Below are 57,671 nucleotides of genomic sequence, written 5' to 3' on the forward strand. Positions count from 1 at the left end.
TAACTCACCCCGGAGCCGTTCCACTTCCCCCAGCCTCATACCAAGACGATGCCCACTACCAGGCGAGATCACCCGACGTAACGAAGCACTACTAGTAACCCCGGCTGGGGCACCCCGGGCCGCCGTCGCAGTGGTACCCGTGTGGCCCCATCATGTGCGTGTGCCCACCTCGCGGCGCACTGAATTGCGGCGGGGGCAACGGTCGCTGCGGGGACGCCGGACGGAGGTCCTGCTTGAGGGCACCGCGGACCTCGTAGACAGTCATCCAGAGGAAGGACAGCACAAAGAACAGCACTGCCGAGGCGTACGCCAGGGCCATGATCCAGTCCAAAGGGAGAGTGCAGCATCTCTTACATGTCCTCCCCACCACTCAGCGTGGTCCTTCTCGACGCTGCGCCGGAACGGTGCCGGTCGATACGGCGCCACGACGTGCTGTCGGACACCACCGCCCCTTGGCGGGGCAACCGCACTCACACCGCAAACCGACTTTGAAACGACCCTTTGCCTTGGTAAGCCTTATCGGCTGCGAACGGATGCACAAGCACACGGAGCTCCTGGAACTCGCAGTCATCCTGGCCCAGCTCCGGCGAGTCAGAGCCGCGCGGTGAGCCAAGGTCGCCACCGGTCGAGGCGGAGGCGGTGAAGCTGCAACCGAGCCAGCCCAAACTGAGGTTGGAAAAGGCTCAGCGGCCAACCGGCCCGTCCACGAGCTCTTCGTCCATCTGCCGGCTCTGTCGCCGCAGGATGAGGGACATGTCCAGGCCCTGAAGCTCATGACCTACAGCTTCGGCACCAATCGAGGCCCGGGCACCTCTCTGCCCGTCAACTACTGGGCGTACCTGATCACAGTGGCCGGCTGGCCACATTTGGGGACTCCGATCTCACAACGGAAGCGTCCGGCGACGCGCCGCCGTGTCGTGTTTCCGACGCGGGCGGGTGTTCGGGGTCCACGTCGGTGGGCGGGCCTTTACAGCCGGGGGGTGGCGGTGGAGCATGAGTTGGCGAGCAGCCCGGCCCACCATCGCCCACCGGAGCGCGACCCTCATGGCGGACCCTGCGCAACTGGAAGCCGACCTGGCGGCCGACACCAGCCTGCACTCAGCCTGGCTGACCGGTCGCGCGCGCAAGTGGTTCGTGAAGCGGATCGTGGCGCACGCCCAAGCGGCGGCGGACCCGGCCGCCAAGAGCCGGCAGTACCTGCAGCAGGCCAAGGGCATCGTTGACGCGCCGTCCGATCGGGCGTACTCGTTCGTGGTACCGGACACGCGCGTGGGGGCCCGGGCGCTGATGGTGCAGATCGTATACGGCGCGCTCGGCGTGCATCCGGCGGTGTTCCTGGACCAGGACAACGCCGATCTGCTGCGGTTCGTCAGCGAGCGCCGGCTCCGCACCGTCCTGCAGATGCGCGACTACGTCAACGTGTGGGACCCGGACCGGCTGGGGAACGCGCCCAACGAGCGCTTCGACTTCCCGGATGACATTGAGCACTCGCAGCTGCGCAGCACCGCGACCCACTGGGAGGGCGTCAGCCAGGTCGGGCCGGACAAGCGCTGGCCGTTCGTGCTGACCCCGGGCGCCGACGCCGACCGCAAGGCGGCGGTGGAGGAGCTGTTCCGGCCCGGCCCACGCGCCGACGCCGACGACGTCAACGTCGTGGAGTGCCAGACCGCCGCCAGCATGGTGCTGCTGGATTCCCTGCTGCAGGCCGACGATCCCAAGCAGCTGTTCGACGCGCTGGACCAGACCGGCCCCGCCTACCTGACGATCGACAACCCCGACGGGGTGTTCCGCATCGACAACGGCGTGCCGGTGGGCGGCCTGCGGATCCTCCAGGCGCCGGTGGCCGCCGGCGCCGACGTGGCCCTGCACGTAATTCCGCCTGCCGTCCTGCAGCCGCGGTTCGATGTCGTGCTGCTCGACGCCACCGGGGCGACCGAGACCGTCTCCATCACCCACGTCAAGAATCCGAAGGCCGCGCAGCTCCTGCCCCCCGGCGCCCCAGCGACCGAGGAGGACGTGGAGAAGGCCCTGGTCCGGACGGCGGCCGTGCCGGTCATGGCGTCCGAGCTCACGGCCGAGCAGGTCACCCAGGCGTTCGACCGCGGCACGCGGGTGATCTTCGGGGGCGTCCCCGCGTATCATTTCCTGTCCGACCCGCGCCTGCAGCAGGGCCTGTTCGAGCAGGGCCCGGTCCCGGTCGACGACCTGCAGCCCGGTGACGTGGTCCACGTCCTCGGCCACCCGCTGACCCGGGGCAAGATACCCACGAGCGGCTTCGGCGGCGAACGCTGCGTCATCATCGACCCGCACGCACTGACGGGCTACCTGATGCGCGTCAGCGGGCACGACGTCCAGGCGGCGACCCTCAACGGGCTCGCGCTGAGCGCACTGTCCGAGCCCAACCAGCTGCTGACGGTGGCCCGGCAGATCCTCGACAACTGCCTCGACCCCACGATCGACGGCGTCCTGGCCGCCCAGGGCACGAGCGCCGACGCCAACGACGGCCTTCGGGAGGTGATCGGCAGGGCAGTGGGCGCCGCGCCGGCGGTCTGGGGCAACCCGGGTTTCTACACGAACGGCACCTGGCAGGCCCACGACTTCCCCGCGATCACGGGCAGCGATCTGGACTGGTGGGCCGACCTCGACGACCCGCTCGACGGGTTCGGGGGCTATCCGAAACACTGGGCGCTCGCGGTGCAGGGCAACCTCCTCATCGGCGACAAGGTCGTCCCGCTCGGCGCAGGTGGTCTCTTCGTGTTCGGGTACTGGCCGAGCGATCCCGTCGACGACGACCTGTCGTGGCCCACGGAACAGAGCCGCAACTTCGTCGGCCTCTTCCGCAGTGCCGTGCACAACGTGGCCAGCCTCGACCCCAAGCTCAAGTACGTGATCCCCTACTTCGACGACCAGTCCGCGCTGCTGCTGCAGATGCCCCTGTACGGCAAGGTCGACGACAGCGCGCCCGTGCCGACGGTGCTCACGTACGACGACCTGACCCCGCAGCTGTTCAACCTCGCCACCGACGACGGCGAGGCCTGGGTACTGCGGCCGCGCGTGTCCGCCGACCCCGCCTACCTGGCCCACCTGCGCGCCATCGGGGCGCTGCCGTGAACGAGCTGACCCTCGCGCGGTACGTCGAGTCGTTCCTGCGCCCCCTCACTGCCGCGGTCGACGACCCGGGCCGCGAGAGCGCGCTGCTTGCCATGCTCGGCTACACGCCCCCAGCGGGGGTGTCGTACCTCGGCGTGCTCAAGCCGCTCGTTGGGAAATTCGCCGACACGGCGAACACCCTCGCCGGCGGCGCGGACGCCACAAAGCTGGTGGGCGACCTCATCGACGCGATCACGGCCATCGCGGACCTCGCCGGCAACCTGGCCAGCCACCTCCCCGGCGGTGCCGCCGGATCGCCGCTCGTCACCGGTACCGACTTCCTGGAAACCCTCCCCCGCAAGTTGTTCGACCTGCTCCTCATCGACTTCCTGGCCCGGGAAGCGCCCACGGTCCTCGGCGTGCTGCGGGTGCTGAGCGTTGTGCGGACCCGGCCCGTGGCGGCCGGCGCCGATCCCCTCCGCACGAATCACGTGACCCGCGAGGTCGCCTGGGAGCAACTGCCGAAACTGCTCACCGACCCGCTGTCGGAACTGAAGCAGTACTACGGCTGGGGTACCGCCGACGGCCTGGACATCCCAGTCCTCTTCGAGAGCCTGCGGATCCTCGCCGCCGCCATCGGCACCCGGTCAGACTACCGGGCCATCCAGCCCGGCCCCCGACAGCTGCTGGACCAGGCGTTCGGCACGGCCGGGCGGGTATCACGACAGGACGACACGATCGCCTTGCGGCTGCCGCTACTGCCGCTGCCACACGTCGCCGCCGGCCTCGACGTCTACCCGGTCGAGGTGCTGCCGGCCGCGACGCCGCCCGTCGTCGGCGGGCTCGCCCTCGACGCGTTCGTCGACGCGCAGGCGACGCTCACCCTCCAGCTCTCCGACACCGTGCGGCTCGACATCCGGCTCGGCGGTCACACCGACGGCTTCGGCCTCCTGCTGCGGCCCGGCGCGCCCGTCATCGTGCTGACCCCCGACGGCGCCGGGAACGTGGCCATCGACGCAGGCCTTGGGATCACCTACGCGGCGACGAGCGGCGCGCCGCTGGTGCTGTTCGGCAGCGAGCGCGGCACCCGACTGCAGGTCGAGTCGATCGCCGCCCAGGTCGGCGTGGTCAAGGAGCCGTCGGTCGACGACGTCGACGTCCGCGTGGGCGCCTCGATCGCCAAGGCCGCCGTGGTGATCCGGAGCGCCGACGGCGACGGTTTCCTGGCCAAGGTGCTGCCCAAGGACGGCATCCGCCTCGAGTTCGACTTCGAGCTGGGCTACTCGCTGCGCTCCGGCGTCAGTTTGGGGGCCAGCGCCGGCGTCGAGCTGACCCTGGCGACCAACATCGACCTGCTGGGCGTGCTGAAGATCGACGCGGTGTATCTGGCGCTGCGCGCCGCCACCGCCGACGGCCAGACGCGGATCAGCCTCGCCGTGTCGGCGCTGACCAAGCTCACCATCGGGCCGCTGTCGGCGACCATCGAGAAGCTGGGTATACAGGCGGTCCTGCAGTCCGCCGAGGCTGGCAATCTGGGGCCGATGGACCTGGGGGTGGCCTTCAAGCCGCCCAACGGGATCGGGCTGGCGCTCAAGTCCGGCCCGGTCAAGGGCGGCGGCTACCTGTTCATCGACCCCGAGGCCGGCCAGTACGCCGGAATGCTGCAGCTGGAGTTCTCGGCCATCGCCATCAAGGCGATCGGCCTGCTGGCCACGAAGCTGCCCAACGGCCGCCAGGGCTTCTCGCTGCTGATCCTCATCACCGTCGAGTTCACCCCCATCCAGCTCGGCTTCGGGTTCACTCTCATTGGCGTCGGCGGGCTCATCGGCATCCACCGCGACATGCTGCTGGGGCCGCTACGCGACGGCATCAAGCACCACACGCTCGACTCGATCCTGTTCCCCAAGGACCCGGTGGCCAACGCCACGAAGATCATCGGCGACCTCGACGCGGTGTTCCCGCCGGCCGAGGGCCGCTTCACGTTCGGGCTGATGGCCAAGCTCGGCTGGGGCTCGCCCGTGGTCATCACCGCCGAGATCGGCATCGTCCTCGTGCTGCCCTCGCCGGTCCGGCTGGCGCTGATGGGCAAGATCCGGCTGAACCTGCCGGAGGATAACGAAGACGCCGTCGTCAAGCTCAACCTCGACATCCTCGGTACCCTCGACTTCGCGAAGTCCGAGCTTGGCATCGACGCGGTCATCTACGACTCCCGGATCGCCGTCTTCGGCGTCAGCGGCGGGATGGCGCTGCGCATCAACTGGGGCGCCAGGCCGGTCTTCGTGATGTCGATCGGCGGGTTCCACCCCCGGTTCCCGGTCCCGCCCGACTTCCCGGCCCTGGACCGGCTCGCGATCAGCCTGGCTACCAGCGAAAACCCCCGGATCCGGCTGGAGAGCTACCTGGCGGTCACCGCCAACAGCGTCCAGATCGGCGCCAAACTCGATCTGTACGCCGAGACGAAGTTCCTCGGCACCTGGAGCGTCAGCGCTTTCCTCGGCTTCGACGCCCTCATCTACCTCAACCCGTTCCACTTCACCGTCGACCTCTTCGGCGGCGCCGCCCTGAAACACAACGGCCACCCGTTCCTGTCCCTGGACGTGCTGCTGTCTATCGCCGGGCCGGGCCAGTGGTTGGTGCACGGCCAGGCGACGTTCGACTTCTTCGGCCGCCACTCGGTCGCAGTCGACCTCGTCATCGGTGAGCCCGAGCCGGCCGAGCCACTGCCGGTGGTCAACCCGCTCGACGACCTCAAGGCCGCGCTGGAGGACCCGCGCAGCTGGTCGGCGCAGCTGCCCGACACCGGCCAGATGCTCGTCACGCTGCGCGAGATCGACGCGCCCGGCCTGGTGCTGGTCCACCCGTTCGGCCGACTCACCGTCCGGGAGAAGGTCGTCCCGCTCGACACCACCATCACCCACTACGGCGCCTCGGATCCCGGCCCGCACCGGCGCTTCACGATCGGCGCAGTACGGCTCGGCACCAAGGTAGTCGACCGCGGATCCGTGGTCCGGGAGCGGTTCTCACGCGGACAGTTCTTCGACTTGACCGAGGACCAGAAGATCGCCGGGCCCGAGTTCGAGCCCCTCCCGGCCGGCCTCACCGGCATCGGCATCGAGGCCGTCACCTGGGGTACCGCCACCGTGGTCACGTTCGATTACGAGACGCTGGTCGTCGACGCGATCCAGCCGGCGCCGGTCCGCCCGCCCGGCCCGGCCCGCTACACCCCGGGCGACCAGGTGGTGCTGACCCTGGCCGGGACGGGCGCGGCGAGCCGGGCGCTGACCCGGCGGGACAACCCGGCCGAATACGCTGGCGCGCCGAAAGGCATCGCCGTGCACGACGTCGGCCATACGATCCGGTCGGTCGCCGACCTGTCGAAGGCGGTCGGCAGCACCACGTACGGCAGCCGGACCGAGGCCGAGGAGGCCCTGGGACGGCGCGCCGACCGGGCCGGGCTGCAGCTGGCCGGCGCGCACGAGGAGGGCGGCTGATGGCGGCGCTGCTGAACTTCCTGCCCTGGGTGCGGCAGGGCACCGCGAGCGTCATCACCGTCCCGGACTCGACGGACCCGGCGACCCCCGTCGACGCCCGCGTCGAGCTGCCGGTCGCCCTGAGCCTCGACTCGGTCACCACGGCGACGGCGCAGCTGCGGCTCTACGGACCGGGCGACGTGCGGGGCCTGGACACGCGCCAGATCATCCGAACCGACCCGGCCGCGGACGCCACCGACTTCGAGAGCAACTACCTCGCCGCGATTGAGTTCGACCGGCCGGACCTGCCGTGGGTGTTCACCCCCGCCGCCCACGATGGCGCCCACCGGCTGCGGCCCTGGCTCTGCCTCGTCGTCGTGCCGGCCGACAGGGCAGCCGTGCTGGCCGACCCGTCGCGGCCCCTGCCGTACCTGCGGATCCCGGCTGCCGCCGGCGCCGAGCTGCCCGACCTGGCCGAGTCCTGGGCATGGGCCCACGCCCAGGTGGTCGGCGGCGACATCGCCGGCGCGCTCGACGGCCGACCCGAGCGCACGCTGAGCCGCCTGGTCTGCCCCCGCCGGCTGGAGCCGACGACCGGCTACCTCGCCGCGGTCGTGCCCGCCTTCGACGCCGGGGTCGCCGCCGGGCTGGGCCAGCAGGCCGACGACGCCACGATCCCGAAGCTCAAACCGGCCTGGGACGCCACCACCGCCGCCATCGACCTGCCGGTCTACCACCACTGGGAGTTCGCCACCGGCGAGCGCGGCGACTTCGAGGAGCTCGTCACGAGGCTGCAGCGCCTGCCCGGCGACCAGATCGAAGGCCTCGGCACCCGGCCGGTAGAAGTCGACGGGCTGCCCCAGCCGGTCGGCTTCGGCGGCTCCCTCCGGCCGGCCGGGTCCGGGCCCGCCCCGGCCTACCCGCCGGCGTTCGTCGAGGCGTTGCGGGCCGCGCTCGGCGCACCCGGCGTGCCACCGCCGCTCTACGGGCGCTGGCACGCCGCCCAGTCGTCCATCCCCGACCCCGCCCGCGACGTGCGGTGGCTGCGGGAGCTCAACCTCGACGTCCGGCTGCGGACCGCGGCGGCGCTCGGCACCCGGGTCGTGCGGGAGCAGCAGGAGGTCCTGATGGCGTCGGCCTGGACCCAGGTCGGCGCGATCGAGCAGGCCAACCAACTGCTCCGCCAGGCCCAGCTGGCCCGCGACAACGCCCGCACCCGGTTCGCCGCCCTCAGCACGCTCCCGGCCGCGACGCTGGTCCAGCTGGCCGGACCCGCCCTGGCCCGGATCCTCGTCGATCCCACCCGTACGACGGCCGCCGCCCGGTTCGCCCCGACCCGGGTGCCGCTCGCGATGAGCCAGGGCCCGTTCCGCCGGGCGGCCCGGTCCGGCGGCCCGGTCGCCCGGCGCATCACCGCGGCCGGCGGCACCGGCGTGCCGCTCCCCGCCCGCCTGCTCGCCCGGGCCAACGGCACCGCCTCGCTCGTCCCGCCGAAGGCCGCCCAGAGCGGCATGGTCAGCGTGCGGCACGCCCTCGAGGCCGTGTTCGGCACCGGCCTGCTCCCGCGGCTGTGCGAGATCACGCCGGACGCGATCCGGAACCGGGTGCGCACCCACCCGCCGACCAGCCCGGCCCTGAAGGCGCTCTACGACGCGGCGGCCCGCCACCAGGCCCGGATGGCGCCGTGTCCGCCGCCGGAGCCGGTCGTGCGCCCGCCGCTCGACCTCGCCGCGATCGCCACCGCGGTCACCACGCGCCTGGACCCGGAGCGCGCCGTGCCGGCCCTGATGTCATCGCTGGTAACCGCGCCCGGCTGGGCCCCGGCCGACCCGCTCGCGCCGGTGCTGGCCGCGCCCGAGTTCCCCACCCCGATGTACCGCGCCCTCGCCGCCCTCTCCCAGGAGCACATCCTGCCCGGCCTGGAGCGCCTGCCAGCCAACTCGATCACCGCCGTGGAGACCAACCGCGCCTTCATCGCTGCGTACATGGTCGGCCTCAACCACGAGATGAGCCGCGAGCTGCTGTGGCGCGAGTTCCCCACCGACCAGCGGGGCACGTGCTTCCGCCAGTTCTGGGAGTCCCCGGCGAAGGACATCGACCGGATCGACCAGTGGCCGATGGACGAGCCCCTCGAAGACGCCGGCCCGGACGGAGGAGACCAGGTTGTCCTGCTGATCCGCGGCGACCTCATCCGCCGCTACGCCAACGCGACCGTCTACGTGACTCGTGCCGATTGGTACGACGCCTCCGACGGCGGGCCGAAACTCTGGCGGCGCCGCCCGATCGTGGACGAGCGGTACCCCCGCTTCCAGGGGTCGCTGCTGCCCGACGTCACGTTCATGGGGTTCGCCCTCGACCCGGCCGACGCTCTGGGCCGGCAGGTCAACGCGCAGGGCAACCCGATCGACGACGACGGCGACGAGCTTGCCGACCCGGTCGCCGACGACAAGGCCGGCTGGTTCGTCGTGTTCCAGCAGCACCCCACCGAGCCCCGCTTCGGCCTTGACGAGACCGGCACCACCCCGGCGACCGGCTGGAGCGACCTCAGCTGGACGAACGTCACCGTCGTCGGCCACCACCTGCGCATCGGTGCACCGCTGACCGGCTTCCCCGCGGGCGCGCCCTGGCCCCCGCCCACCAGCGCGGCCCTGGCCGGCATCCTGCTGCAGCGCCCGTTCCGGGCCGCCGTCCACCTCAGCGACCTGCTGGGCACGGGCACGTCATGACCGTCGACCGTCCCGAGTTGCACCGCCTCGCCGCCGCCGCCCGGCAGGCCGAGGCCGCCGCCGCCCAGGCACGCCGCGACGTCGCCACTGCGCAGACCCGGTCGGAGGCGATCGCCGCCCAGTTAGGGCTCCGCGCCGCGGAGGCGGCCGCCGCGGCCCCGCGCGCACAGCTCACCCAGGCCCTGGCCGGGCTGTTCGACCAGCTCGACCCCGCCGTGCCCCTCGCCCTGCTGCCGGTGCGGCTGGAGACCCGGTACCAGGGCCCGCCCGGCCGGCGCGACCTGCTCATCCGCATCTACCCCGACGACGTGCACAGCGACACCCACGAGCCCGGCCTCACCGACGCCGAGGCCGCCTTCGGCCGACACTTCTGGACCGAGGTGTGGCGGGCTGGCCGGGACGATCGGGCCCAGGCCGAGTCGGCCTGGCGGCAGTTGGTGCAGCGCTTCGGCACCGGCCGCGCCACGTGGGTGGCCGACCAGCTGCGCCCCACGAACCCGGACGACCGTCCGGTCCTGGCGATCCCGGCCACCGAAGACCTTCCCGTGCCACCGGATTTTCCATCGGTACCGTCACGTCCTGGTCCTTGGAGCCGGGCCGCCCTTGCCGGGTGTCTGCCCGACCGGTTCGTCGCCGCCGGCTTCCGCGGCGGCGAACGTGTCTTCGGCCGGTGGGGCGCCGTCATCGACATGGCACTGCCGATCGGCCCCGACCCCGACGAGTCGCAGGCGGCCGGCGAGGATCCGTTCGAGCAGGACTGGTACCGCTGGAAAACCGACTTCGGCGCCGCAGTGGACGCGGGCCTGGGCATCCGGATCCCCGCCGCGGACCTCGGCGCGTCCGAGGAGCTCGACCTGCTGCTGGTCTATGGCATCCGGGGCAGCACTGCCCCCGGTGACGCCGCCGCCGAACTGACCGCGCTGCTGCGGGGCCACCGGCACACCTGGGGCCTCGACCTCGTCCCGCAGGGCACCGCTACCAACAACACCCCGGACACCCGCTCCGGCTACCGGCGCGCGGACCCCGACCCGGCGCAGACGTTCGAGGCGCTCGACGCCGCACGGCCGGCGGCCGGCACCGACGCCGCCGACCTGGCCCGCGCCCTCGGCGTCGACCCGGCGCTTTTCGCGACGCTTCAGCACCGTGACGCGCTCGACCAGCGCGACGCCCGGGCCATGAACACCGTCGCGTGGTCGGCCTGGTGGGCCTACTGGTGCCGCCGGCTGCTCGGCGACGTGTTCGGCGGCTCCGACGAGCGGGAGCGGCTGCTGCCCGGCTGGCGACGGCACTTCCTCGACCACGTCCGCGCCCGCGGCCCGCTGCCGGCGATCCGGATCGGCGACCAGCCGTACGGGGTGCTCCCGGTCAGCTCGCTCGACCGCTGGGACCTCGACGGGCGGGGGCCGTCGCTCGTCGCGGTGGACCGGGCCGGGCTGAGCGTCGGCTGGGAGCCGGATCCGTCCGGTGTCCCGGCAGCCTGGGGCCTGCCGGTGCCGCTGCCCTCGCCGGCCGACGTCCGCGCCACCGCCGTGGGCCGCAGCCGCGAGACGGGCCGCCCCTGGCTGGTCGTCCTGCGTCCACTTGAGCTGCGGATCGGGCGCGCGCTGGATCCCCGCGGCGTCGCGCACGGCGGCTGGACGGATCCAGTGCCGCTGCCGGATCCCGCGACCCTGGACGGCAGTGTGGCCATCGCCGCTTCCGGAAGTCACGTCGCCGTCTTCCAGCTGCTGCCCGGCCTGCGCGTCACCGGCGCGCGGATGCGGGTGGCCCGCGACCTCGACGACGCCGGGGTGCCGGGCGGCTGGAGTGACCCGGTCGACATCGGGCTGCGGCTGCCCGCCGCCGCCCGGGCGCTCGGCATGGGTTGGCGGCGGCGGGACGTCGTCGTCGTGCTCGCCGTCGCCGATCGGGGCGGCAAGGAGCGGGTGGCCGTGCTGATCGGGCGCGGGTTCGACGTCCGCGGGGCGGCGACCGGCGGCTGGACCGGACTGATCGATGTGCCGGACCTGAGCCCGGGCGCGGTGACTGCCACCGTGGTGCCGGGCGAGGACCGCTTCGCCCTGTTCGTCGCCGACGCCGACGCCGTCTACGTCCGGGACGCCACCGTTTCCGAGCAGCGACGCCCGATCGAGCGGCCCCTGGTCCGGCCGCTCGCCCCGGCGCTGCTAACGGTTACCTGGGAGCCGCTTTCGGCCTTCGCCGCGCCCAGCGGGCCGCCGATCGCCCTCGCCGCCGGGGACGTGGGCCGCAGCGGCGCGACCGGCCTCACCTCCGAGGTCGGCCTCGTCAACCTCCTGGCCCGGCTGCGCGACGCCTGGAGCGTCCCGGCGGAGGACGGCACGGTGCCGACCCTGGGCCGCCCCGGCGTCACCGACCCGGACAAGGTCTTCCTCGACCTGCTCACGACCGGCGCGACCACCACGGGTGTCGCGGTGCGCTCACTGCTCGGCCCGGCGCTCGTGAGCAACCTCTGGCGCCTCATGGGCGTGCCGGTCGACGCCGGATCCCTGGGGCGGTACCTCACCGCCCTCGGCGACGACGCCGAGGACCTCCCGCTGCGGCTCGGGCTTCCGCCGACCGCCTGGCTGCAGCGGGCCGCCTACGCCGACGAGACCACCGACCTGGCCGTACCGCTGGTGCAGGAGCCGGCCCTGTCCGAGTCGGAACCCGTGACGCCGCCGTACGTCGAATGGCTCGCCGCGGCGGGCCGCGACCCCGAGGACATCCATCAGCGCCGGTACCTCGCCGACCTGCGCATCGACGAGCAGCGGGAGCCGCTGCTGGTCAAGGTGCTGCGGCACGCCCTGCAGAACGGCTACATCGACGCGGCACTCCGCCAGCCGGTCAGCGCCGCCGACGAGCGGCTGCGCGACGGGTACCTCGGCAGACTCGTCACCACCCAGCCGGACGGCGGTCCCGGTCCCGACATCGGCGCCATCGACCCGGAGCTCGTCGACCTCACCGACTTCGTCCGCGACGTCTCGCCCTCGCCGGCCGGGGCTCTGACCCGCTGGACCTACCTGCGGCGCCGGCATGCCACCACCGGCGAGGACCTCGGCGAGCGGCTCCGCGGCACCGGGATCGATGCCGAGCTCGACGAGCTGCGCGCCGCCGTCGAGCACCTCGCCGGCCGTCCCAGCGCCGCCCTCGACCGGCTGCTCACAGAGGCGCTCGACCTGGCCACCCACCGCCTCGACGCCTGGCTCACGTCGCTGCCGGCCCGGAGGCTGGCGGAGTGGCGGGCCGGCGGCGCGACCGGCGTGCACCTGGGCGCTTGGGGCTTCGTCGAGCACCTGCGGCCGTCGACGCGGCCGCAGAGCACCGGCTTCGTGCACGCGCCGTCGATCGGGCACGCCGCCACCGCGGCGGTGCTGCGCAGCGCCTGGCTGTCCCACGGTGGTCAAGACGCGTTCGCAGTCGATCTCACCTCCGCCCGGGTCCGGCGCGCCACCGAGGTGCTCGACGGCATCCGCCGCCGCCAGCCGCTTGGCGCGCTGCTGGGTTACCAGCTCGAACGCGGCCTGCACGAGGGCCACCCTGGCCAGGACCTGGACCGGTACATCGCCCCGCTGCGCGCCCGCTTCCCCCTCGTCGCCGGGCAGCTCACGCCCACCGCGCCCGGCGAACCGGCCGAGGGCGTCGCGGCCCGCAACGTGGTCGACGGCCTGGCCCTGGTCCGCGCGGGTTTCGCCGCCGCCGCGCTGCCGGGCGTCTCCGCCGCCGAGGCCGCGAGCATCGACGCCGAGATCGCGCGGCTGCGCGATGCGCTCGACGCCGTCGCCGACCTTGGCATCGCCGAGAGCGTCCACCAGGCCGTCCACGGCCGGCACGGCGGCACCGGCGCCGTGCTCGACGCGCTGAGTAAGGGCACCCAGGCACCGCCCGAGATCGAGGTCGTCCAGACACCCCGGACCGGCGTCGCCGTGCAGCACCGGATCCTGGTGCTGCTGCCCGCCGTCAAGGCACCGGGCGACGACCGGGGGGCCCGGGCCGCGGCCGAGCCGGCGCTGGACGGCTGGGTCGCGGCACTGCTGGGCGACCCGGCCCGCGTGCGCTGGCGGGTTCGCGAACAGGGCGAGCAGGGAACCGTCTCCGAGCGCACCCGGACGCTGGCCGACCTGCGGCTCTCGGCGCTCGACGTGGTGAGCCTCGATGAACGCTCCGACCTGGAGCTGCTGCTGGAGCTCGACGCCGCCCGGTCCCGACCGGCGGGGGCGACCGTGACCGGGATCGTGCTGGAGCGCGACACCGCGTGGCCGCCGGGCATGCTGTCCCTGGAGGAGTTCGGTGTCGCCGCCCGCGCCGTGCGGGAGCTGCTCGACGCGGCGACCCCGGCGGACGGCCACCACCTCGCCGGATCGGGCTCGGCCGGCCTGGTGGACGCCGAGGAGTTGCGGGGGCGGGCCGACGCCGCGACGGCCGCCCTGGCCGCCGCGCACGCGGCGCTGCGGGACTGCTTCGCGCTCGACGACGACGCGCTCGCCGTAGTGCGGCTCGCCGTTGCCGCCCCGGACACGGTACTGACCGACAATCTCCTCGATCTGGCCCCGCATCTGGACCTGCCCAAACTGTCGGCCGTCGCCGGCGGGCCGGTCGGCGGGCTCGACGCGGTGCGCGACGCGCTGCTGGCGCTGTGGCACTTCGGCGTCGCCGGGGCGATGCCCCGCTCAGCGGACGGCGACGACGACACGGCGCGTGCGGTGCTGGTCCGGCAGGCTCAGGCGGTACACCTCGAAACGGCTCGTCGGCGCACGGCCGCAAGTGGCGCCGCGGACCCCCTCACCGAGGTGTTCGGCCGCGGCTTCCGGTTCCTGCCCCGGTTCACCGTCGCCGACCCCGGCACCCTCGCACAGGCCTTCGCCGGCCGGCGAGTCGCCGCCGATGCCGGGCCGGCCGAGACCCTCGCCTGGCTCGGGCGGGTCGCCCGGGTCCGGCCCGCGACCGCCCGCCTCGAACACGCCTTCATGCTCACCGAGGCCCCTCACCGGCGACGCGCCCGGCGGCCGGACATCGATCGCGGTCCATCACCCCGCGCATTACGGCCCGCTGGACGTGTCGGGCCCGCTGGCCGGGCTCGTCGTCGACGAGTGGACCGAGGTGATCCCCGGCCCGACCGAGACCACCGGCATCACGCTGCACTACGACGCCCCGGCCACGGCCCCGGCCAACGCGATCCTGCTCGCCGTCCACCCGGTGCCGGGCGAGCCGTGGAACCCCGACACCCTGGAGGCTGTCCTGCGCGAGACGATCCAGGCCGTCCGGCTCCGCGCCGTCGACCCCGACGCCGTGCCCGGCTGCGTGGGGCACTTCCTGCCCGCCGCGATCCTCGCCACCAACGACGGCGACCAGGGCCGGGGCGACACCGTGGCTACCCGGTTCCGCTGACCTTTCGGAGACACCATGCCTTCCATCACCAGCTGGAGCCGGCTCGAGCCGCGCACCCGCAGCGCCGCACTGCCGGGCGTGCAGGCGCGGCTACACGACCCGCTGTGGCTGCTGGCCCGGCAGTGGCAGTTCGGTGAGTTCCTCAGCGAGGACGCCGGCTCACCGGTCGCCGTCCGTGTCCAGGGCGCCACGAGCGGCATGGCCGGCGGCCCCGTCCCCCTCGAACCGCTGACCCAGCGCGAGGCGGTCGTGCCGGACCTGCACGACCGCCTCAACGCGGGCCGCTACTTCGTGCGCCTCCTGGGCCCGGACCTCGCCCGCCGGGTCGGCGCCTGGTACGCCGAGCACTGCCCGGTCGACGACGTCGACAGCCCCGTCGGCCGCTTGGCCGCCGGCCGGACCCCCGACGGCGCCAAGCTCCATGCCTTCGGTTCCAAAGCCGTGCCGCCCGGCATGAACTCCGACGACACGACTCGGATCGAGGCCGCGCTGCGGACTTTCGGCGACTGGTACCAGGCCGAGTACGGCGCCAAGCCGGCCTCGGCCTGGGACCCGGCGTCGCTGCACTACACGTTCGGCGTCGCCGCTCCGCTCGGCTTCACCCTGACCGCCACCGACAACGGCCAGGACCGCCTCGACTGGCCCGCGTTCGACGCCACCCCGCTGCCGAAGCCCCCGCCCGGTCCGGTCACCACCATCGATGTCACGACCCTGCCCGCCCCGGTGAGCTTCCCCGGCATGCCCCGCGCCCGCTGGTGGGAGTTCGAGGACGGCACGATCGACTTCGGCGCGATCGACACCGGCCCCGAGGACCTGGGCCGCCTCCTGCTGGCCGAGTTCGCATTGGTCTACGGCAACGATTTTTTCGTGGTACCGCTGGAGCTTCCCGTCGGCGCCCTGTGCAGCATCACCGCCCTCGAAGTACGCAACACCTTCGGCGAACAGGTAACGATCCACCCCGACGCACCCGGCCAGGACGGCACGTGGCGGATGTTCCGCCTCACCGGCACCGACCTGCTCTTCCTGCCTCCGGCGATCGGGTGGCAGATCGAGGGCGAACCGATCGAGGAGGTGTCGCTGCTACGCGACGAGACCGCCAACCTGGCCTGGGCCGTCGAACGCCTCGTGGCCACCGACACCGGCCCGGTCGACCGCACCCTCCAGACCCGCGAACCGACCCCGCCCGCCCCGTCCCCGACGGCGACCGGCGTGCCGCCCATCCTCGCGTACCGCCTGGCGACGGACGTGCCGGCCAACTGGTACGCGCTGGTCCCCGAGCAGCAGCCCCCCGCGCCTGGGACGACGCCCCGCGCGATCGCCTTCCGCCTGTCCGGCGCCACTGCCCCGGAGGGCCGGATGCTGGCCGAGCTGGCGCAGACCCGCCTCCACGAGGAGGAGCTCCCGCGCACCGGCACAATCCTGACCCGCCGCTGGCGGTACGCCCGCTGGACCGACGGGAGCACCCACACGTGGATCGGCCGCACGAGGACGCTGGGCCGCGGCGAGGGCAGCAGCGGCCTGCGCTACGACGACGTCGAACCCGCGTAGCCGGCGACCGCGTCAGAGGTACGGGGAGACGGTGCCCGCCACGGATCGGGTGGTGCCGCGGGTGAACGTCGTCGCAGCGGCCATGCGGGAGCCACTCCCGCACCCGCTCGGCTCACTGCGCCTCGCGACCGGCGCAACCGGCCTTCGGCGCGATGGGCAGCCGGACACCGGTGGTGGTGCGCTGGGCGCCAGAGGTGGTCTGCCGGGCGTCGACGGCGACGTGGATCGGTGGCGCCCTAATCGTTCGCTGGACTCGATGCCTCTGCGGGTGATGCGCACGCCGATTCGTTTCCAGCGAAGCCATCTGCGCAGGTCGGAGTCCATCCGGCAGGCCGGGCACGCCGATATCCTGCGCGAGGGCCTCTGTCAGCGATCACGTAATTCGGCTCTGTCGGGGATCTTGTGATGGCCGTTGCCTTCCCGTCAGCATCTGCCCTGGTGGCCGCTTAGCTCGCCTGCGGCCCCGGCGCCCACGCGCTGGTCTCACAGTGTCCTATGCCCCGAACCGTCTGGTCAGGTGCCATCTCGTTCGGGCTCGTGACTTCTCCGAACCAGGGTCTGTCCGGCGGTTCATGCCGCAGACGCGGGGCTGCGCGGACCCGCGTCTGCCGCGTTGCCGGGCCGGGCCGCGTGTGGCGCGGACCAGGCCCGGTCGGTTGGGTTACCGCAGCTGTGCTGTGCTCAGCTGTCGATCTCGTACTGCCCGACGGTGCGGAAGTAGCGGAGGGCTTCCGGGCTGCCGTCGTCGAGGACCGCCTGGATCGCGTCGTACATGGCGTCGCTGATGTTCGGGTCCGTGAGCATGTGGATGATGTACACGCGGTCGTCTTCGGCCTGCGCGAGCCGGTATCCGGTCCACCGGAAGTAGCTCAGGGCTTCGGCGGTACCGGCATCGAGGGCGGCGTTGGCCTCCGCTATCACCCTCTTGTCACTGTTCTGCGTGGCCACATACAGGATGTGTGCCACGGCCACGGAATCGTCCTCGACCTGGGCCTTGGCGTACCCCGTCTCCAGGAAGGCACGCAGCGCTTCCGGGGTGTTGGCGTCGAGGGCGGCGTTGGCCGCCTTGATCACCCGCTTGTCACCGTTCTGGGTGGCCACGGCGAGGACATGGGCGACCGCGACGGAGTCGTCCTCGGCCTGGGCGAGGCGGCATCCCGTCTCCAGGAAGGCACGCATGTCCTCCGCCGTACCGCTCAGCGCCTCGTTGGCCTCGCGCAGCACGCCCGCCCCGGCGTTGTCGTCCGTGAGGATGTCCTGGATCTCGGCCCTGACCTGATCGTCCGTCAGCTCGTCGACCGGGGTCCCGGTGCCGGACGAGACGTCCGGGCAGGCCGTGGCAGGCGTGGTGGTGACGGGCGTGGTCGGCGTGGACGCGTCGGCAGCGAAGGCCGGTGCCGTGAAGAGAAGGGCGGGCGTCAGAACGGTCGCGGCTACCAGCATCGCGGCGCGGGTCGGTCTCATGGACGTGCCTCCGTATTCGGTGGGTTGATCGGTATGAAGCATCCACATGCCACGTGCATGGATCAACACGTTTCTCGACGGAGGCGGCATCGGACGGTCCTCAACTGCGCGGATGTGATGGCGAGTTCGGACTTCGCCGACGCCGGCGTGCGCTGTCCGTCCCGAGTCCTCGGTCGGGTTCGGGGCGGGCAGAGAGCCGCTGGAGGCGGCGGCGGGTGGCTGGCGTTCGCGCGGCCCGGGCGGCGTCCGCGGGCGAGCGGGAACGGGTTGAGGACCGGCCGGCGCCGGGCGTCAAGGAGGCCGGTACGCCTACCGCGTGGCGAGTTCGCGTACCGTCGCCATGTCGCTGAACGGCAGCAGTTCCTCGTTGACGATCTGGTAGGGCTCGCTGCCTTTGCCCGCGATCAGGATGACGTCGCCGTGCCCTGCGGCGGACAGGGCGAAGGAGATGGCGCGGCGGCGGTCGGTGAACCGCTCGAACGTGGTGCCGCTCGCGAGCAGGCCCGGGACGATCTGATCCATGATCGTCCGGGGGTCTTCGTTCCGGGGATTGTCCGAAGTGAGAACGCACAGATCGGAGTAGGTGCCGGCGATCTCCCCCATCCGGGCGCGCTTGGTGACGTCCCGGTCCCCGCCGCAGCCGAAGACCGTGACGACCCGGCCGGAGGCGAAGCCGCGGATGGTGGTCAGCACCTTTTCCAGTGAGTCCGGGGAGTGCGCGTAGTCCACGATGACGGACGTGCCGTCCGGGGTCTCGTAGCGTTCGAACCGTCCCGGGATCGGGGGCATCTGCTCGAGTGCGGCGACCAGTCCGGCCAGATTGTGCCCGATGAGGTGGCAGGCCGCGACAGTGGCCAGTGCGTTGGAGGCGGAGAAGCGTCCAGGCACGGGGATCGCCGCCGGATACTTGTGGCCGGCGTGGTGCAGGGTGAAGCGGGTGCCGATGGCGTCCATGGTGAGGTCGGTCGCCCGGTAGTCCGCCTCCGCGTCGATGCCGTACGTGACGACCGCGCCGGGCATCATTGCCCCGATGCGGGCTCCGACCGGGTCGTCGGCGTTGACCACCGCATGCTCGCACAGCCCCTGGAACAGACGCAGTTTGGCGTCGCGGTAGTTCTCCATGGTTCCGTGGTCGTCCAGGTGATCCTGCGTCAGGTTGGTGAACACCCCTATGTCGATGAACGAGTGGTCGAGGCGGTGGGTCAGCAGGCCCATCGACGTGGCCTCGAGCGCCACGGTGCCGACACCGCGGTCGCGCATGTACCCGAGCAGATACTGGAAGTCCGGCGACTCCGGTGTGGTCAGTACCGACCTCGGCATCGGGATCAGTTCGTCGCCGATCCGGCTGCCGCCCGTCCCGATGACCCCCACCCTGGCGTGCTCGGCGACCCTCAGCACCGACTCCACCATGGAGGAAACCGACGTCTTCCCGTTGGTGCCCGTGACGGCCACCATCTTCATCTGCCGGCCTGGCTCCCCGTGGTAGCGGGAGGCGACGACCGCGGCCGCTCTGCGCGTGTCCGCGACGGCTACGACGCATACACCAGCTGCCGACGCCCAGGTCGCGCCTGGAAGTCGCGCCGCCGCGGAGTCGATGAGGAGCGCCACCGCGCCGCGTGCGAGAGCCGGTCCGACGGACTCGGGGCCGCCCTCGCGATGACCGGGTACCGCGATGAACAGGGATCCCGGAGCGGTGCGGTGGGCGTCGATGCAGATGCCTCCGGTGATCCTCGTCTCCGGATCGCCCTCGATGACTTCATGATCGTGCCCGGCGAGCAGCTCGCTCAACTTCACAGGGGTCCTCTCGAAGATGCGCCGGCTGCCGGTCGTCCGGCGGTCGGCGCGCAGTCGGCGCCAGGGCACCAATGGATGACAAAGCAGGAAAATGTGGCGAGGACCGTCGCCGTGCGGTTACAGAGGTGGGGAGGGGTGGCCGCGCGGAAAATGGCCTACAGGGGCGGAATGATCTGGGAAATCCCGAGAATTGCCCGGAATCGCTAGCCGTGGCCGTGCAACGCGCGACAGCAGATCGCCGGCGCGTTCACCGGGTCGACGGCCGTCGCGCACGCGGCGGACGGGCACAGGGCAAGAGCGGCCTGGAACAGGCACTCCCTCGCTGCGCACGTGCGACCCATGTGTGGAGTGTACGTCCAGCCGCCGGGGCGATCGCCCACCGTCGCTCGTTCGGACATCTGCGTTCCTGCTGCCGCGCTGTCTCCGGCACCCGCGCCGCGAGGAACGCCGTGCGGTGGCGCAGCCGAAACAGGAAGGGCCGGTAGTCGTCGATCACGCTCGGACGGTGGGTCACCGCGGCAAGGAGCTGCTCGACATCGGCGGCCCGGGCGAAGCGCAGGACGGTGCCACGGCTGAGGCGGAGCTCATGGGCGAAGACCCGCGGCTGTCACTGCGTTCGATGCGTTCGTGGATCCGCTGAGGGCGCTCACGACTGCGAGCCACCAGCGACCGCGGCCGTCCGTGCGCGTCCAGCTCGCCCAGACGCGGTGTCGTCTGACCGCCTTCGATCGCCTCTGCAACCCGACCCAACAGGTCACAGCCGGTTCGGCTTCAGGAAGCCCACGTCAGATAGGTGCGTGAGTGGTACCGGCAGTCCCAGGAAGAAGGGTCTGCTGGCTGACCCGGCGGCCGGGGCGCAGGCTGGACGCATGACGACAACACTGATCACCGGAGCCAACAAGGGCATCGGCTACGAAACCGCCCGCCAGCTCATCGCCGCAGGTCACACCGTGTACGTCGGAGCCCGGGACGCCGAGCGCGGACGCCGGGCCGCCGAGGAACTGGGCGCCCGGTTCGTCCTCCTCGACGTCACCGACGACGCCTCCGTCGACGCCGCGGCCAAGACGGTCGAGGCCGAGGGCGGACTCGATGTCCTGATCAACAACGCCGGGATCGAGACCCGGACCGCGGACAACAGCGTGCCCACCGCCGAGACCGTGACCGCCGACCAGATGCGGAACACCTTCGAGACCAACGTCTTCGGTGTGGTTCGCGTCCTGCACGCCTTCCTGCCGCTGCTGCGGCGCTCGGCGGCACCGGTCGTGGTCAACGTGAGCAGCGGTCTGGCCTCGCTGACGGCCCTCTCCGACCCCGACCACCCCGCCCACTTCTACCCGGGCATCGCGTACCCGACCTCCAAGACCGCCGTGAACATGCTCACCGTGCAGTTCGCGAAGGCGTTCCCGGCCATGCGGATCAACTCCGTCGAGCCCGGCTTCACCAAGACCGACCTGAACGGCAACACGGGCACCCAGACCGTGGCGGAGGGCGCCGAGATCATCGTCCGGATGGCACAGCTCGGCCCGGACGGACCGACCGGCGGCTACTTCGACGTCAGCGGCCCGCTGCCCTGGTGAGTCACAGCTGAACCAGCCGGGGCGCGGTGCCGCTCGTGCGCACCAGCGCCCCGGCCTCGCGGGTCAGCTCGCGCGCGCTGCCCCGCAGCCCGTCCAGGGCGACCGCCCGGCGGACGTGCCGGTGCAGCGGGTGCTCGGCGGTGAAACCGATCCCGCCCAGCACCTGTTGGCAGTGCCGGGCCGTGGTCAGCGCGGCCTGCCCGGCCGCCGCCTTCGCCAGCAGTGCGCCGAGATCGTCCTCGGCCGCCGTGAGGGCGGCCTCGGCGCCCTCCAGCGCCACCAGGGTCTCCGCGAGCCGGTGCCGTACCGCCTGGAAGGCGGCCAGCGGCCGGCCGAACTGGACGCGGTCCAGGACATGCCCCCGGGCGAGCGCCAGCATGGCGTGGCCGGTGCCGAGCAGCCACCAGCCGACCGCCCGCCGGCCGGCGGCGAGGGGCACGGGAGCACCGGTGGCCACCGGCCGCAGGGGCAGCTCCTCGTCCAGTCCGGCATCCGTCCCCGAACCGCCGTACTCCCACACCACCCACCGGCCACCCGCGTACGGCAGGGTCGCCGCGCCCACCACATCGGTCAGCACCGAGGCATGCGCGCCCGTCTCGCCCAGCAGCCGGAACACCGTCGCGACGGCCACCCCGGGGAACTCGGCCAGCAGTTCGGGCCAGCCCAGCTCGGCCAGCGCCGCGTCCAGGGCCGGGCCCGGGGCGGTGACCGTCATCGCCCTGCGGAACGTCTGCGAGAGCAGTTGCAGCTCGGCGGGACCCACGCTCACTCCCTCCCCAGGTCGAGCAGCCGGCGGGCGATGATGTCGCGCTGGATCTCGGCGGTGCCGCCGTAGAGGGTGGCCGCCTTCGCGTAGAGGTACTCCGACCGCCAGGGCGTCTCGGTCAGCTCCAGGACGCCGGGAAGCAAGACGCGCACCGTCTCGAAGAGTTGGTCGACGGCCACTCCTCGGCCGTGGCCGAAGAGGTCCCCGCCGACCAACGGCATTTCGCTGTCGTACCGGGCGGGCCGGGTACCGCGGCCACGGGCCGTCGTCCTCGCCCTGCACGGCGGCGGCACCGACTCGGCGTACTTCGACTGCCCGGGCCGGGCGGGGCTCTCGCTGCTGCGCACCGGAGCCGCCCTCGGCTTCACCGTCGTCGCCCTCGACCGGCCCGGCTACGGCGCCTCCCTGCCCGACGCCCACCTGCTCACCGACCCGGCCCGGCGGGTCGAGCTCGCCTACGCGGCCCTCGACCGCCTGCTCGCCTCCTGTCCCACCGGCGCTGGCGTGTTCCTCATGGCCCACTCCGCCGGCAGCGAACTCGCGGTGCGGATGGCCGCCGACGAACGGGGACGAGAGCTCCTCGGCCTGGAGATCGCCGGCACCGGACGGCACCACCATCCGCGCTCGGTGAGCTTCCTGGAACACGGCGACGAGGACCTGCGCCGGGCCCGCTCCCGGCTGCGGGAAGCGCTGTGGGGCGCGGGCCACCTCTACCCGCCGGAGCTCCTCGGCGGCGCGGGCATCGCGGCCCCCTCACCCGCGTACGAGTCCGCCGCACGCGGGTGGCGCCACGAGTTCCCGGAGCTGGCCGCACGCGTGCCCGTCCCCGTGCAGTTCAGCCTCGGTGACCACGAGGAGGTGTGGAGCGCGGGCCCCGCCGCCCTCGCCGACATCGCCGGCCTCTTCACGGCGTCGCCCCGCGTCCGCGCCAACGAACAGCCCGACGCAGGCCACAACCTGAGCCTCGGTCACTCGGCCCGGGCCTACCACCTGAGAGTGCTGTCGTTCGCCGAGGAGTGCGCGGTGACCCGAGAGGCGGGTCTCGCCGCGCCGCCAGGACAAGGGAGAGCGGGATGAACCAAGCCGACGCCGTCGCACTGCTGCTGCGCCTGGTCCTGGGCGTCGTCATGATCGCGCACGGTCTCAACCACTGGCGCGGCGGCGGCCGGATCGCCGGCACCGCCCGCTGGTTCACCGGCCTCGGCCTCACCCACGGCACCCTCCAGGCCTGGCTGAGCGTGGTCACCGAGATCGGCGCCGGGGTGCTGCTGCTGGCCGGCCTGCTCACCCCGCTGGCCTGCGCGGCCGTCATCTCGGTGATGCTGGTGGCGGGCCTGCTCGCCCATCGGCCGCACGGCTTCTTCGTCTTCAAAGAGGGCTACGAGTACGTCCTCACCCTCGCCGTCGTGGCAGTGGCGCCGGCCGCACTGGGACCGGGCAGCGCCTCCCTGGACGACGCGGCCGGCCTCGACCGGGACGGCTGGGCGGGCGCCGGCATCGCACTCGGGGTGGCCGTGGTGGCCACCGCCGGACTCTTCGCCACGTTCTGGCGCCCCAGCCCCAGCCCTAGCGCCACGCCCAGCCCCACGCCCAGCCCCAGGCCCGCGCCGGAACCGGCGCCGAGCCCCGAACCCCGTGAGCAGGAGGCCGGTTGATGCGCGTCGGATTCATCGGACTGGGCAGCCAGGGCGCCCCGATGGCCCGCCGGATCGTCGACGCGGGCTACGAGACGACCCTGTGGGCCCGCCGCCCCGCCACCCTCGTCCCGTTCGCCGACACCCCGGCCGGGCGCGCCGCGTCCCCCGCCGACCTGGCCGCCGCCAGCGACCTGGTGTGCGTCTGTGTCATCGACGACGCGGACGTCGAGGAGGTCCTCACCGGCACGCACGGTGTCCTCGCCGGGCTGCGCCGGGGCGGAGTGGTCGCCGTGCACAGCACCGTCCATCCCGACACCTGCCGGCGCCTCGCCGACCACGCCCGCACGCACGGAGTCGCCCTGGTCGACGCCCCGGTGAGCGGCGGGGGCCCGGCGGCGGCCGAGGGCCGGTTGGTGGTGATGGCAGGCGGCGAGCCCGGCACGGTCGCGTACTGCCGTCCGGTGTTCGCGACCTACGCGGACCCGGTCGTGCACATGGGCCCGCTCGGCACCGGCCAGCTGGCGAAACTCCTCAACAACGTCCTGTTCACGGCCAACCTGGCCACCGCCGCCGACACCCTGGCCCTGGGCCGGGACCTGGCGATCGACCCGGCCGCCCTCACCCGGGTCCTCGCCCACGGCAGCGCGGCCGGCTTCGCGCTGGACCGGGTCGCGGCGGCCGGTGGCACCCTGGACCGGTTCGCCGCCAACGCCGGGCCCCTGCTGCGCAAGGACGTCCGTCTGCTCACCGACGTCACCGGGGCAGTGGGTGCCTCACCGGACATCGTTCTGACGGCCGCCGGTGCCGCCCTCGCCCTGATGAACGGCCGACGGCCGTCAGCGGAGGATCCTCCCCCCGATGAGAGTCAGCCTCACAAGATCGGCCGACGGATGTGACAGGGCGTCCGCCAGCGGGACGGCGAGGAGGACCAGGTCGGCGGGTGCGCCGGGGCGCAGGCGCGGGGGAGGGGAGCCGGGGGCGTCGGGCGGTGCGAGGTACGCCGCCAGCGCCTGGGCCGCGGTGAGGCGTTCGGCGGGGTTCGCGGTCCGTCCGCCGGGGACGTGGCGCGTGGTGGCCGCCCGGATCACGGACCAGGGGTCGAGCGGCCCGTACGGGGCGTCGCTCGACAGCGCCAGCGGGACGCCGGCGTGGCGGAACGAGGCGCAGCGGTACAGGTCGTCGTGCTCGTGGGCCGGGGTGCCGTCGAGGAAGTCGTCGCCGCGGTCGGCGAGGAAGCCGGGCTGGGTGACCACGCGCAGCCCCAGGCGGCGTACGACGGGCACGGCCTCCGTCGGGACCACGGCGGCGTGTTCGACCCGGTCCCCGGGCAGCCCGCGGGTCTGTTCGAGCGCCGCGAGGAGCAGGGCGAGCGAGGCGGCCGTGACCGTGTGCACGGCGACCGGACGGCCCTGCCGGTGCGCGGCGTCGATCTCCTCGGTCAGCCCACCGAAGTCCGGCAGTCCGGAGTCCGCGAGGACGATCTTCCAGGGCCCGGGCGCCGGCCGGGCGGACGGCGGGGTGCCGAGCGGCGCCCCGAGCAGCAGCAGCCGTTGCGGCAGCCGGCCGCTGCCCGCCTCCTCGACCAGTGTGCCGACGGCGTCGGGAGCCAGGCCCGGGGTGGCGTCGGTGACCGCGGTGATGCCGTACCCGGCGAGCCGGCGGCCCACCGCCGCGAGGGACGGCGGGGCGGCCCCGGGCAGCCGGCCGCGCAGCCAGTCGTCGGCCCGCCACAGCCGCCCCGTCGGTGCTCCGGCGGCATCGCGTTCGATGCCGGGATGGCGTCCGGTCCCGAGGCCGGTCCGTTCGGCCGCACGGGAGTTGAGCACCCACAGGGCGCCGCTCCGGTGCTGTACCCGCACCGGGACGTCAGCGCGCAGCGCGTCCAGCCCGGTGGCGTCCAGTGCTCCGGCGACCCGTTCGTCGTAGCCGATGCCCCGGACCCAGCCGTGCCGGTCCGGAGCCGCCCGGTGCAGTGCCGCCCGCAGCGCCGGGCGGTCGTGGACGTGCGGGGGGCCGCAGCGTACGGAGGCGAACGCGGCCGCGAGCGCGAACAGGTGGAGATGATGGTCGGTCAGGCCGGGCAGCAGGGCACCGCCCGCCGCGTCGATCTCCTGCTCACCGGGTGCCCGCGCCAATGCCGAGCCCAACTCCCCGACCAGGCCGTCCCGGACGCGGACGGAGCACCGTCGGCCGTCGACCTCCGCGTTCCGGATCAGCAGCCCGCTCACGGCAGCGGGATCCCCAGCTCGCGCAGGACCGCGGCGGTGTCGGCACCGCTCGCCGGAGCGGCGCCGGCCGGACGGCGCGGGCGCGGGGCGGCCAGCGGGCGGGAGGTGCCGCCGGTGTCCAGCAGCCAGCCGTCGCCGTGTCCCACGACCCGGGCGTCCTGGCCGGCGGACCCGGAGAGACAGGCGGAGACGACGTCCGCCATCGACACGTCCAGGACCGCACCGCCGCCCCCGGGCCGTTCGGACAGGGCGAGCGCGGCCGCGAGCAGTCCGGTGAGCGGGTCGGCCACCGCGTCACCGGCGAACACGGGCAGCCCGTCCGCGTCCGCACCGAGGAGTCCGCGGGCGGCGGCCACGTCGTCACCGAAGCCGACCCGGCCCGCGGCCCGCCCATGCGCCGTGATGGAGATCCAGACACAGCCGCGGGCCGCCTCCGCCCCGGCGTCCAGCCCGAACCCGGCCAGCGCGCGGGGCCGGGAGGCCTCCACGACCACGTCGGCCCGGCCGACCAGCTCGTGCAGGGCGGCACGGCCCCGCGCGTCCATGGGGTCGAGCACGACCGAGGCATGCCCCGCGTGCAGCAGGTCGTAGAAGACCGGATCGCCGAAGCGGGCCCCGTCCGGGCGGGACGGGGTCTCCACCTTGACCACCCTGGCCCCCGCCGCGCCCAGCAGATGCGCGCACAGGGGGCCTGCCCACAGGGCGCTGAAGTCGACCACCAGCAGCCCCGCACCGTCGCGAGGTGTCCCGGGCAGCGGGCAGGTCCGCTCCGGCCGCGGCCGGACCGAACCGCCCGCGAGACCGAGGAGCCCGACCCGCTCGTCCAGGTCGGCGCCCTCGTGCGCGGCAAGCCACTCGGCCAGCCGCGCGGGCAGGGCCCCGGCATCGAGATCCCGGCCGATCAGCGCGCTCCACAGCAGCGGGTCGTCCGGACGCGCGTCGGACACGGCGGCCCAGCCGTCCCGGGTGGGCAGCAGCCGGCAACTGCCGCCCACCGACCGCCGGCCCTGCCGCCCGCGCCCACTGAGCGCGGCCCGCTCGGCGAGCAGCCGGGCCCCGTCGAACCCCGGCCCACCGGCGGCGGCGATGTGATCGGCCAGCCAGGCCGCGAAGGTGGCCGCCGCGCCGGGAGGCAGCAGCGGGGGCCCGTCGGAGTGACCGGTCAGGACGGGGACACCGCTGCGGGCCCAGTCCTCGGCGACACGGGCGGGGCCGGCGTCCGGCCAGCGACGTGCCGACCGGGTCGCGTCGGCACCCGGCCCGCCCTCGGGCGGTACCGGCGGACCGCCGGGTGCCCGGCGGATTCGGTCCGATGCCGGGCGCCGGGAGGACCCTGTCGTACCGTCAGATGCCCCGTCGGCCATGCGGGGATGGTAGATCAGAGAGGTGTCCGCGACCACAGCGCTCTCTCTCACCGAACTCGCGGCCGGGGCGGCGGACGCCGACCTGCTGGACGCGCGGGCGAAGCCGTCCCGGCCGTTGCTGGTCGTCGACCTGGACCCGGGGACCGCGGCACCCACCGCCCTCGACCTGGAGCAGGCCGTCCGCCGGGCCCGGGCCAGCGACCGACTGCTGGTGGGCCGCACCCTCCGACAGGTTCCCCCCTGTCCGGAAACGCCCTGGATCTGACGCTGGTACGGGCTCCGGGCGACCGTCTCTGCGCGACGGACGCCGCCGGGCACCCGGCCACCGTGGCGGTCACCGACCCGGCCGCCGAGGCGGAGTTCCTGCGCGCACGGGCGGCGGAACAGCCGCAGGCGGCCCTGGTGCTGCGCCAAGTCCTGGTCACGGCCGGGCGGTTGCCGGTGCCCCAGGCCCTCGATCTGGAGTCGCTGGCGTACTCGACGCTGCTCGGCGGTGCCGGTTTCGCCGGCTGGCTGGCGGCCCGCGGGCCACGGCCCGCGCCGCCGCGCGCGACCGGCGACCCCGTGCTGGCGTACCGCGAGGGCGGCCTGCTGCGGATCACCCTCAACCGGCCCGAGCGGCGCAACGCGCACGGCGCGGAACTGCGTGACGCACTGGCCGCGGCCCTCGACATCGCCGTCTGGGACGAGACCGTGCGTGAGGTGGTCCTCGACGGCAACGGCCCCTGTTTCAGCTCCGGCGGCGACCTGGACGAGTTCGGTGCGGCCGGTGACCTCGCCACCGCGCATCTGATCCGCACCCGGGCGGGTGCGGCGGCCCGTCTGCACGCCCTCGGCGTACGGCTCACCGCGAGGATCCACGGGACCTGCGTCGGCGCGGGCATCGAACTCCCGGCCTTCGCCACCCGGGTCCTGGCGGCACCCGGCACCACCGTCCGGCTGCCCGAACTGTCCATGGGCCTGATCCCCGGTGCCGGAGGCACGGTGGGCATCCCGCACCGGATCGGCCGCCGACGCAGCCTGTACCTGGCCCTCGACGGCCGGCCCGTCCCCGCCGAACGTGCCCTGGCCTGGGGACTGGTGGACCGGATCGAGGAGTGAGACGCCCGCCGAGGCAGTGGCAGTGGCAGTGGCAGTGGCAGTGGCAGCGGCGGAGCCTGCCTCAGCCGAGGCAGATGACCAGCAGACAGAGTTTCGAGGGCGAGGTCGCGGTCGGTGCGGGACTCGCCGCCGGTGCCGGTGTGCTGTCGCCGGCGGTGGGGGTGGGCGTGGCCGCCGGCTCCGACTGGGGGGAGGTGGTGCTGCCGGATGCCGTGGCTGCGGCCGCTGCCTGGGGCTGGGCGGCGGACGACGTCGTGGACGGCTTCGACGTGAGGGTGAGCCGACGGGGCGTCGGGGTGGCCCGGGGCGTGCCGACGGTCTGCTCCTGCGGCGCGTTGGCGGTGGCCGTCGACCGGGCGGAGGGGGTGGGGTCCGGGGCCCGGTGGCGGCCGGTCGGTGTCGACGCCGACGCCGTGGGCTCCGTGGCCTCCTCGTCCGCGACTCCCATGGTCGTGGTGTCCGGGGCGCTGGCCGCCTGTGCCCGGTCCGTGGACTGACGGTCCAGCGAGGCCACGGTCAGACCGCCGCCGACCAGGGCGACCGCGGTGGCCACCAGGGCCCGCCGCTGGGTTTTCTTCCAGCGGGCCCGCTGACGGCGCCGGGCCGCCCGGCCGAGCGGCCCGGCGGACAGGGCGGGGGAGTCGTCGTACGGGACGTCGGCGGCCTCTTCCGCCTCGTCCGCGTACGCGTCCGTGTCGTCGTGCCAGGCGCTGTCGGCCGGGGCCTGCCAGGGCGTCGCGACGGCGCGGGGCGCGATGTCCGGGGCGTAGGCGCCGCAACCGGGGCACGCCAAGGCGCCGTTGAGGTGCCGACGGCACGAGGAGCAGTAGTCCATCCGCGGTCTTCCTGACTCGACTGCGCCAGCGGCGTCCTCGGCCGTGGCCTGATCTCGATCGCACGTGGGATCGAACGGCCAGAACGGTAGCGAGCCTTTGGCCGGGCAGTGTGCAGCCTGTGTGCTGGTTCTGCGCAGATGCGACACGCGGATACGGCCGGGTACGCGGAGTCGCCGCCGTACGCCGACCGCGGTAGGCCCTGCTGCAACCGCAGTACGCCGGTGCGCAGGCGTGTACTGCGCACCGAGTCCGCAGGTTGCCCAGAGGGGGACGACGACAGGACACACCGTGTCCGGAGAGCCTGGGAACCCCAGCAGGAGGCAGGACACTCGGATGAGGACTCGTACCGGGCTCGGACTGGCGGCGGTCGCCTCGTGCGTCGCGCTCGTCGCCGCCGTGGCCGTCGGCCGGGACGGCGGTGTGGCCGCCGCGTCCCGGCCCGCCCCGCCGAAGGGGCCGTATGTGGCGCTCGGCGACTCCTACACGGCCGGGCCGCGGATCCCCGACCAGAACGGCCGGCCCACGGGCTGTGAGCGCTCCGACCGGAACTATCCGGCACTGGTCGCCGCCGGACTCGGCGTGCGGACGGCCGAGTTCGAGGACGTCAGCTGCAGCGGGGCCGTCACGGGCGACCTGCTCGCACCGCAGTCGACGGACCACGGCGTCAACCCCGCCCAACTGTCGGCCCTGACCACCGCGACACGGCCGGTCACCCTGGGCATCGGCGGCAACGACATCGGCTTCGGCTCGCTGATCACGACCTGCGTCAGGAGCGGCGTGGCATACCGGTTGGAGAAACGGCTGGGGGCCGGCACCGCAGACCGGGCGCCGTGCCGCGGCCGGTACGTGTCCGGCGGCACCGACGAGATCGAGGGGAGGATCAGGACGGCGGCCGGCCGGTTGTCCGACACCCTGGACGAGATCGGCCGCCGAGCACCCAGGGCCCGGATCTACGTCGTCGGGTATCCGGCGATCCTGCCCGCCGAGGGAACCGACTGCACCGCGATGGGGCTGGCGCCGGGCGATGTGAGCTTCCTGCGCGAGAAGGAGCGGCAGCTCAACGCCATGCTCCGGGAGCGGGCGCGGGCCGTCGGCGCCGGGTACGTCGACACCTACACCCCCTCCGCGGGCCACGACGCCTGCGCGGACCCCGATACGCGCTGGATCGAGCCGCTGATCCCGGCGGCAGCGGCGGCCCCGGCGCACCCCAACGCGCGCGGCGAGCGCGGGATGGCCGCGGCCGTGCTCCGCGCGGCCGGCGCGACGGACTGAGGCGGGCGTGCCGGAGCGAGGCGGGCGTGGCGTCCTGCTCGACTGAGCGTGCTCACCTGGAAGCGGGAGCCCGCTCCCGCTGTTCGCGGCGCGTCAGCGCGCGTTCTCCGCCTCGGGTTTGTGTCCCCAGGCGGTCAGCATGCCGGCGGACAGCGCGGCGCACTCGTCGGAGTCCAGGTAGCGGACCGCCGCGTCGACGGCCGCGTCGTCGACCAGGCCGGTGGCGAGCATCGCCGCCCGGCTCCGCTCCCAGGTGTCCGCCCAGAAGCGGCTGATGGGACTGCCCGGCAGCAGCGGCGGCACATGGATCTCGGCGGCGACGGACACCAGCCCCGCCCCCCGCAGCAGCTGCGGGTACGACGGCACCCAGGAGACATCGGTGCCGATGGTCGTCCGCAGCCCCTGCCACATCGCCCGCATCACCGTGGAGTACGGCGTGCCGGGCGTCCGGTCGCTCGTCAGGTCGACCGCGTCGCTGAGCACCAGCACCCCGCCCGGCTCCACGAGTCCGGCCAACGCGGTGATCAGGCGGTCGTGCTCGGACAGGTGCATCAGCACGAAGCGTGCGTGGACGAGCCGGAACCGGCCGCGGATCGAGTCCGGGGCGGCGGTGATGTCGGCCTCCAGCACCTCGAGTCCGGGCCGCTCGGTGAGGAACCGTACGTCCCGGTCCACGGCGAGCACGCTCGCCACCCCGGCCTCGTCCAGGAGCCTGCGGGAGACCGTGCCCGTGCCGGCGCCCACGTCGAGGCAACGCCAGCCGGGGCCGGCCCCGAGTGCCCGCAGCCGCGCCATGGTGAGGTCGTCGTAGACGAGGGCGCCGACGTCGATGCGCTCACCCTCGCCCACCTGTCCGGGACGGAAGACGGCCTCGCCGTAACGGCCACCGCCCGGAGCGGTGGTCATGCCGCCGCCGGAGTGCCGCCGAGGGAGCCGCCGGACCCGAGCGGCCGGAACAGCGGGTGGTCGCGGAGTTTCATGGCCGGGCCTCCTCACGGGGTGGTGCGGCCCGTCCCGGGGCGGCCGCATCACCGATCCTGCACCGACGACCGCCCGCACACCCGAGGCGCGCCGCGCCTGACCCGATCGGCCTCACCGGCCCTGGAGCCGACCGCCGACGGCACGGCGTACAGGTTCGGCACGGTGACCGCGGCGGGTGCGGTACGACGTGTGGTGCCGGTCGATGCCGGTGAGCTGGCGGGCGCGGCCCGCCATGAGCCCGCCGCCCGCTACGGCGGGGCCGCCTCTCGACGACCGGGACTCGCGGGTCCGGCGTCAGCGCGGTGCGTCGGGCAACGTGGCGAGCAACTGCTTGTCCGTCACCACGGCCAGTGACAGCGTGCGATAGCCGACCGACTCGAACAGGATGGTGATCTTGCCGTCGCCCTCGCTCATGACCTCGCCGTGGCCCCACTGGTCATGGCGCACGCGGACGCCCGGCAGGTAGGCGTGGTCGTCCGCCGCGGGGCGTGCGACCGTCTCCGCCGCCCGGACGGCACCCGCGGAGGCGCCCGCGCGCGCACCGGCCCGGGTCCACCGGCGCCGCCGCGTGGCCGCCTTGTACGGCCTTCCGGCGTTCCCGGACCGCTCGCGCCTCAGCCCGCTCGCAGGCTTGGCCAGCGGGCCTGTGCAGTTGCCGCAGGCCCCGCACGGGACGGGGACGGACTCGCCGAAGTATCCAAGGAGGAACCGCCGCCGGCAGTCGGTCGTCTCGCAGTACCCGCGCATCATGTCGACCCGGGACTGTTCGAGCTTGCGGTGCGTGGCGTGGACGGCGAGGGCGCTCTGTACCGCGGCGTCGACCTCGTCATCCGCCAAGGCGCCGTCGGCGCCGACCGCGCCGGTGAAGCGGCTGCCGTCCCGTCCGGTACGGACGACCCCGGCCTCCTCCAACAGGTTGAGCACGGCGGACAGTGCCGTCGCGTCGAGTCCGCAGTCGGCCCGCAACCGGGTCGCGCCCACGGCGCCCGCCTCGCCGCGCAGCCGCTCGGCGACGCGGCGCAGCGCGTCGGCGTCGGGAGCGCCGGCGGCGAAGAAGCGTTGCAGGCCCAGATCCTGCGGGCGGTAGGCGAGGATCGCCCTGGCCGGCGCCCCGTCGCGGCCGGCCCGGCCGATCTCCTGGTAATAGGCGTCGAGCGAGCCGGGGACGGAGGCGTGCAGGACGAACCGCACGTTCGCCTTGTCGATGCCCATCCCGAACGCCGAGGTCGCCACGACCACGTCGAGTTCACCGGAGCTGAACCGGTCCTGGGTTCGGCCGCGGTCGGCGGCGGAGAGGCCCGCGTGGTAGCTCGCGGCGGACAGTCCGAGGTCCCTCAACCGCTCGGCGTAGCTGTCCGCCGCGCGCCGCGTGCCCGCGTACACGATTCCCGGCTTCTCCTCGACGGCCGCCCGCTCCACGACGAACCGCTCCTTGGCGGCTCCGTCCTGAAAGGCCGACACGTCCAGGTGGATGTTGGGACGGTCGAAGCCGGCCACTGTCTCCACCGGGTCGTTCATGCCGAGACGTTCGGCGATGTCCCGGCGTACCGGGGCCGCCGCGTTCGCGGTCAGGGCGAGCACCGGCGGGTTGCCGAGCCGCTCGCGCGCGTGGCGCAGCCGCAGGTAGTCCGGCCGGAAGTCGTGTCCCCAGGACGACACGCAGTGTGCCTCGTCCACGACCAGCAGCCGGGGCCGGACGGCAGCGAGCCGGTCCGTGACGTCCGGCTTCGCGAGCTGTTCGGGAGCGAGGAAGACCACGTCGACCGAGGAGGCGCTGATGCGGGCCCATGCCGTCTCGTTGTCGCTTCGGCGCTGCGCGGAGTTGATGGCGGCGGCGCGCAGCGCGCCGGATCCGAGCAGGCTCTGCATCTGGTCCCGCTGAAGCGCGATCAGCGGCGAGACGACCACGACCGGACCGCCGAGCAGGACCGCGGGCACCTGGTACACGGCGGACTTGCCCGCGCCGGTCGGCATGACGGCGAGTACGTCACGCCCCTTCATCACGGCCTTCATCGCACTCAGTTGGGCCGGACGCAACCGCTGCCAGCCGAAGACCCGACGGGCGACGCCGCGCAGACGACGGGACGTGAGTACGAACATGGTTCTCCTTGAAGGTGGGCATCCAACCGCCGTGCCTCTGGCGGCTACCCCGGTTCGCCGGGATATCGCCTCACACGACGCGGCCACCACGACCGTTCGCCGAACGATTCCTTCCGGCCCCGCCCACCCCGTCGTTCTGCCGCGCCTGTCGGGAGAGTCCGCCTACGATCCGTCGCCGTGCGGATACGCGACCGGATCGCAGGGAGGGACGGGGATGTCCGGACTGAGATCACCGAGGCGCTGGGGCGCGCTCGGTCGACCGCGGTGACGACCGGGCGGTCCTTGGGGTGCAGGTCGCCGCCTCATCCTGGGAACCTTGATGTCAGACGCGGACGGTTCCCTGCCGACGCCGAGGGAGCCGTCCAGGGGGTACACCAGACCGCGACGACTTCGCCTCGTTTCCTGGACCGATGGCCGGCGCCGAGGCGCGCGCTTCTCGAACGGCCCGCGAACGGTCAAGGCCCTGGAGTCTGGGCGGCGAGCGAACGGCGTCCGGCCTGTGCCCCGCGCGACCGTGGACTCCCGAAGGTCAGGCGGGGCGGCGGGGGCCGGCCGGGTGGCTATGCCGGGAGTCGGGGTTCATCGCCTAACCCCTGCCGAAACATCTCCTCCCGGGGTCCGCTGTGCCGTCTCCTCACGGCCGGGTCCCCCGTGACCCGGCCGTCACGCGGCGTTCAGTACTGCTCGGTCTCCGCGAAGCCCGTGTCCGTGTCATTGCCCGCGCCGAAGGCGTCGGCGGCGGCGGTCGGGTCGAATCCGGGCGGGCTGTCCTTGAGGGCCAGGCCCATGCCGGCCAGCTTCGCCTTGACCTCGTCGATGGACTTCGCACCGAAGTTGCGGATGTCCAGGAGGTCGGCCTCGGAGCGGGCGACGAGCTCACCCACGGAGTGGACGCCCTCGCGTTTGAGGCAGTTGTACGACCGGACGGTGAGGTCGAGCTCCTCGATCGGCAGTACCAGGTCGGCGGCGAGGGCGGCGTCCGTCGGGGACGGGCCCATGTCGATGCCCTCGGCGTCGATGTTCAGCTCGCGGGCGAGACCGAACAGCTCGACCAGGGTCTTGCCGGCCGACGCCATGGCGTCACGCGGCCGCATCGCCTGCTTGCTCTCGACGTCGACGATCAGCTTGTCGAAGTCGGTGCGCTGCTCGACACGGGTCGCCTCGACCTTGTACGTGACCTTGAGCACCGGCGAGTAGATGGAGTCGACCGGGATACGGCCGATCTCCTGGCCCACCTGCTTGTTCTGCACGGCGGAGACGTAACCGCGGCCACGCTCGACCGTCAGCTCCATCTCCAGCTTGCCCTTGCCGTTGAGCGTGGCGAGGACCAGATCGGGGTTGTGCACCTCGACACCGGCCGGGGGCGCGACGTCGGCGGCGGTGACCAGACCCGGGCCCTGCTTGCGCAGGTACATCACGACCGGCTCATCGTGCTCGCTGCTCACGACCAGCTGCTTGATGTTGAGGATCAGGTCGGTGAGGTCCTCCTTGAGGCCCGGCACGGTGGTGAACTCGTGCAGGACACCGTCGATACGGATGCTGGTGACAGCAGCGCCGGGGATCGACGAGAGGAGGGTGCGACGGAGGGAGTTGCCGAGGGTGTAGCCGAAGCCCGGCTCCAGCGGCTCGATCACGAACCGGGACCGGAACTCGTCGACGACCTCTTCGGTCAGGGACGGACGCTGAGCAATCAGCACGAGGTGTTGCCTCCAGTGGTTTGGCGCCCGCTATGTGACGCCGTAGACACTACGAAGGGTACGGCGGCACGGGCGATGAGGCCTGCGAAGAGGCCGGACCCGCCCGACTCCATCCCCGCGGGGAGGCATCTGGCTTCCTTTCCGCCCGCCCCTGCCGCGGGCCCGGACCCCCGCCCGGCGTCGTCCCGCGCCGGGAAGCAGGCGAGTCGAGAGCTCCACGACGTGTCCGTGTTCGGTCGGCCGATGGCTTCATGAAGGCGCTCTGCCTGCGGTAACGGCGTACGCGTCATGCTTTGGACGCACGCCCGGGTGAACCGGTTCACGTCCACAGGGGGATGGCCGCCTGTCGGTGATGACCTGCCCCGCGCGCCACCTCACGCGCTCTGTTGCCCTACGTGTTGAATCAGTCACTCTTGGTGTGCGGGCGTCGGGGCGGTCTCGTATCGAGGCCGCTCAGTCACGTCTATCTCGCTTCGTCGGGTGTGGACGGCTCGAACGCCCGGCCCGGTACCGATCACTCCGAAGGAGCATCATGCAGATCAAACGAGGTCTCACGGCCTCCGTCGCCGTCCTCGTGCTGGCCGGTGCGGCCGCTGTCGCGGCCGCGGCTCCCGCTCCTGCGAGGACGTCGGCCGCCGCCGCTGCCCCGCTCGCAGCCGCAGGCCCCTCCGCGGCCAAGGATCCGGCCTACTGCGGCTTCGACAACCGGCTCACGCCGCCCACGATCCGTGAGGGCGCCGCCGGAAACGTGGTGAGCGAGGCCCAGTGCCTGCTCCAGCTCTGGGGCTTCTACGTGGGCCCGAGGGGAGTCGACGGCGTCTTTGGCTCCCTCACCACCAGTGCCGCCAAGTCGTTCCAGACCAGCCGCGGCCTGACCGCCGACGGCATCATCGGCCCGAACACGTGGGCGCGGCTGCGCAACGGGTGAGCTCACACGCCCTGTGGTCGGTGCTCCGCGATGAGGTGGGCAGTGCTGTCGACGCGGAGAGTTTGGCCCTCCGGGCGGGGGAGAAGAGAGAGAACCATGATGATCTCCGTCTCCTCCGACATGGACGAACCTGTCGCGCGCCTCCTCGTCGAGGAGCTGCGGCGCCGGGGCCACGAGGTGCGTACGTACGGCGCGCTGGAGCCAGGGGCCGACCCGCAGTGGGCGGTCTGCTCGGAGGCGGCCGCCCGTGAGGTCGCCGCCGGCGGCGCCGACCAGGCGATCGTCTGCTGCTGGACCGGCACCGGCGCCTCGATCGCCGCGAACAAGGTGCCCGGCGTCCGCGCCGCCCTGTGCACGGACGCGTACACCGCGGACGGCGCCCGCCGCTGGAACGACGCCAACGTCCTCGCCCTGAGCCTGCGCCTGACCTCGCAGCCGGTGCTCAAGGAGATCCTCGACGCCTGGTTCGCGGCAACGCCGAGCCAGGACGCCGAGGATCTCGGGAACGTGGCCCACGTCGGACGTCTCGACGCGGGCCGGGGGGCTGTCTAGGGTCAGTGGGCGCCGAGCCCGCCACCGCCGAACGAGCCGCTGCTGCCCTTGCTCCAGCGCGGCCGGTCCGTCGACGTACTCGGCCTGGTCTGCTGATTGCTCAGCTCGTAGGGGGTGAGCGGACGTCCGCCCTTGGGCATCCGGGGAATCTCCTCCGACTCGCGGTTCTCCCGGATCTCATGGACCGCGCCCTCTGGTGGAAGCTTCGGCTGCTCATCGGGACGCGGCCGGAGCGACTCGCGGTACTTGACACGGTTGCCCAGCCAGAAGCCCCCGGCGAGCATCGCCAGTACGGCCACCGCCACCACGAACAGCCCGAGACTCAACAGGCCGCTGGGAGCGGCCAGCTCCATCGATACCGTACTCATAGCAAGGGGATACCCCGCCCAGAACGGGACGAACCGGACGCGCTCGGTGGCCGACCGGGCACGGCGGGCGACGGCGGCCACCGGAACCGCCCGCGGCGACGGGTTTGCCGGGTCCGTACCTCGGCAACCCGGGGTGCATGACGTCGACGACTTCTCAACAGGAGCTCTACGGATACCTCGAGGATCGCTTCGCCTGCGCACAGGCCTGTACGGAGTGTGCTCGAATGTGTGCGCTGCGCGCCGGCGTGTTCGATCCCGACGGGACGGTCGAGCTGGAGCGGGTACGCCGTACGGGCATCATGTGCGCCGAGGTGTGCGACGCGACCTGCCGGGCGCTGACCGAGGAGAACGCCCGGGACGAGGGCGGTCTGCGCGTCCAGCTGGAGTGGTGCCGGACGATCTGCCTCCAGTGCGCGCAGGCCTTCGACACCCGCCCCGGCGCCGAGGAGAGCGCGGCCGCCTGCCGGGCGTGCGCCGTGGCCTGCACGGAGTTCATGGCGGTCCTGGCCTGAACGGTGGCCTCCGGGAACGGATCGGTCACCAGTTCGGCAGAACCCTGTCCGGTGCCGTTGCGTCGGCTTAGTCTGCGCGCAGGGTGTCACCGCCAGGGGGAGCCGAGATGCCATCGCCGGAGACATCCGTACGCCGACGGCCGACCGTCACCGCCGTCCTGGGCGCAGCTGTCTTCATCGTCTTACTGGCGTTCCTGAACTTCGTCACAGGCGTCTACACCTGGGTGGCCTGCGACTCGTCCGAGGCGTTGCCGTTCAGCATCCTGGCCGGCTACCTCGTCTGCCTCCTGGCACCCCTGACCGTTCTGGTCACGTTGATCCCGGTCGCCAAGCGCTGGCTGAGCATCTGGTTTCTCGCCCCGCCCGCGGCGTTCTTCGTTGTGGCACTGGGGCGGCTCGCATATTTCGTATACCTCATCAAGACGTAGCTCCGAGAGGCGTGACCGAAGGGCGCCGAGCTGTGCCGGTCGCGGTTCCGGGCTGGGGGTCAGTCGAGGGCGGGGCGGTCGGTGTAGCCGTGTGGTCGCCGCCGAAGCTGGTGGCCCGGTCGGGGGTGTTGTAGGGGCCGCCCCGGGCGAGGCGCACGGGCTGTTCCGCCCTACTGGCCCCGTCGCGGTCGGCCTCAGTCGCTCTCCGCGTCCGTGTGCAGATGGGCGGCGACTTCCCGGTGGGTCGGGGAGGGCGGCAGCGGGCGGGGGTCGTTCGGGCGCAGGCCGTCCACGAAGATGCGCACATGGCGGGTGGCCAGGGCCTTGGCCTGCTCCGCGGGCAGGTACGGCATGGGGCGGCAGACCACGCCCCTCGTCCACCCGGGCCGGTGGACCGCCCCTCGTCCACCTGCGACAAGCCACGAACGCCCCGCGCTCAGTCCCACCCCGGAAAACCACGAGGGCCCAGTGCCCGCCCGACCCGGAAAGCCCTCGCCCCATGCACCACGGCATACAGCCCTCCGTCAGCGCGCCGCCCCAGCCGACCCCGTACCCCCTGGATGCCGACCCCGCCGCCGATCACGCACGGCACGCCAGGCACGCGCTGGTCGACTCCGAACCCGGACTGCCCGCCCCGGTGCTCGCGGCGGCCGCCGGCACCCGGAAGGCGATGCTCGTCCCGGTGATCACCGCGCTGGCGATAGGCACCGTGTTCGTCGCCGTGTACCTCGCGGCCTTCCACGCCCCGTCGGCCCGCCACCAGCCCGTGGGCATCGCCGCCTCCGACAAGGTGGCCGCGCGCACCGAACTCGCCCTCAACAATGCGGCCCCGGACGGCTACACCTTCTACCGGTACGCGGACACCGCGGCCGCCCGCCGGGCCGTCGTCCACGACCGGGTTCCGGCCGCCCTGGTCGCCGACGGCCGGGGCACGCGACTGCTGGTCGCCGGCGCACAGGGGCCGTCCACGGTGTCCAGTCTCGCCACGGCGATGACCGCCGCGGTCGGCAAGCCGCTTCCGGTGAAGGACGTACTGCCCCTGGCGGCGGCCGACTCCCGCGGACTGTCGGTGTTCTACGCCGCCTTCGGCGTGGTGCTCGCCGGCTTCCTCTTCGCCGTCTCCTCCTACCAGATAGCGCCACGCCTGCGGCTGGCCGTCCGGGTCGCCTCGATGCTGGTCTTCGCCGCCGCCTCCGGCGTGATGGTGGCCCTGATCGGGCACACCGCCCTGAGCGCGTTGCCCGCCCCGTTCGCGGTGGTCACCCTCGTGGTGGGTCTGCTGGCGTGGGCGGCCGCCGCGGCCGCCGGAGTGCTGCTGCGCGTGTTCGGGCCGCTCGGCATGCCGGTCGCCTCCGTGGTCCTGCTGATCCTCGGCAACGCCACCTCCGGCGGCATCCTGCCGGCCACCTTCCTGCCCGCCTGGCTCTCCCCGCTGGCCTCGGTCCTGCCGCCGGCCGCGGCGGTACGAGGGCTCCGGGGCGCCGCCTACTTCCACGACGCGCATCTCACCGGTGCCGTCACCACCCTGGCCGCCTGGGGCCTGGGCTGTCTCACCCTCCAGTACGTCCTGGACCGCGTCGCCGCCCGCCGCAAGCCGGCCGGCTCGGCGGACCTCGTGGTCGCACGCTGACGGCCTGACACCCTGCCGTCGGCGGCCGCCGGCCTCGCCGCTGATGTTCGCCCCGATCCTGGTCAGCTCTGCTGTGACGTGGCGCGGGCGAGGCTCTCCTCGATACGGCTCAGGACTTCGACGGCCTCGGCCTGCTGGGCCGGGGTCATGCCCTCGGCGACGCTGGTCTCCAGGTCCATCCAGACCTGCTCCACCTCACCGCGCAGAGCGTTGCTGGCCGCCGTGGGCTCGATGATGGTGACCCGCCTGTCGGTGGCACAGGGATGCCTGCGGACGAAGCCCGCGTTCTCCAGCCGCCGGACGGTGCGCGTCATGGTGGCGGCGTCGGAGCCGAGCAGCCGGACGAGGTCGGTCTGCCGCTGCGGGCCCCGGTCCCACAGCTGCATCATGACCAGTTCCTGGCCGGGGTGGAGCCCCACCCGGCGCAGCAGTTGGCCGGCCAGCATGCGGTGCAGACGGGCCACCCGGAGGATCGCGTGATTGAGCGCGCCGGCCGCGACGGAATCCGGCATGGGTACGTCCGCCGGTGCCGTCGGGTCGCCCGTGGTCTCCGGCTGGCTCCTCGGTTCCTCGCGTGACCTGTGCAGTTGATCGAACAGGGAGAGGCTACCGCGAAGCGGTTCCCCAAGAGGGGCGCCGGCCATACCCCGGAACAGGGGACTGCCCAGTGATCCACGGCCGGAACTACCGTCGGAGCGCGCGTGAGTGGCCGCTTCCGGGTCTTCCACGACCGCCAGTGGCGCGCTCCGTGGTCAGTCCGCATCGGCTTTCGCTAGGAGCCCATCGCCGTGAACAGCGGTCTTCTCACCCCGCCCGCGGCCCGTGCCGGCGGCGCGGCAGCCCGACCCCCCGAAGCGTCACTCACCTGGACCGACCCCGTCACCGGGCGCCAGGGCTTCCTCGTCATCGACCGGCTCGTCCGGGGCCTGGCCAGCGGCGGCCTGCGGATGCGCGAAGGCTGCCGCCACGAGGAGGTCAGGGAACTGGCGGCGGCGATGAGCGTCAAGGAGGCGCTGCACTACGACCCCACGGGCCGCTACCTCCCCATGGGCGGCGCGAAGGGCGGCATCGACTGCGACCCGCTCAGCAGCGAGGCGCGCGGCGTGCTCTCCCGCTTCCTCGCCTTCATCCGGCCGTACCTGGAGAACAACTGGGCGACCGGCGACGACCTCGGCACCACCACGGAACTCATCGACGAGGTGCTCGGTGAGCTGGGCGTGGACGGCTGCATCGCCCCCGTCGTGCGCACCCTCGACGACCCGCAGGCGGCGCGGAAACGATTCGCCGACGCGTTCGCCGTCGAGGTCGACGGCATCGGACTCGCCGAACTGGTCGGCGGCTGCGGGGTCGCGGAGGCGGTCCTCACCGTCCTGGACCGGGACGGCGTCTCCCGGACGTCCGCCACCGCCGTCGTCCAGGGCTTCGGCGCCATGGGCGGCTCGACTGCCCGTTTCCTGAACGAGGCGGGAATCCGGGTGGTCGGCATCTCCGACGTCCACGGCACCGTCGCCAACCCGCGCGGCCTGGCCGTGGAGGACATGCTGCGCCACCGCCGGGCGTACGGAGCCGTCGACCGCGGCCGGCTCGGTCCGGACGACGTCCTCCTGGACCGGGACGACTGCCTGTCGCTCGCGGCCGACCTGCTGGTCCCGGCCGCGACCTCCTACACCGTCCACGAGAACAACCAGGACCGGGTCGCGGCCCGCTACATCGTGGAGGCGGCGAACCTGCCCGTGACAGCGGGCGCGGAGGAGCGGCTCCGCGCCCGCGGCTGTGTCGTCGTACCCGACGTCGTCGCCAACTCCGGGACCAACGCCTGGTGGTGGTGGGTGCTCTACGGCGATGTCGCCCCGAACGCCGCCGCCTCCCTGTCCAAGGTGCGGGGAGCCCTGCGTGACCTGGTGACGGAGACCCTGAAACTCGCGGAGGACGCCGTGTGCACGCCCCGCCAGGCGGCCCGCTACCTGGCCGACGCCAGACGCGACGTGCTGCTGAGCCGGATGCGTGCCTGATGGTCACCACACTGCTGGCCGCCGTGGCGGCGCTCGGCTGGGGCGCGGCGGACTACTGCGGCGCCAGGGCCTCGCGGACCGTGCCGGCCGCGCGGGTCGTCTTCCTCTCCCAGGTGCTGTCCCTCCCGGTGATCGCCGTCTGGCTGGCGGCGACCGCCGAGCACGGGCCCGGACTGTCCGCCCTCGCCTGGGGGTTCGGGGCCGGCGCCCTCGGCCTGCTGGGGCTGGTGCTGCTCTACCGGACGCTGGCGGCCGAGGGAATCGTGCTGGTGGCACCCGTCACGGCGGTGACGGCGGCCGTCGTACCCCTGGTCGTCGGACTGGCCGTCCAGACGGCGCCCGGCCCGCTCGCGCTGTGCGGGGTCTGCTGCGCGGTGCTCTCGATCGCCCTGGTGAGCCAGGCCGGGCGGATCCGGCAGGCCACCGTCGCGACCCGCACGCTGCTGCTGGCCCTGGCGACCGGCGGAGCGCTCGGACTCCAGCTGGTGTTCATCACCCATCCGGGACCGGACGCCGGCCTGTGGCCACTGGTGGGCGCCCGCGCCGTCTCCATCCTGTGCGTCGCCCCGGGCGCGCTGCGCGGGTGGCCGAAGGCGGGCGGCGTGCCCGTGCCGTGGCTGCCCGTGGTACTGGCCGGGGCACTCGACTCGGCCGCCTTCGCCTTCTGCCTGTTCGCGACGGACCAGGGTCTGCTGAGCGTGGTCGGACCGATCGTGTCCCTCTACCCGGCAGCCACCGTGGTGCTCGCACTCGTGCTCGACGGCGAACGCGTGACGGTACCTCAGGCACTCGGGCTGTGCCTGGGCGCCGGGGCGCTGCTCCTCGTGGCGGTCTAGCGCCGCCGCCCCCACCCCTCCCCTTCCTCCTCACGAGAGACACCGACATGAGCGACGACCGGAAACAGGTGCTCCAGGCCGCCGACGACCTCGTGGCCGCCTACGCCGAGGGACGCCTGAACGACTACTTCACGACCTTCGCCCCGGACGCGACCTTCGTCTTCCACACCGCCGAGCAGCGCATCGAGTCCGTCGCCGAGTACCGGCGGGTCATGGCGCGCTGGGTGCTGGAGGACGGATTCCGGGTGCTGAACTGCCTCTCCTACGACCGGATGGTCCAACTCTGGGGCGACACCGCGGTGTTCACCCACTCCGTCGAGACCCGGATCTCCACCGACGCCGGCGAGGAGACCCTCCACGAACGGGAGACCATCGTCTTCCGCCGGGAGGCCGACGGCCGCTGGCTCGGCGTGCACGAGCACCTGTCACCGGCCGCCGTCCCACCGCTCGGCCCGGACCGGCCGCTACCCGGCGATCCGGAGTAACCGCGAGCGGCGAACCGATCTTGCCGGTCATCCGTAGCTGTATGCGGAGGCGGCCGGGAACCCGCGCAGCCGGCCCGTCGCAGCGAGGACCGCCACCACGGCGGTCCCCGCAGGCGGGCGGCGGTGCACCGGAGGGACGGCAGGCCGCCCATGGACCTACGCCCGCGCTGGGCGGCATGCCGTCACGGAAGGAGCAGTTCATGTCCCGCTGGGGCACTCTCTTCACGCGCTTGGCACCGGCCCGGGGCCAGCAGCCCGGCGGCACGGCGGGAGAGCTCGACACGCCCGTCCTCGTCGACCGGTACGACGGGCTGACGCTGCTGCGCCCCACCGAACAAGCCGTCCCCGGCCCGGACGACGTGGCGGAACTCGCCCGGTCGCTGGGCGCCGAAGGGGGCCAGACCGTCGCCACCGTCGTGGTCGGCGTGGACGGTCCGGTGCCGCCCGCGCTGTGGACCCGGCTCGGCGACGTCCTCGACACGCTCCGGGAGGACGGTACGACCACCCTGCGCCTGGTCGTCTCGGGCGCGGGCAGCGGGGGCGCCGACCGGCCCGCGCTGGCCCAGCGGATCGCCGACGCCTGGGGGTTCGGCGTGATCGCCCCCGAGGGCAGCGCGCTGCTCGTCCCCGGCGGCACCCTCTTCGTCCCCGACCCCGCCGAGCCGTCCGGCGGCTGGCAGCTCTTCCAGCCCGGCACGGAGCCGACACCGCTCGGCGTCCGCCATCCGGCTCCCGGCTGGCAGACCGCCTTCGCGGCGCTGCCCGAACGCACCGCCGGCGGATACACGGTCCGCCCCGTCCCCGCCGGTGTCCTGCTCCAGCCCCCGGGGACCCCGCCGCCCGCCCCCGGCGCGCTGTGCCACGCGGTGCCCGTCGACACCGGCCACCCGACCGTGCTGGTCGGCGTGCCGGGCCCCGGCGGCGGCGCCCGGATCCCCGCCGACGACCTGGCCGCGCTGCTCGCCGCGCTGCCGGCCGCGGTGCGCGCGCGGATCCGCGTCGCACCCGGCGCCGAAGGCGACCTGCTGCCCGCCGCCCAGCAGGTCGCCGACGCGCTGGACGTCGAGGTGGAGGTGCTGACCGGCCCGCCCCTGGCGGCCCGGGCCGTGACACCGGACGCCGGCGCCGACGCCGTTCCCGGGTCGGTCCTCGTCGACGGCACGGGCCGGCCCACCTGGCGGCCTTACGTCGAGGCCGTGGTCTGCCGCCCCGCCGCGTCCGGCGGCGACGAGGCCCCCGGTCCCCGGCTGCTGCGCTGGCGCTCCCCGGTGCCCGACGCCCGGGAACAGGACGCCGGAGTGGTCCGGCTTTCGGAGCGGTGGCAGGTCGCCATGACCCGGTCCGGGCTCGCCCTCGGACCCGTCGGACAGCCCCTGCCGCTCGCCGACCGCCCCGTGCTCGCGGACCAACTCGCCGTCGAGATCGGCCCGTCGGACCAGCCGCTCGACGAGACCTGCTGGTCCGCCCTGTCGCACGTGCTCGACTACCTCGATCCCGAGGCACGCGAGTACGCCGTCCTGCACGCACCCGGCCGCTCGGCCGAGGAGAGCCGGATGCTGCGCAGGCTCGCCGTGCAGCACGGCGTCCGGATGCTGTGGCCGCCGACCGCCGGCGCCGACCCGGACGCCCTGCCCGAACCGGCCGCCGACGCGCAGGCGGCGAACGCGCAGGCCGCTGTCGCGTCCGCCGGGGAGGCACCCGCGCCGGACGGGTTCTCCCGCTACCGCGAGCGGATCGGCGGCATCGTGCAGGCCGCCAACGGAGGCCGGTACGACGACGCCACGACTCTCGCCACCGCGCTCGAACGCGAGGCGTTCACCGACCACGGCTCGGAGCACCCCACGTCCCTGCAGATCCGCCAGATCAGGGCGCACGTGATGCGGCTCGCCGGACACAACGCCCTCGCGGCGGACCTCTACCGGCGGGTGGCGTTCAGCCTGTTGGTGACCGCCGGCATGGACAGCGTGGACGCCGAGCAGGCCGCCGCCAACGCGGACGCCTGCTGGCGGGACACCGCCGACATCGCCCTCGCCCTGCGCATCGCGCCGTCGATCATCTCCCTGCGGCAGAAGGTGCCGGGCCCGAACGACCGATGGCTGCGCGCCGCGGAACGCTACCGGGAGCAGCTGGAGGCCGCGCACGCCACTCCGCCCGCCCCACACCTGCCGTCCGCCGTACCGGTCCCGGTGACGACCCCACCGGCGACCTACGACCACCACCTGACGCCTCCGGCGATCAGCGCGCATCGGCCGCCCGCGGCAGCCAGCGAGCAGGGGACCACCACGGCCGTCAGCGAGCCGCGAGCGACCGCGACTCCCGCCGAGCGGCGAACGTCGCAGGCTGCCGGCGGGGCGCGGTCGTCTTCGTCCGTCAGTGAGCCTCAGGCGGTCGCGGCCCCAGCGGAGTCGCGGACGCCTCCGGCCGGCGCTGAGTCGCGGTCGTCTTCGGCTGCCAGCGAGCCGCGGGCGCTTGCGGCTGCCGCTGAGTCGCGGTCGTCGCAGGCCGTCATCGAGGCGCGGAGGCCTCCGGTGGCTGCTGAGTCGCGGACGCACTCGGCCCTCGCGGAGTCGCGGATGCCCCCGGCCGTCGGCGAGGCTCGGATGCCTCCGGCGGCCGGCGATGTCACTGCCGCGGCCACCGGTGCTGCCCCGCGGGTGCGGCGGGTGGTTGCGCCGCGGGAGGTTGTTCCGGTGGTGGCGGCCAGGCAGGGGAGGAACACCGGTGTCCTGTCGCCGCAGTCGTCGGTCGTCGGCCGGGACGACGAGGCCGCGGTCGCCACCTCGTGCTCGGCCGTGGCGGGACGCTCCTGATGCGGAACGGACCAGGAACGGGTGCGTGGCGCCCCGGCGGGCGAGGTGGAAGCCCCCGACCGCGCGCCGGACGCCCGTACCGCGCCCCGATATCGACCCGAAAGTGAGCGGGGATGGCACAGGCAACCACCGGCGGGGCCACCGTGGGTGACCCGGCGGTACGCGTCGAGGAGCACGACCGCCTGCTGGTGCTGCGTTCCGGCACCCCCGCGCCGGCGGGCGATGCCTATGTCGACGATCTCGTGCGTGTGCTGCGCTGGGCCGGCGACCCCACGGTCACGCTGCTCTCCGACCCGGGGACCATGGCGCAGGCGGACTTCTGGCCCCGCCTGAGCGGACTGCTCGACTCGCTGCGCGCGTCCGGCCGTACCGCCGTACGCCTGGCGATGGCGGGCACGGGCGGGGAACGCCCGGGCCACCCGGCGTTGGCCCGGCAGATCGCCGACGGCTGGGGCGTCACCGTGGAGGCTCCCGCCGCCGCGGTGCACACCGTGCCCGGTGGCTCGCTGTACGCCCCCGGCGGCTGGCTGGGGTTCGCCCCCGGTGCCGCTTCCCCGGTGCCGATCGGCGCGCGCTGCCCGCGACCGGCGTGGGAGGTCGCGCTCGACGCGGTGCCCGGACGCACCGCGGGCGGGCACGTGACCGAGCGGATCCCCGCGGGCCTGTTGCTGCGGCCGGCACGGGCGCCCGGCACGGTTGTGGGCGATCTCTACCACACCGTTCCGCTCGACCCCCGCCGGCTCACCGTGGTGGTGGGCGGCCTGCCGGGAGACGAGGTGGCGGCGGACGACGTCGCCGGTCTGCTGTCCGTCCTGCCCGAACCGGTGCGCGACAGCGTGCGGTTGGCGCCCGGCGGCCCCGGTGATCTGCTGCCGCTCGCCCAGCACGTGGCCGACCGGCTCGGCGCTGCGGTGGTGGCCGCCACCGGGCTGCCGCTGCTCACCGACGGCCCGTCCGGAGGCACCCGCGGTGTCCGCTCCGTCGTGCTCGGGGCGGACGGCGCCCCAGGCTGGCTGCCGTTCGTCAACGCCGCCGAGTGCCACCCTGATCGCGAACCCCGGCTGCTGGGCTGTGCGGCACCCCTCCCCGGCGCGGACGGCACGCCGGACGGCGCGGTCCGGCTCACCGACCGCTGGTGGGTCACGGTGACCCGGGCGGGGCTGTGGGTCGGTGCGCACGGTGCCGTCCGCCCGGGGGCGGGGCTCGCGGTCGGCCCGGAGGGACCGGTCGTCGAGGCCGGTGTCCCGGGGGAGCGGCCGGACCACTCGCTGTGGCCCGCGCTGGACCGCCTGCTCGGCTCGCTGCCGACGCAGGTGTGCGCGAGCACCACGCTCCAGGTGTACGGCACCACCGCGGAGGATGCTCCCGCACTGCGCGAGCTGGCCACCCGCCACGGCGTGCGCACCGAGGCCCCGCCGGCCCCGGCACCGGCCGCGTCCGGCGGGGCCGAGGTGGTGCCGTACTCGCGCACCCCGGTCGCCGAAGTCACACCGGCGGCCGTGCCCCGCACCGCCGCCGATCCGGTCGCCGCGCCGGATCTCGCCGGAGCCTGGGAGCATCTGATCCGGGGACGGGAGGAGATCGCGGCCCCCCGGCGACCGCTGGTCCCCGACCCGCCCGCCGGGCCCGACCTCGACGAGGCGTGGGAGTACCTGAGCCGGCGGCCCACCCCGGCCGCCGCCTCCGCGGAGGGGCGGACACCCCGGCCGGGCCCGCCCCGCCCCGACGCCACCGAGCCGGTACGGCCGGCGCCCGCCCGGTCGTCCTTCCGCGCCGGTCACCGCAGCAGCCCCGCGGAGCACACGGCCCTGCGGCTGCTCGCCGGCCCGGCCTGGGAGCGGCACGCGCCCGCCGTCGCCCGCGCGCTCGGCAGGCTGCCGGCCATGGCCGACGCCGAACGGGAAGCCGCCGAAGCGGACCTGACGGCGCTTCGGCTCTACCTCGACGAGGCGGGCGGCCTGCTCGACCACCACGCGCTGGCCGCGGCCTGCCACGGCCGCGACGACCGGCTCCTGCCGTTCGCCGCCTGCCTGGTGTCGGCGCTGCGCCGGCTGCCGACGCACCGGGGCGCGGTCCTGCGCGGCGCGGGCTCCGCGCTGCCGCACGCGGAGGACCCGGAGAACGACCCGCTGCGTCCCGGCACCGTACTCCGGGACCGCGCCCCGCTCAGCGGCGTGCGCGCGGCCGGGGGAGCGGGCCGGCCGCCCGGCCCGCGGTACGCGATCTGGTCGGTGACCGGCCGGCTCGCCCGGCCGCTGTTCCACGCCCCCGACGGGCCCGAGGAGGTCCAGGAGGTGGTGTTCGCCCCCGGCACCCCGTTCATGATCCTCGACGTACGGCGCGCCGGGCCGTCCCCGGTCGTCCTGCTGCGCGAACTGCCCGCTTCGGGCGGTGCACCGGCGTCCGCACCGGGCCAGGACACGAACGCCGAACTGGGCGAGGCCGACCGCGCCGCGCTCGCCGGCCTGGACGAGGCGCTGCGTGGCCGGGGCGGCCAGACCGGCGGCGGAGGCTGGCCGGAGCGGTGCGCCGGCCCCGTGGGCGAGGGTCCCTGAACGCCCGCGCCTGGGCCGATATCTGACGTCATCTCAAGTTCCTTGCCAAGCAAGGGATTTCCGGCATGTCCGCCGTCGCACCGCCCCGGAACGGGACACCGTCCGCGGGGCGTCGGGGACACCGGAATGGGGATCTGTCGACCTCCCGCCGCCGCTGCGACGCTGAACTGGACCGGTATCAGGCCACCCGGAGAGGAGCAGTACGGTGACCGACTTCAAGGTGACACCGGAGCAGATTTCGCTGGCGGCGACGTCGTGCGACAGCACGGCCGCGGAGATCCAGGGGCAACTCTCGGACCTCAAGACCTACGTGGTCAACATGGAGGGCTGGTGGCAGGGCATCGCCCAGGACACCTTCCAGGCTCTCATGCAGGAGTACGACATCTACTCCCGCATGCTCCACGACGCGCTCACCGACATCGCCAGCGGGCTGCGCGGCAACTACGTCAACTACACCGACACCGAGCAGCAGAACATCACCTCGATCAACAACATCGAGGCCGGTCTGTCGAGCGCCAACCTCAGCTGACGCATCGTCAAACCAGCCTTTCCCGACCGTCCCACACGGCATCCGGAACCACCAGGGAGTGAATCATGGCAGGAAACGTCGACGGCGCGAACCTCATGGTCAAGGAGGAACTCGCAGGCTCGGGCGCGCACATCAACGGCGTCGCCCAGACCATCGCGGACGAGCTCCACGACCTCATCAACAAGCTCCAGCCGGTCCTCGCCGGCGGGGACTGGAACGGCGCCGCACAGCAGTACTTCGAGGGCCTGGAAGCGGAGTGGAACTACGCCGCCAACGGTCTCTTCGGCCCGGGCGGCGTGCTCGGCGAGATCGCCAACGCGATGCACGTCAACTGGAACAACTACTCCGAGGCCGAATGGGCCAACTCCCGTACCTGGCAGCACCGCTGACCGTCGCCCCGGCGGCGGAACACCCCTGCATCCCCTGAGGAATCGTCATCGTGGATGAGCACTGCCGTATCACCGTCGTCGGCGAGCGCCGGAAGGTGGACCTCGCGGTCCCGGCCGGCGCCCCGATCGTGAGCTATGCCGACACCCTCGCGCGCCTGTGCGAGCAGCGGGAGTCCGACATCATGCCGGCGGCCTGGACCCTGGGCGCGGCGACCGGGAGTGCCTTCGCCCCGGAGTGGTCGCTCTCGGAACTGGGCGTCACCGACGGGCAGGTCCTCTACCTGCGTGATGCCACCGCCGACGAGCTGGACGACCCGATCGTGCACGACGTCGCCGAGCGGGTCGCCGAGGTCTCCGAGGGCGCCCTGGACCGCCGGTGGGACGCCCGCTCCCGCACGTACACCCTGACCGCGCTCGCCCTGGGCTGGCTCGTCGCCACCCTGTTCGTGCTCGCCGCCCGGCACCGCCCGGGCACGGGCGTCCTGCTCGACCTCGCGCTCGCCGCGGGGCTCGCCCTGCCCGTGCTGGCGTGGGTTGCGATGGAGCGCGGCTGGTCCGTCCCGGCGGCCCTGCGGATGACGATGGCCCTGTGCGCGGTGCCCGCGCTGGCCCTGTGCGCCTGGTCCGCCGCCCTGGGCTACGGCACCGAACAGCTCGGTGTGGAAGGCGTCATGACCAGGACTGGGCTGGCCGTGGCGGCCCTGGCCTTCGGCGCGCTGCTCGGTGCCTTCCTCGCCGCCGTGGCGGCGCCGGCGGTGACCACCTCGGCCACCCTGTTCACGGCCGCCGTCGCGGCGGTGCTCGGCATCGGCCTCGCGGCGCTGCGGGCCAGCGGGATGCAGACGGCCTGCGTGGTCGCCGTGGTCGCGTTCGCCCTGCTCACCGTCGTGCCCTCGGCCGTCAGCGGCACGGTGGCCTTCACCTGGCGGCGGGTCAGGATGCGGGTGCAGGAGGAACCCCGCGACGACGAGGTCGCCCACGCCGTACGCGCCGCGACCGTCCTGCTGGCGACCTGGAGCGGCGTCCTGAGCCTGGTCCTCGGCGGCGGCCTTGTGGTCATGGCGGCTTCCGGCTCCCCGTACGCCAACCTCGCGGCCGGTCTGCTGGGGCTCGCGGCCCTGCTGCGCGCCGGGTCGGCCCGGCTGGTCGCCGAGGTGGTGCCGCTGCTGGTGGCCGGTACGGCCGGGCTGTTCACCCTGCTGATCACCGGCCCCGAGCGCTTCGGCTCGGGGAGCTGGCTGGGGCCCGTGTGCAGCGCCCTGACCGCGGCCGTGCTCCTGGTCTACGGATTCCGGCGCATGATGCGCCGCCCGGACCTGCCGGCGATGGCACGGCCCCGGTGGCTGGCCGGCTTCGGCTCGGTACTGGCCGGCGGCAGTGTCGCCCTGGCGGTGGCGACGTTCGGCGCGTTCGGTGCCATCGTCAGCCTGGGACACCACATCTGACGGCTCGTCGACATATGCACGGCCGTACGACCGTACGACTGTGACCGCCGACCCGCACAAGGCTGTGCGGGTCGGCGGTCACGACGGGGCTTCACAACGCGGGGCTTTGCGACGGGGGTTCACGACGGGAAGGACGCGGTGCGATGTCAGGCGGCGGAGGAGTACCCGGCGGGGGAGAAGCCGCCGGCGAGCGCGGGGCTGCGGAACTCGTCCTCCTGGAGCAGGCCGAGTTCGATCGCCTTCCGGGTCAGGTCCGCCTTGTTGCGGACGTTCAGCTTGTTCCTGATCCGCTTCACGTAGGTGCTGACCGTGGCCTCCGTCAGCCCCATCCGCCGGGCGATCTGACCATGCGTCAACCCTGTGGCCAGCAGCCGCAACGCCTCCCGCTCCCGGTGGGCGAGGGCCGGGGCGGGGATGCCGGCGGGCTGCCGCAGCTCGTGGTGGAGCCGGGTGGCGAGGCCGGGCGCGATGTGCAGACCGCCCAGCGCGACCGTCTCCACCGCGCGCAGCAACTCCTGCTCTCCCGCCTGCTTGCCGACACAGCCGTAGGCTCCGGCGCGCAGCGCGTCGGTCACCGGCTGCCAGCCTGCGAAGTCGGCGACCACCAGCACCCGTCCGCACTGCGTGAGGGCGGCGACGGTCTTGGCGAGCGACGGTCCGGGCTGTGGCGGAGCGCCGTAGACGACGACGTCCAGGCACTGTGCGTCGGTTTCCGGCAGCTCCGCGGGGTCCGCGGCCAGCGCCACCACCCGCAGCAGCGCGCTGCCGGAGAGCAGGGTCTCCAGACCCAGGCGCACCAGGCTGTGCTGCTCGACAACGGCGATCTGAGAAATCTGGGGGGACATTGCGCTCCTGCCATTGTCAGGTTCGGTGAGTTCCTGAGTAGGAACGTAGCCGCCGCGTCAGCACCCATCCCCGCTCCGGGCGCCGTGAGAGAAAACACGTGAACCTGCCCGTGACCTCGTACGTAACTCAAGTTGGGTGCCCTGCGGCCGAGTAGCCCACCGGTGCGCCCGTACCGCGGCCATTGATCCGGCCGTCCCTTTCCCTTTGGCTTTCCCAGGATTATTCAGACACTCAACATTTGAGGGGTGCTTTCCCGCATGATTGATGAGGACTGGCGAGAGTTCTCCTCCGCATTCGCCGAATCCGTACGGCCGGAGGACCCGCGAGGCCGGACCGGCAAGCGCATGCTCGTGGTGAGCGTCTCCACGCTCCTCGCCGTCGCCCTCGGCGCGCTGGTGTACGGCGCGCTCGGCGGCCCGGCCTTCGCTCTGCCCAGTGAGGTCAAGCCCATCGTCCCCAGCCCGGACGCCACGCCTTACCAGGCCGGCGGACAGAGCTCGGGACAGACCTGGAAGGCCATCGCCGGCCCCGACTGCGCGGCGAGCAGCGACGGTTCGACCAGCTTCGCCGCCTACGGCTACTCCACCGGGACCGACGCGGACGGCACCACCGCCTGGACCCAGTCGGACAGCGGTGGTTACACCGGCGAGGCCTGCACCGGCGGCTACCTCTCCATGCCGGTCTCCGGCAAGGCGAGCGCCTTCGACGCGAGTCGGTACGGCCTGTGGAAGTACGACTTCAGCTCCCGCTTCACCATCGCGTCCTGCCGGATCTCCAGCTTCGTGCCCACCAACTCCTCCCGCACCCTGGTCGGCGGCTCGCCCGCGTACTTCTACTACTACGGCGACGACTACGCCGCCGGCGCCGAGGCGGACAAGCAGCCCAAGGCGCTCGGCGGTTTCATGGTCGACCAGGTCGGCAAGAAGCAGCAGGGCCGGTGGTTCACCTCCCCCTCGTTCACCGTCCGGACCGGCCGGGTGACCGTCAAGCTCGTGGACGCCGGGGCCGAGCGCGGTGACGCGGCCGAGGGCGTCCATGTCGCCGCCGCGCAGGTGCGGCTCACCTGCACCTCGACATGACGGCCGGGCTGCGCGTCGCCCCCCGCGGCTGGGGCACGTACAAGACCATCGTCGCCGCCGTCCGCGAAGCCCCCGACGGGGCCGTGATCTCCGTCCAGCCCGGCACCTACACCGAGAGCGTCGTCCTGGACCGCGACATCACGCTCGCCGCGGAGAAGGGCCGCGGCACGGTGAAGATCGTCGCCGGTGCCCACGGCCCGGCCCTCACCGTGCAGAGCCCCGGCGGCCGGGTGCAGGGCCTGGTCCTCGAAGGACGCGGCAAGGAACCCGCCGTCCTCGTCACCGCCGGCGCGGTGAAGATCTCCGGCTGCGAGATCACCGGCGCCGGCGCCCGGGTCACCGGCACCGCCACCCCCGTCTTCCGGGACTGCGAACTCCACCACACCGGCGACATCGGCCTCTGTCTCGCCGGTGACAGCCGGGCCGTGGTCGAGAACACCGGCATCAGCGACGTGGACGCCGTCGGCATCCTGGTGGACCACGGCGCGGCCCCCACCCTCACCCGGGTCTCGGTGACCCGCACCGGCGGCCACGGCATCCGGATCACCGGCTCGGCCCGCGCCTCCCTTGAACTGTGCTCCGTGACCCACACCGGGGCGGCCGCCGTCGCCGTGGACGACAGCGCCCGGCCCGTGCTGCGCACCTGCCGGATCGGGGACAGCGAGGCCGGGGGAATCGTCATCACCGGCGACGCCGGGGCCGACACCGCCCCCGACGACGACACGACCGGTGAAGCGCCGTCCGCCGGCGGCGAGTTCGGGGTCGCCCTGCGCGGCTGCGAGATCGCCCGCACCGGCCGGGACGCGGTGCATGTCACCGGCCGCGCGGTCGCCTCCCTCATCGACTGCCGGATCAGCGACATCCGGGCGGCCGGCGTCGTCGCCACCGGCGCCGGCCGGCTGCGGCTGCACGACACCACCACCACCGACACCACCGGCTCCGGCCTCGCCGCCGGCGGCGAGGCACAGGTGGAGGTACGCGGCGGAGCCTTCACCCGCTCCGGCGCCAACGGCGTCTACGCCTCCGACACCGCACACCTCACCCTCACCGACTGCGCCGTCACCGTCTCCGCCTACACCGGTGTCCACGCCGGCGACGGCAGCCGGGTGACCCTCCACGACAGCCGCGTCCAGGGCACCCCGGAACACGGGCTGCGCAGCGTGGACCAGGCCCTGCTGACCCTCACCGACACCAAGATCGACGACACCGGGCTGTGCGGCATCGAGGTGGACGGCGGCGACCTGTCCGCCCGCGGCTGCCGGATCACCAAGGCCGCCACCGGCATCGGCCTGCGCACCGAGCGCCGTCCCCTCATCGACGACTGCTCCGTCAGCTCCTGCTCCGGCGTCGGCATCGACATCGGCGCCGGCACCGCCGCGCTCGTCGTCGACACCCGCGTCACCGGCACCGGGGCGGCCGGGGTCTTCGTCCGCGAGGGCTCCGGCGCCTGGCTGACCGACTGCTCCATCACCGACACCAAGGGCACCGGCCTCGTCGTCCAGGCGAAGGCCACGCCCCGGGTCCGCGGCACCACCGTCACCGGCACCGCGAAGAACGGCCTCTACATCGCCGACAACGCAGCCGGCCGCTTCGAGGACTGCGACATCAGCGCCACCGGCTTCCCCGCCGTCTACGTCGGCAGCGCGGCGACGCCCCTGCTGCGCGGCTGCCGTATCCACGACACCGACGAGGACCTCAAGCTCGCCGACGGCGCCGAACCGGTGATGGAGCGATGCCGGGTCGACGACGTGAAGATCAGCACGATGCCGGAAGAGGCGCTCGGCGGCGAACCGCTGCCCGCTCCGGGCGCCGGGGCGCTCGCGGTGGCACCCGGCGGGCGGGCCGGCGGCCCCGCGACACCGGACGCCAAGAGCACCGGAACCCGGCAGACCCGCGCCGAGAGACTCTCCGAGGTGCTGGCCGAACTCGACGATCTGATCGGCCTGGAGAGCGTCAAACAGGACGTCAGCACCATGGTCAAGGTCATGCAGCTGGTCCGCCAGCGCACCGAAGCGGGCCTCGCCGCCCCGCCGCTCAGCCGCCACCTGGTCTTCGCCGGCAACCCCGGCACCGGCAAGACGACGGTGGCGCGCCTGTACGGCCGTATCCTCGCCGCCCTCGGCCTGCTCTCCCGCGGCCACCTCGTCGAGGCCGACCGCGGATCCCTGGTCGGCGAGTACGTCGGCCACACCGCGCCCAAGACCACCGCCGTCTTCAAACGTGCCCTCGGCGGCGTCCTGTTCATCGACGAGGCGTACGCCCTCACCCCCGCCGGGCAGGGCAACGACTACGGCCGAGAAGCCATCGCCACCCTGGTCAAACTCATGGAGGACCACCGCGACGACGTCGTCGTCATCGTGGCCGGCTACCCCGAGGAGATGGAACGCTTCGTCGACATCAACCCGGGCCTGGCCTCCCGTTTCACCCGCACCCTGATGTTCGACGACTACGGCAGCGAGGAACTGGGCCGAATCGTCGAGTTCCACGCGGCCAAGCACGAGTACGAGCTGCCGGACGACACCCGCGAGGCCCTGCTCGGCTACTTCGGCGACCTGGTCCGCGACGACCGTTTCGGTAACGGCCGTACCGCCCGCCAGATCTTCCAGCGCATGACGGAACGGCACGCGCAGCGGGTCGTGGAACTGGTGGAGCCGACGACGGACGACCTGGTGACCCTGCTCCCCGGCGATCTGCCGCCCGTCGCCGTCGAGTGAGGGCGGCGTGGACGACATGGCGAACGGCGCTCGGCCGGGAAGTGGCCGGGCGCCGTTCGGCGTGCGCGGAATCCGCTATACCGCCTATATCGCCGAGTTCGACTCCACGTCGCTTATCTGCACCGCCGGCTGGGCACGCGGGCCCAAGTCCGGCATGGCCGACTCCGAGTCCGTCTCGGCGTAGGTCTGGCCGGCGTTGTTGAGCAGCGCCGTGAAGGTGCCCATCAGTTCGATGCCGCCCGCGCCGTCCTGCATGACCTTTGAAAGCTGCGGGTTGATCGCCTCGGCGAACTGGGCTCCGCTCTCGGCGAGTTCGTCCGGGACCCAGCTCGCCGTCCGACCGGCGCCCACCACCTGACCGTTTTTCTGGCCGAACAGATTGGTGTCGTCGATGGCACCCTGCACCTTGGCCCGCAAGGTCTCATACGCGCTCGACGCATTCGCGACGGCGTCGAGGAAGGTCTGCTCCGCCGCCCGCAGCGCGCCGAGGTCGATCGAGAAGGCGCTGCTGTCCGGAAGGGTGGGCATGGCGCTGCCCGACCCGCCTCCCGGCACGGTGGGCACCAGGTCGGGGGACGTGGTGTAGGCCATGCTCAGCTTCGGCATGGTCACCATCTCGTCCGGCGGCTCGTCGTCGTCCGAGTCGTCGGTCGGGTTGGTGGTCGCCGTGACCCCGTAGATCTCGGAGTAGGTCTCGGCCGCGTCCTCCTGGTCGTCGTGATCGCTCGCGTCCGGGTCTACGTTCGGTACCCAGGGGTCGCTCTGGTATTGCGATGCGTGAGGGCTCACGTCGCTGTCGCTGTCGCCCATGGGACACCCCGCTTTCTTCGGTCATCGGCCTGCTGATTGACCTATCCATGGTGCCGGGATATCGACCGTCGCTCGACGTCCCCATTCCAGGACGTCCGTACGTCAGTAACAAGGATCTACGCAGTCTCCGACCATTCCACGACCCTTAGCGTGCGGACACATATGAAGTCGCCGGCGGGGAGAGGAGACGGGGCGAGATGACGAACGCGCACACCGACGGCGAGGCGTTGATTCCCCTGGACCGGGGGCTTTTCGAACCCGCGGCGGCTTCGACCGCCCAGGACGACGCGCAATCCGCGGATACGCCGGATACGCAGAGCTCCGCCCTGGCGGAACCAGTGGCCGACGGACACGGCTCCTTTCCCGACGGGGCCGATCACTCGCCTGACGGCGGACCGCTGACGCACCTGGACAGCTCGTTCTTCTCCCGGGCGACGAGCGAGTCCGACACGCCGGCCCACACCGACCACCACGGCCATCCGCCGACGGATCATCCGGACACCGGTGACACGGTGGGAGTCCGCGACAACACACCGCCCGATTACGGGACTTCACAGACGGAGCCGACGGCAGTCACGCCGGCGGGCGACACTCATTCGTCACCGTCCACATCCACATCGGCGTCACCGGAAACGGACGCGACGACGACCACGACGGACACCCGCGACCCAGATCCCGGGCAGACCACGTCGGACGGCCCGTCCCTCACCGAACGCACCGTCGACGGCGAACATCTGCTGGGCTCCGAGACCCAGGACGGCGGCTGGATCTCCCAGGACGGGACGGTCTACATTTCGAGCGACGGCACGGTCGAGCACGGCCTGACGGCACCGGACGGCGCGTTCCTGGCAAACGGCGAAGTTCTGCAGATCGACGGCCACTCGGTTTACGGGACCCGTCTGGATGATGGGTCGTTCCTGTCCGAAGACGGAAAGACGATGGTCACGGCCGGTGGTGTGGTCGAGCATGGGCAGACCACGTCGGACGGGCAGTTCGTTACGGAGCGGTCGGTTGAGGGTCAGGGTCTGTGGGGTTCGGACACGCAGGATGGCGGGTGGATTTCGCAGGACGGGACGGTCTATGTCTCGGCGGACGGTGATGTCGAGCATGGTCTGACGGCGCCTGATGGTGCGTTCTTGGCCAATGGTGAGGTGCGCACCATTGATGGTGCGGAGGTTTATGGGACGCGTTTGGATGATGGGTCGTTCCTGTCCGAGGACGGGACGACGATGGTCACGTCCGGTGGTGTGGTCGAGCATGGGCAGACCACGTCGGACGGGCAGTTCGTTACGGAGCGGTCGGTTGAGGGTCAGGATCTGTGGGGTTCGGACACGCAGGATCGCGGCTGGATTTCGCAGGACGGGACGGTCTATGTCTCCAGCGAAGGCGAGGTCACGCACGGGCTGACCGCGCCGGACGGGGCCTTCCTGGCGAATGGTGAAGTTCAGCAGATCGACGGTCAGACCGTTTATGGGACGCAGTTGGATGATGGGTCGTTTCTGTCTGAGGACGGGACGACGATGGTCACCGCCGATGGTGTGGTCGAGCATGGGGAGACCTCGTCCGATGGGCAGTTTCTGACCGAGCGCACTGTCGGCGGTCAGACTCTGCTGGGCTCGGACACCCAGGACGGCGGGTGGATTTCCGAGGACGGGACCGTCTACGTCGCGGCGGACGGTCAGGTCGAGTACGGGCAGACCTCGTCGG

43 protein-coding genes and 1 pseudogene (1 of these 44 running past the window's edge) are annotated in these 57,671 nt (G+C 73.1%); 28 read left to right on the forward strand and 16 right to left on the reverse strand.

All coding sequences use genetic code 11. The features are described 5' to 3' along the window. Positions 1-993: 993 nt before the first annotated feature. From ACGFZQ_RS12940 to ACGFZQ_RS12955, 4 genes are read left to right on the forward strand one after another with little or no spacing between them, the layout of a single operon-like run. Positions 994-3,111: a hypothetical protein gene (locus tag ACGFZQ_RS12940; RefSeq protein WP_393840390.1), complete on the forward strand. Its 2,118-nt coding sequence runs from the start codon at positions 994-996 to the stop codon at positions 3,109-3,111. Next, complete coding sequence (locus tag ACGFZQ_RS12945; RefSeq protein ID WP_393840391.1) at positions 3,108-6,581, forward strand: DUF6603 domain-containing protein; 3,474 nt, start codon at positions 3,108-3,110, stop codon at positions 6,579-6,581. Before ACGFZQ_RS12940 ends, ACGFZQ_RS12945 begins: the two co-directional genes overlap by 4 nt. Then, positions 6,581-9,286: a hypothetical protein gene (locus ACGFZQ_RS12950; protein WP_393840392.1), complete on the forward strand. Its 2,706-nt coding sequence runs from the start codon at positions 6,581-6,583 to the stop codon at positions 9,284-9,286. Before ACGFZQ_RS12945 ends, ACGFZQ_RS12950 begins: the two co-directional genes overlap by 1 nt. After that, entirely contained in the window at positions 9,283-14,808 is a 5,526-nt protein-coding gene (locus tag ACGFZQ_RS12955) for a hypothetical protein (protein ID WP_393840393.1), read from the forward strand. The genes ACGFZQ_RS12950 and ACGFZQ_RS12955 overlap by 4 nt, the downstream gene beginning before the upstream one ends. A gap of 1,636 nt (positions 14,809-16,444) precedes the next feature. Here the strand turns inward: ACGFZQ_RS12955 and ACGFZQ_RS12960 are convergent. The 3 genes and pseudogenes from ACGFZQ_RS12960 to ACGFZQ_RS12970 form a co-directional block, all read right to left on the reverse strand. Then, positions 16,445-16,528, reverse strand: a pseudogene (locus ACGFZQ_RS12960) (IS5/IS1182 family transposase); the annotation flags it as partial. Between the two features lie 372 nt (positions 16,529-16,900). Beyond that, entirely contained in the window at positions 16,901-17,683 is a 783-nt protein-coding gene (locus ACGFZQ_RS12965) for an ALF repeat-containing protein (RefSeq protein WP_393840394.1), read from the reverse strand. A 309-nt stretch (positions 17,684-17,992) separates the two neighbouring features. Continuing rightward, positions 17,993-19,477, reverse strand: coding sequence for a UDP-N-acetylmuramoyl-L-alanyl-D-glutamate--2,6-diaminopimelate ligase (locus ACGFZQ_RS12970; RefSeq protein WP_393840773.1), 1,485 nt, complete (start codon positions 19,475-19,477; stop codon positions 17,993-17,995). A gap of 454 nt (positions 19,478-19,931) precedes the next feature. On the opposite strand from ACGFZQ_RS12970, the gene ACGFZQ_RS12975 reads away from it, so the two are divergent. Both ACGFZQ_RS12975 and ACGFZQ_RS12980 read left to right on the forward strand, forming a co-directional pair. After that, entirely contained in the window at positions 19,932-20,117 is a 186-nt protein-coding gene (locus ACGFZQ_RS12975; protein WP_393840395.1) for a hypothetical protein, read from the forward strand. Positions 20,118-20,346: 229 nt separating this feature from the next. Further along, positions 20,347-21,054 (forward strand): SDR family oxidoreductase, encoded by a 708-nt coding sequence (locus ACGFZQ_RS12980; protein WP_393840396.1) that lies wholly within the window; start codon positions 20,347-20,349, stop codon positions 21,052-21,054. A 1-nt stretch (position 21,055) separates the two neighbouring features. Here the strand turns inward: ACGFZQ_RS12980 and ACGFZQ_RS12985 are convergent, their stop codons facing one another. Together ACGFZQ_RS12985 and ACGFZQ_RS12990 are read right to left on the reverse strand one after the other, a co-directional pair. Beyond that, entirely contained in the window at positions 21,056-21,817 is a 762-nt protein-coding gene (locus ACGFZQ_RS12985; protein ID WP_393840397.1) for an acyl-CoA dehydrogenase family protein, read from the reverse strand. 2 nt (positions 21,818-21,819) lie between these two features. Next, entirely contained in the window at positions 21,820-22,167 is a 348-nt protein-coding gene (locus ACGFZQ_RS12990; protein WP_393840398.1) for an acyl-CoA dehydrogenase family protein, read from the reverse strand. Here ACGFZQ_RS12990 and ACGFZQ_RS12995 point away from each other — a divergent pair. Genes ACGFZQ_RS12995 through ACGFZQ_RS13005 form a run of 3 tightly spaced genes read left to right on the forward strand, consistent with a single transcriptional unit; the run spans position 22,097 to position 24,353 of the window. Further along, a complete protein-coding gene (locus ACGFZQ_RS12995) occupies positions 22,097-22,897 on the forward strand; it encodes an alpha/beta fold hydrolase (RefSeq protein ID WP_393840774.1) in 801 nt (266 codons plus the stop codon). The genes ACGFZQ_RS12990 and ACGFZQ_RS12995 overlap by 71 nt on opposite strands. Next, on the forward strand, positions 22,894-23,475 hold the full coding sequence (locus tag ACGFZQ_RS13000) for a DoxX family protein (protein WP_393840399.1): 582 nt from the start codon (positions 22,894-22,896) through the stop codon (positions 23,473-23,475). The genes ACGFZQ_RS12995 and ACGFZQ_RS13000 overlap by 4 nt, the downstream gene beginning before the upstream one ends. Continuing rightward, the gene (locus ACGFZQ_RS13005) at positions 23,475-24,353 is read left to right on the forward strand and encodes an NAD(P)-dependent oxidoreductase (RefSeq protein ID WP_393840400.1); all 879 of its coding nucleotides are present in this window, start codon (positions 23,475-23,477) and stop codon (positions 24,351-24,353) included. Before ACGFZQ_RS13000 ends, ACGFZQ_RS13005 begins: the two co-directional genes overlap by 1 nt. Here ACGFZQ_RS13005 and ACGFZQ_RS13010 read toward each other — a convergent pair. Together ACGFZQ_RS13010 and ACGFZQ_RS13015 are read right to left on the reverse strand one after the other, a co-directional pair. Next, on the reverse strand, positions 24,294-25,685 hold the full coding sequence (locus ACGFZQ_RS13010) for an amidohydrolase family protein (protein WP_393840401.1): 1,392 nt from the start codon (positions 25,683-25,685) through the stop codon (positions 24,294-24,296). The two genes, ACGFZQ_RS13005 and ACGFZQ_RS13010, sit on opposite strands and share 60 nt — an antisense overlap. After that, positions 25,682-27,049, reverse strand: a complete 1,368-nt coding sequence (locus ACGFZQ_RS13015; RefSeq protein WP_393840402.1) for a CoA transferase — start codon at positions 27,047-27,049, stop codon at positions 25,682-25,684. The genes ACGFZQ_RS13010 and ACGFZQ_RS13015 overlap by 4 nt, the downstream gene beginning before the upstream one ends. 22 nt (positions 27,050-27,071) lie before the next feature. Between ACGFZQ_RS13015 and ACGFZQ_RS13020 the strand changes: the two genes are divergently transcribed. Continuing rightward, on the forward strand, positions 27,072-27,314 hold the full coding sequence (locus tag ACGFZQ_RS13020; protein ID WP_393840403.1) for a hypothetical protein: 243 nt from the start codon (positions 27,072-27,074) through the stop codon (positions 27,312-27,314). Positions 27,315-27,376: 62 nt separating this feature from the next. Then, a complete protein-coding gene (locus ACGFZQ_RS13025) occupies positions 27,377-28,150 on the forward strand; it encodes an enoyl-CoA hydratase/isomerase family protein (protein ID WP_393840404.1) in 774 nt (257 codons plus the stop codon). Between the two features lie 61 nt (positions 28,151-28,211). Here the strand turns inward: ACGFZQ_RS13025 and ACGFZQ_RS13030 are convergent, their stop codons facing one another. Beyond that, the gene (locus tag ACGFZQ_RS13030; RefSeq protein WP_393840405.1) at positions 28,212-28,985 is read right to left on the reverse strand and encodes a hypothetical protein; all 774 of its coding nucleotides are present in this window, start codon (positions 28,983-28,985) and stop codon (positions 28,212-28,214) included. Positions 28,986-29,319: 334 nt separating this feature from the next. Between ACGFZQ_RS13030 and ACGFZQ_RS13035 the strand changes: the two genes are divergently transcribed. Beyond that, positions 29,320-30,258 carry an SGNH/GDSL hydrolase family protein gene (locus tag ACGFZQ_RS13035; RefSeq protein ID WP_393840406.1) on the forward strand — a complete coding sequence of 313 codons (939 nt, stop codon included), beginning with the start codon at positions 29,320-29,322 and terminating at the stop codon, positions 30,256-30,258. Positions 30,259-30,351: 93 nt separating this feature from the next. Here ACGFZQ_RS13035 and ACGFZQ_RS13040 read toward each other — a convergent pair whose 3' ends face one another. The 3 genes from ACGFZQ_RS13040 to ACGFZQ_RS13050 form a co-directional block, all read right to left on the reverse strand. After that, complete coding sequence (locus ACGFZQ_RS13040; RefSeq protein WP_393840407.1) at positions 30,352-31,164, reverse strand: class I SAM-dependent methyltransferase; 813 nt, start codon at positions 31,162-31,164, stop codon at positions 30,352-30,354. Positions 31,165-31,533: 369 nt separating this feature from the next. Next, the gene (locus ACGFZQ_RS13045; protein ID WP_393840408.1) at positions 31,534-33,339 is read right to left on the reverse strand and encodes a RecQ family ATP-dependent DNA helicase; all 1,806 of its coding nucleotides are present in this window, start codon (positions 33,337-33,339) and stop codon (positions 31,534-31,536) included. 674 nt (positions 33,340-34,013) lie between these two features. Next, positions 34,014-35,036: a DNA-directed RNA polymerase subunit alpha gene (locus ACGFZQ_RS13050; RefSeq protein ID WP_393840409.1), complete on the reverse strand. Its 1,023-nt coding sequence runs from the start codon at positions 35,034-35,036 to the stop codon at positions 34,014-34,016. A gap of 532 nt (positions 35,037-35,568) precedes the next feature. Here ACGFZQ_RS13050 and ACGFZQ_RS13055 point away from each other — a divergent pair. Both ACGFZQ_RS13055 and ACGFZQ_RS13060 read left to right on the forward strand, forming a co-directional pair. Further along, complete coding sequence (locus ACGFZQ_RS13055; protein WP_393840410.1) at positions 35,569-35,964, forward strand: peptidoglycan-binding protein; 396 nt, start codon at positions 35,569-35,571, stop codon at positions 35,962-35,964. Positions 35,965-36,060: 96 nt separating this feature from the next. Next, positions 36,061-36,516, forward strand: coding sequence for an RpiB/LacA/LacB family sugar-phosphate isomerase (locus tag ACGFZQ_RS13060; RefSeq protein ID WP_351737986.1), 456 nt, complete (start codon positions 36,061-36,063; stop codon positions 36,514-36,516). 2 nt (positions 36,517-36,518) lie between these two features. Here the strand turns inward: ACGFZQ_RS13060 and ACGFZQ_RS13065 are convergent, their stop codons facing one another. Further along, positions 36,519-36,884 carry a DUF6479 family protein gene (locus tag ACGFZQ_RS13065; RefSeq protein WP_351710653.1) on the reverse strand — a complete coding sequence of 122 codons (366 nt, stop codon included), beginning with the start codon at positions 36,882-36,884 and terminating at the stop codon, positions 36,519-36,521. Positions 36,885-37,021: 137 nt separating this feature from the next. Here ACGFZQ_RS13065 and ACGFZQ_RS13070 point away from each other — a divergent pair, with 137 nt between their 5' ends. Continuing rightward, positions 37,022-37,396 carry a ferredoxin gene (locus ACGFZQ_RS13070; protein WP_393840411.1) on the forward strand — a complete coding sequence of 125 codons (375 nt, stop codon included), beginning with the start codon at positions 37,022-37,024 and terminating at the stop codon, positions 37,394-37,396. A 107-nt stretch (positions 37,397-37,503) separates the two neighbouring features. Further along, positions 37,504-37,824, forward strand: coding sequence for a hypothetical protein (locus tag ACGFZQ_RS13075; RefSeq protein ID WP_393840412.1), 321 nt, complete (start codon positions 37,504-37,506; stop codon positions 37,822-37,824). Between the two features lie 194 nt (positions 37,825-38,018). Here ACGFZQ_RS13075 and ACGFZQ_RS13080 read toward each other — a convergent pair whose 3' ends face one another. Continuing rightward, positions 38,019-38,177, reverse strand: coding sequence for a hypothetical protein (locus ACGFZQ_RS13080; RefSeq protein ID WP_393840413.1), 159 nt, complete (start codon positions 38,175-38,177; stop codon positions 38,019-38,021). Positions 38,178-38,323: 146 nt separating this feature from the next. Between ACGFZQ_RS13080 and ACGFZQ_RS13085 the strand changes: the two genes are divergently transcribed. Further along, complete coding sequence (locus tag ACGFZQ_RS13085) at positions 38,324-39,454, forward strand: ABC transporter permease (protein ID WP_393840414.1); 1,131 nt, start codon at positions 38,324-38,326, stop codon at positions 39,452-39,454. 62 nt (positions 39,455-39,516) lie between these two features. Here ACGFZQ_RS13085 and ACGFZQ_RS13090 read toward each other — a convergent pair whose 3' ends face one another. Next, the gene (locus ACGFZQ_RS13090; RefSeq protein ID WP_393840415.1) at positions 39,517-39,966 is read right to left on the reverse strand and encodes a MarR family winged helix-turn-helix transcriptional regulator; all 450 of its coding nucleotides are present in this window, start codon (positions 39,964-39,966) and stop codon (positions 39,517-39,519) included. A gap of 276 nt (positions 39,967-40,242) precedes the next feature. Here ACGFZQ_RS13090 and ACGFZQ_RS13095 point away from each other — a divergent pair, with 276 nt between their 5' ends. The 8 genes from ACGFZQ_RS13095 (at position 40,243) to ACGFZQ_RS13130 (ending at position 50,515) form a co-directional block, all read left to right on the forward strand. Continuing rightward, positions 40,243-41,466, forward strand: a complete 1,224-nt coding sequence (locus ACGFZQ_RS13095) for a Glu/Leu/Phe/Val dehydrogenase dimerization domain-containing protein (RefSeq protein ID WP_393840416.1) — start codon at positions 40,243-40,245, stop codon at positions 41,464-41,466. Next, the gene (locus ACGFZQ_RS13100) at positions 41,466-42,302 is read left to right on the forward strand and encodes a hypothetical protein (RefSeq protein ID WP_393840417.1); all 837 of its coding nucleotides are present in this window, start codon (positions 41,466-41,468) and stop codon (positions 42,300-42,302) included. Before ACGFZQ_RS13095 ends, ACGFZQ_RS13100 begins: the two co-directional genes overlap by 1 nt. Before the next feature lie 47 nt (positions 42,303-42,349). Then, positions 42,350-42,787 (forward strand): nuclear transport factor 2 family protein, encoded by a 438-nt coding sequence (locus ACGFZQ_RS13105; RefSeq protein ID WP_351737956.1) that lies wholly within the window; start codon positions 42,350-42,352, stop codon positions 42,785-42,787. A gap of 200 nt (positions 42,788-42,987) precedes the next feature. Further along, positions 42,988-45,597 (forward strand): hypothetical protein, encoded by a 2,610-nt coding sequence (locus ACGFZQ_RS13110; RefSeq protein ID WP_393840418.1) that lies wholly within the window; start codon positions 42,988-42,990, stop codon positions 45,595-45,597. 113 nt (positions 45,598-45,710) lie between these two features. Then, positions 45,711-48,152 carry a hypothetical protein gene (locus ACGFZQ_RS13115; RefSeq protein WP_393840419.1) on the forward strand — a complete coding sequence of 814 codons (2,442 nt, stop codon included), beginning with the start codon at positions 45,711-45,713 and terminating at the stop codon, positions 48,150-48,152. 205 nt (positions 48,153-48,357) lie between these two features. Continuing rightward, positions 48,358-48,681 (forward strand): WXG100 family type VII secretion target, encoded by a 324-nt coding sequence (locus ACGFZQ_RS13120; protein WP_351710677.1) that lies wholly within the window; start codon positions 48,358-48,360, stop codon positions 48,679-48,681. 65 nt (positions 48,682-48,746) lie between these two features. Further along, positions 48,747-49,070, forward strand: coding sequence for a WXG100 family type VII secretion target (locus tag ACGFZQ_RS13125; RefSeq protein ID WP_393840420.1), 324 nt, complete (start codon positions 48,747-48,749; stop codon positions 49,068-49,070). 50 nt (positions 49,071-49,120) lie between these two features. Next, the gene (locus tag ACGFZQ_RS13130) at positions 49,121-50,515 is read left to right on the forward strand and encodes an EsaB/YukD family protein (protein ID WP_393840421.1); all 1,395 of its coding nucleotides are present in this window, start codon (positions 49,121-49,123) and stop codon (positions 50,513-50,515) included. 146 nt (positions 50,516-50,661) lie between these two features. Here the strand turns inward: ACGFZQ_RS13130 and ACGFZQ_RS13135 are convergent, their stop codons facing one another. Next, complete coding sequence (locus ACGFZQ_RS13135) at positions 50,662-51,360, reverse strand: response regulator transcription factor (protein ID WP_393840422.1); 699 nt, start codon at positions 51,358-51,360, stop codon at positions 50,662-50,664. A 258-nt stretch (positions 51,361-51,618) separates the two neighbouring features. On the opposite strand from ACGFZQ_RS13135, the gene ACGFZQ_RS13140 reads away from it, so the two are divergent. Beyond that, the gene (locus ACGFZQ_RS13140; RefSeq protein ID WP_393840423.1) at positions 51,619-52,440 is read left to right on the forward strand and encodes a hypothetical protein; all 822 of its coding nucleotides are present in this window, start codon (positions 51,619-51,621) and stop codon (positions 52,438-52,440) included. Beyond that, positions 52,437-55,154 (forward strand): right-handed parallel beta-helix repeat-containing protein, encoded by a 2,718-nt coding sequence (locus tag ACGFZQ_RS13145; protein ID WP_393840424.1) that lies wholly within the window; start codon positions 52,437-52,439, stop codon positions 55,152-55,154. Before ACGFZQ_RS13140 ends, ACGFZQ_RS13145 begins: the two co-directional genes overlap by 4 nt. Positions 55,155-55,238: 84 nt before the next feature. Here ACGFZQ_RS13145 and ACGFZQ_RS13150 read toward each other — a convergent pair whose 3' ends face one another. Further along, positions 55,239-55,964 (reverse strand): hypothetical protein, encoded by a 726-nt coding sequence (locus ACGFZQ_RS13150; RefSeq protein ID WP_393840425.1) that lies wholly within the window; start codon positions 55,962-55,964, stop codon positions 55,239-55,241. Positions 55,965-56,161: 197 nt separating this feature from the next. Between ACGFZQ_RS13150 and ACGFZQ_RS13155 the strand changes: the two genes are divergently transcribed. Beyond that, positions 56,162-57,671: the 5' portion of a WXG100 family type VII secretion target gene (locus ACGFZQ_RS13155; protein ID WP_393840426.1), read on the forward strand. 1,169 nt of this gene lie beyond the right edge of the window; only the first 1,510 of its 2,679 coding nucleotides appear in the window; the start codon lies at positions 56,162-56,164; its stop codon lies beyond the right edge, outside the window.

Origin of the sequence: Streptomyces sp. NPDC048254, assembly GCF_043201895.1 — a bacterium.
Lineage (GTDB): Bacteria > Actinomycetota > Actinomycetes > Streptomycetales > Streptomycetaceae > Streptomyces.

Bases quoted from the DNA above. Each gene is read 5' to 3' on its own strand.
- ACGFZQ_RS12940 (WP_393840390.1), top strand. From the start codon at position 994: ATGAGTTGGCGAGCAGCCCGGCCCACCATCGCCCACCGGAGCGCGACC.
- ACGFZQ_RS12950 (WP_393840392.1), top strand. From the start codon at position 6,581: ATGGCGGCGCTGCTGAACTTCCTGCCCTGGGTGCGGCAGGGCACCGCG.
- ACGFZQ_RS12955 (WP_393840393.1), top strand. From the start codon at position 9,283: ATGACCGTCGACCGTCCCGAGTTGCACCGCCTCGCCGCCGCCGCCCGG.
- ACGFZQ_RS12965 (WP_393840394.1), bottom strand. From the start codon at position 17,683: ATGAGACCGACCCGCGCCGCGATGCTGGTAGCCGCGACCGTTCTGACG.
- ACGFZQ_RS12980 (WP_393840396.1), top strand. From the start codon at position 20,347: ATGACGACAACACTGATCACCGGAGCCAACAAGGGCATCGGCTACGAA.
- ACGFZQ_RS13000 (WP_393840399.1), top strand. From the start codon at position 22,894: ATGAACCAAGCCGACGCCGTCGCACTGCTGCTGCGCCTGGTCCTGGGC.
- ACGFZQ_RS13005 (WP_393840400.1), top strand. From the start codon at position 23,475: ATGCGCGTCGGATTCATCGGACTGGGCAGCCAGGGCGCCCCGATGGCC.
- ACGFZQ_RS13015 (WP_393840402.1), bottom strand. From the start codon at position 27,049: ATGGCCGACGGGGCATCTGACGGTACGACAGGGTCCTCCCGGCGCCCG.
- ACGFZQ_RS13030 (WP_393840405.1), bottom strand. From the start codon at position 28,985: ATGGACTACTGCTCCTCGTGCCGTCGGCACCTCAACGGCGCCTTGGCG.
- ACGFZQ_RS13035 (WP_393840406.1), top strand. From the start codon at position 29,320: ATGAGGACTCGTACCGGGCTCGGACTGGCGGCGGTCGCCTCGTGCGTC.
- ACGFZQ_RS13040 (WP_393840407.1), bottom strand. From the start codon at position 31,164: ATGACCACCGCTCCGGGCGGTGGCCGTTACGGCGAGGCCGTCTTCCGT.
- ACGFZQ_RS13045 (WP_393840408.1), bottom strand. From the start codon at position 33,339: ATGTTCGTACTCACGTCCCGTCGTCTGCGCGGCGTCGCCCGTCGGGTC.
- ACGFZQ_RS13055 (WP_393840410.1), top strand. From the start codon at position 35,569: ATGCAGATCAAACGAGGTCTCACGGCCTCCGTCGCCGTCCTCGTGCTG.
- ACGFZQ_RS13060 (WP_351737986.1), top strand. From the start codon at position 36,061: ATGATGATCTCCGTCTCCTCCGACATGGACGAACCTGTCGCGCGCCTC.
- ACGFZQ_RS13065 (WP_351710653.1), bottom strand. From the start codon at position 36,884: ATGAGTACGGTATCGATGGAGCTGGCCGCTCCCAGCGGCCTGTTGAGT.
- ACGFZQ_RS13070 (WP_393840411.1), top strand. From the start codon at position 37,022: ATGACGTCGACGACTTCTCAACAGGAGCTCTACGGATACCTCGAGGAT.
- ACGFZQ_RS13075 (WP_393840412.1), top strand. From the start codon at position 37,504: ATGCCATCGCCGGAGACATCCGTACGCCGACGGCCGACCGTCACCGCC.
- ACGFZQ_RS13080 (WP_393840413.1), bottom strand. From the start codon at position 38,177: ATGCCGTACCTGCCCGCGGAGCAGGCCAAGGCCCTGGCCACCCGCCAT.
- ACGFZQ_RS13085 (WP_393840414.1), top strand. From the start codon at position 38,324: ATGCACCACGGCATACAGCCCTCCGTCAGCGCGCCGCCCCAGCCGACC.
- ACGFZQ_RS13090 (WP_393840415.1), bottom strand. From the start codon at position 39,966: ATGCCGGATTCCGTCGCGGCCGGCGCGCTCAATCACGCGATCCTCCGG.
- ACGFZQ_RS13100 (WP_393840417.1), top strand. From the start codon at position 41,466: ATGGTCACCACACTGCTGGCCGCCGTGGCGGCGCTCGGCTGGGGCGCG.
- ACGFZQ_RS13105 (WP_351737956.1), top strand. From the start codon at position 42,350: ATGAGCGACGACCGGAAACAGGTGCTCCAGGCCGCCGACGACCTCGTG.
- ACGFZQ_RS13110 (WP_393840418.1), top strand. From the start codon at position 42,988: ATGTCCCGCTGGGGCACTCTCTTCACGCGCTTGGCACCGGCCCGGGGC.
- ACGFZQ_RS13115 (WP_393840419.1), top strand. From the start codon at position 45,711: ATGGCACAGGCAACCACCGGCGGGGCCACCGTGGGTGACCCGGCGGTA.
- ACGFZQ_RS13125 (WP_393840420.1), top strand. From the start codon at position 48,747: ATGGCAGGAAACGTCGACGGCGCGAACCTCATGGTCAAGGAGGAACTC.
- ACGFZQ_RS13135 (WP_393840422.1), bottom strand. From the start codon at position 51,360: ATGTCCCCCCAGATTTCTCAGATCGCCGTTGTCGAGCAGCACAGCCTG.
- ACGFZQ_RS13140 (WP_393840423.1), top strand. From the start codon at position 51,619: ATGATTGATGAGGACTGGCGAGAGTTCTCCTCCGCATTCGCCGAATCC.
- ACGFZQ_RS13145 (WP_393840424.1), top strand. From the start codon at position 52,437: ATGACGGCCGGGCTGCGCGTCGCCCCCCGCGGCTGGGGCACGTACAAG.
- ACGFZQ_RS13150 (WP_393840425.1), bottom strand. From the start codon at position 55,964: ATGGGCGACAGCGACAGCGACGTGAGCCCTCACGCATCGCAATACCAG.